53 protein-coding genes, 1 tRNA gene and 1 pseudogene (1 of these 55 running past the window's edge) are annotated in these 57,209 nt (G+C 69.6%); 39 read left to right on the plus strand and 16 right to left on the minus strand.

The genetic code is table 11. The features are described from left to right. The first annotated feature begins 401 nt into the window (after positions 1-401). Together WFI52_RS03670 and WFI52_RS03675 are read left to right on the plus strand one after the other, a co-directional pair. On the plus strand, positions 402-1,733 hold the full coding sequence (locus tag WFI52_RS03670; RefSeq protein WP_336626073.1) for an HNH endonuclease: 1,332 nt from the start codon (positions 402-404) through the stop codon (positions 1,731-1,733). 309 nt (positions 1,734-2,042) lie between these two features. Then, on the plus strand, positions 2,043-2,618 hold the full coding sequence (locus tag WFI52_RS03675; RefSeq protein WP_336626072.1) for a peptidase M23: 576 nt from the start codon (positions 2,043-2,045) through the stop codon (positions 2,616-2,618). Between the two features lie 117 nt (positions 2,619-2,735). On the opposite strand, the gene WFI52_RS03680 is transcribed toward WFI52_RS03675, so the two are convergent. After that, on the minus strand, positions 2,736-3,203 hold the full coding sequence (locus tag WFI52_RS03680) for a VanZ family protein (RefSeq protein WP_336626071.1): 468 nt from the start codon (positions 3,201-3,203) through the stop codon (positions 2,736-2,738). Between the two features lie 63 nt (positions 3,204-3,266). Here WFI52_RS03680 and WFI52_RS03685 point away from each other — a divergent pair, with 63 nt between their 5' ends. From WFI52_RS03685 to glmM, 5 genes and pseudogenes are all read left to right on the plus strand, one after another. After that, complete coding sequence (locus WFI52_RS03685) at positions 3,267-5,003, plus strand: ATPase (protein ID WP_336626070.1); 1,737 nt, start codon at positions 3,267-3,269, stop codon at positions 5,001-5,003. A 28-nt stretch (positions 5,004-5,031) separates the two neighbouring features. After that, a pseudogene (locus WFI52_RS03690) lies at positions 5,032-5,160 on the plus strand (UTP--glucose-1-phosphate uridylyltransferase); the annotation flags it as partial. 389 nt (positions 5,161-5,549) lie between these two features. Next, positions 5,550-5,996, plus strand: coding sequence for a 50S ribosomal protein L13 (gene rplM / locus WFI52_RS03695; RefSeq protein WP_292863160.1), 447 nt, complete (start codon positions 5,550-5,552; stop codon positions 5,994-5,996). Between the two features lie 35 nt (positions 5,997-6,031). After that, positions 6,032-6,517: a 30S ribosomal protein S9 gene (rpsI, locus tag WFI52_RS03700; protein WP_336626069.1), complete on the plus strand. Its 486-nt coding sequence runs from the start codon at positions 6,032-6,034 to the stop codon at positions 6,515-6,517. A gap of 14 nt (positions 6,518-6,531) precedes the next feature. Continuing rightward, a complete protein-coding gene (gene glmM / locus WFI52_RS03705; RefSeq protein WP_336626068.1) occupies positions 6,532-7,875 on the plus strand; it encodes a phosphoglucosamine mutase in 1,344 nt (447 codons plus the stop codon). A gap of 293 nt (positions 7,876-8,168) precedes the next feature. Here the strand turns inward: glmM and WFI52_RS03710 are convergent, their stop codons facing one another. Further along, entirely contained in the window at positions 8,169-9,110 is a 942-nt protein-coding gene (locus WFI52_RS03710; RefSeq protein ID WP_336626067.1) for a Ppx/GppA phosphatase family protein, read from the minus strand. Positions 9,111-9,142: 32 nt separating this feature from the next. Between WFI52_RS03710 and coaA the strand changes: the two genes are divergently transcribed. The 10 genes from coaA (at position 9,143) to WFI52_RS03760 (ending at position 17,985) form a co-directional block, all read left to right on the plus strand. Next, complete coding sequence (gene coaA / locus WFI52_RS03715; protein ID WP_336626066.1) at positions 9,143-10,141, plus strand: type I pantothenate kinase; 999 nt, start codon at positions 9,143-9,145, stop codon at positions 10,139-10,141. A 124-nt stretch (positions 10,142-10,265) separates the two neighbouring features. Continuing rightward, positions 10,266-12,116 carry a glutamine--fructose-6-phosphate transaminase (isomerizing) gene (gene glmS / locus WFI52_RS03720; RefSeq protein WP_336626065.1) on the plus strand — a complete coding sequence of 617 codons (1,851 nt, stop codon included), beginning with the start codon at positions 10,266-10,268 and terminating at the stop codon, positions 12,114-12,116. Between the two features lie 21 nt (positions 12,117-12,137). After that, positions 12,138-12,539 (plus strand): holo-ACP synthase, encoded by a 402-nt coding sequence (locus tag WFI52_RS03725; protein WP_336626064.1) that lies wholly within the window; start codon positions 12,138-12,140, stop codon positions 12,537-12,539. Further along, the gene (gene alr / locus WFI52_RS03730) at positions 12,536-13,660 is read left to right on the plus strand and encodes an alanine racemase (protein WP_336626063.1); all 1,125 of its coding nucleotides are present in this window, start codon (positions 12,536-12,538) and stop codon (positions 13,658-13,660) included. Before WFI52_RS03725 ends, alr begins: the two co-directional genes overlap by 4 nt. 217 nt (positions 13,661-13,877) lie before the next feature. After that, on the plus strand, positions 13,878-14,327 hold the full coding sequence (locus tag WFI52_RS03735; RefSeq protein WP_442927699.1) for a tRNA (adenosine(37)-N6)-threonylcarbamoyltransferase complex ATPase subunit type 1 TsaE: 450 nt from the start codon (positions 13,878-13,880) through the stop codon (positions 14,325-14,327). A gap of 53 nt (positions 14,328-14,380) precedes the next feature. Beyond that, positions 14,381-15,211: an aldo/keto reductase gene (locus WFI52_RS03740; RefSeq protein ID WP_336626062.1), complete on the plus strand. Its 831-nt coding sequence runs from the start codon at positions 14,381-14,383 to the stop codon at positions 15,209-15,211. A 41-nt stretch (positions 15,212-15,252) separates the two neighbouring features. After that, positions 15,253-15,933 carry a tRNA (adenosine(37)-N6)-threonylcarbamoyltransferase complex dimerization subunit type 1 TsaB gene (gene tsaB / locus WFI52_RS03745; protein ID WP_336626061.1) on the plus strand — a complete coding sequence of 227 codons (681 nt, stop codon included), beginning with the start codon at positions 15,253-15,255 and terminating at the stop codon, positions 15,931-15,933. Then, on the plus strand, positions 15,930-16,427 hold the full coding sequence (gene rimI, locus WFI52_RS03750) for a ribosomal protein S18-alanine N-acetyltransferase (RefSeq protein ID WP_336626060.1): 498 nt from the start codon (positions 15,930-15,932) through the stop codon (positions 16,425-16,427). The genes tsaB and rimI overlap by 4 nt, the downstream gene beginning before the upstream one ends. Continuing rightward, positions 16,424-17,488, plus strand: a complete 1,065-nt coding sequence (gene tsaD, locus WFI52_RS03755; protein WP_336626059.1) for a tRNA (adenosine(37)-N6)-threonylcarbamoyltransferase complex transferase subunit TsaD — start codon at positions 16,424-16,426, stop codon at positions 17,486-17,488. The genes rimI and tsaD overlap by 4 nt, the downstream gene beginning before the upstream one ends. Beyond that, the gene (locus WFI52_RS03760) at positions 17,485-17,985 is read left to right on the plus strand and encodes a hypothetical protein (protein WP_336626058.1); all 501 of its coding nucleotides are present in this window, start codon (positions 17,485-17,487) and stop codon (positions 17,983-17,985) included. The genes tsaD and WFI52_RS03760 overlap by 4 nt, the downstream gene beginning before the upstream one ends. A gap of 15 nt (positions 17,986-18,000) precedes the next feature. On the opposite strand, the gene WFI52_RS03765 is transcribed toward WFI52_RS03760, so the two are convergent. Continuing rightward, positions 18,001-19,197: a class I SAM-dependent methyltransferase gene (locus WFI52_RS03765; protein WP_336626057.1), complete on the minus strand. Its 1,197-nt coding sequence runs from the start codon at positions 19,195-19,197 to the stop codon at positions 18,001-18,003. Between the two features lie 219 nt (positions 19,198-19,416). Here WFI52_RS03765 and groES point away from each other — a divergent pair, with 219 nt between their 5' ends. From groES to WFI52_RS03780, 3 genes are all read left to right on the plus strand, one after another. Continuing rightward, entirely contained in the window at positions 19,417-19,713 is a 297-nt protein-coding gene (gene groES, locus WFI52_RS03770) for a co-chaperone GroES (RefSeq protein ID WP_292863205.1), read from the plus strand. Between the two features lie 118 nt (positions 19,714-19,831). Next, a complete protein-coding gene (gene rarD, locus WFI52_RS03775; protein ID WP_336626056.1) occupies positions 19,832-20,764 on the plus strand; it encodes an EamA family transporter RarD in 933 nt (310 codons plus the stop codon). Positions 20,765-20,905: 141 nt separating this feature from the next. After that, the gene (locus WFI52_RS03780; protein WP_336626055.1) at positions 20,906-22,171 is read left to right on the plus strand and encodes an ABC transporter substrate-binding protein; all 1,266 of its coding nucleotides are present in this window, start codon (positions 20,906-20,908) and stop codon (positions 22,169-22,171) included. A 141-nt stretch (positions 22,172-22,312) separates the two neighbouring features. Here WFI52_RS03780 and WFI52_RS03785 read toward each other — a convergent pair whose 3' ends face one another. From WFI52_RS03785 to WFI52_RS03800, 4 genes are read right to left on the minus strand one after another with little or no spacing between them, the layout of a single operon-like run. Next, the gene (locus WFI52_RS03785; protein ID WP_336626054.1) at positions 22,313-23,050 is read right to left on the minus strand and encodes an ABC transporter ATP-binding protein; all 738 of its coding nucleotides are present in this window, start codon (positions 23,048-23,050) and stop codon (positions 22,313-22,315) included. Beyond that, entirely contained in the window at positions 23,047-24,057 is a 1,011-nt protein-coding gene (locus tag WFI52_RS03790) for an ABC transporter ATP-binding protein (RefSeq protein WP_442927683.1), read from the minus strand. Before WFI52_RS03790 ends, WFI52_RS03785 begins: the two co-directional genes overlap by 4 nt. Beyond that, positions 24,047-25,036 (minus strand): branched-chain amino acid ABC transporter permease, encoded by a 990-nt coding sequence (locus WFI52_RS03795; RefSeq protein ID WP_336626092.1) that lies wholly within the window; start codon positions 25,034-25,036, stop codon positions 24,047-24,049. Before WFI52_RS03795 ends, WFI52_RS03790 begins: the two co-directional genes overlap by 11 nt. Positions 25,037-25,041: 5 nt before the next feature. Next, entirely contained in the window at positions 25,042-26,394 is a 1,353-nt protein-coding gene (locus tag WFI52_RS03800; RefSeq protein WP_336626053.1) for a branched-chain amino acid ABC transporter permease, read from the minus strand. A 246-nt stretch (positions 26,395-26,640) separates the two neighbouring features. On the opposite strand from WFI52_RS03800, the gene guaB reads away from it, so the two are divergent. Beyond that, the gene (guaB, locus tag WFI52_RS03805) at positions 26,641-28,143 is read left to right on the plus strand and encodes an IMP dehydrogenase (RefSeq protein WP_336626052.1); all 1,503 of its coding nucleotides are present in this window, start codon (positions 26,641-26,643) and stop codon (positions 28,141-28,143) included. 204 nt (positions 28,144-28,347) lie between these two features. Continuing rightward, positions 28,348-29,199 (plus strand): endonuclease domain-containing protein, encoded by an 852-nt coding sequence (locus tag WFI52_RS03810; protein ID WP_336626051.1) that lies wholly within the window; start codon positions 28,348-28,350, stop codon positions 29,197-29,199. 93 nt (positions 29,200-29,292) lie between these two features. On the opposite strand, the gene WFI52_RS03815 is transcribed toward WFI52_RS03810, so the two are convergent. Further along, positions 29,293-30,444, minus strand: coding sequence for an FAD-dependent oxidoreductase (locus WFI52_RS03815; RefSeq protein ID WP_336626050.1), 1,152 nt, complete (start codon positions 30,442-30,444; stop codon positions 29,293-29,295). A gap of 45 nt (positions 30,445-30,489) precedes the next feature. On the opposite strand from WFI52_RS03815, the gene WFI52_RS03820 reads away from it, so the two are divergent. The 5 genes from WFI52_RS03820 (at position 30,490) to guaA (ending at position 35,267) form a co-directional block, all read left to right on the plus strand. Beyond that, entirely contained in the window at positions 30,490-31,161 is a 672-nt protein-coding gene (locus WFI52_RS03820; protein ID WP_336626049.1) for a TMEM175 family protein, read from the plus strand. A gap of 15 nt (positions 31,162-31,176) precedes the next feature. Continuing rightward, a complete protein-coding gene (locus WFI52_RS03825; protein ID WP_336626091.1) occupies positions 31,177-32,298 on the plus strand; it encodes a GuaB3 family IMP dehydrogenase-related protein in 1,122 nt (373 codons plus the stop codon). 71 nt (positions 32,299-32,369) lie between these two features. Continuing rightward, positions 32,370-33,203 (plus strand): SURF1 family protein, encoded by an 834-nt coding sequence (locus WFI52_RS03830; RefSeq protein WP_442927700.1) that lies wholly within the window; start codon positions 32,370-32,372, stop codon positions 33,201-33,203. 10 nt (positions 33,204-33,213) lie between these two features. Beyond that, positions 33,214-33,687: a DUF3817 domain-containing protein gene (locus tag WFI52_RS03835; RefSeq protein WP_336626047.1), complete on the plus strand. Its 474-nt coding sequence runs from the start codon at positions 33,214-33,216 to the stop codon at positions 33,685-33,687. Beyond that, on the plus strand, positions 33,684-35,267 hold the full coding sequence (gene guaA, locus WFI52_RS03840; RefSeq protein WP_336626046.1) for a glutamine-hydrolyzing GMP synthase: 1,584 nt from the start codon (positions 33,684-33,686) through the stop codon (positions 35,265-35,267). Before WFI52_RS03835 ends, guaA begins: the two co-directional genes overlap by 4 nt. Before the next feature lie 167 nt (positions 35,268-35,434). On the opposite strand, the gene WFI52_RS03845 is transcribed toward guaA, so the two are convergent. Then, the gene (locus WFI52_RS03845; protein ID WP_336626045.1) at positions 35,435-36,343 is read right to left on the minus strand and encodes a Bax inhibitor-1/YccA family protein; all 909 of its coding nucleotides are present in this window, start codon (positions 36,341-36,343) and stop codon (positions 35,435-35,437) included. A gap of 155 nt (positions 36,344-36,498) precedes the next feature. Between WFI52_RS03845 and WFI52_RS03850 the strand changes: the two genes are divergently transcribed. From WFI52_RS03850 to WFI52_RS03865, 4 genes are all read left to right on the plus strand, one after another. Then, the gene (locus WFI52_RS03850; RefSeq protein ID WP_336626044.1) at positions 36,499-37,506 is read left to right on the plus strand and encodes a glycerophosphodiester phosphodiesterase family protein; all 1,008 of its coding nucleotides are present in this window, start codon (positions 36,499-36,501) and stop codon (positions 37,504-37,506) included. Between the two features lie 183 nt (positions 37,507-37,689). Then, the gene (locus WFI52_RS03855; protein ID WP_336626043.1) at positions 37,690-38,622 is read left to right on the plus strand and encodes an ABC transporter ATP-binding protein; all 933 of its coding nucleotides are present in this window, start codon (positions 37,690-37,692) and stop codon (positions 38,620-38,622) included. Beyond that, on the plus strand, positions 38,619-39,710 hold the full coding sequence (locus tag WFI52_RS03860) for an ABC transporter permease (protein ID WP_336626042.1): 1,092 nt from the start codon (positions 38,619-38,621) through the stop codon (positions 39,708-39,710). Before WFI52_RS03855 ends, WFI52_RS03860 begins: the two co-directional genes overlap by 4 nt. A 238-nt stretch (positions 39,711-39,948) precedes the next feature. Beyond that, positions 39,949-43,071, plus strand: coding sequence for a S8 family peptidase (locus WFI52_RS03865; protein WP_336626041.1), 3,123 nt, complete (start codon positions 39,949-39,951; stop codon positions 43,069-43,071). A gap of 35 nt (positions 43,072-43,106) precedes the next feature. Here WFI52_RS03865 and WFI52_RS03870 read toward each other — a convergent pair whose 3' ends face one another. Next, the gene (locus WFI52_RS03870) at positions 43,107-43,541 is read right to left on the minus strand and encodes a hypothetical protein (protein WP_336626040.1); all 435 of its coding nucleotides are present in this window, start codon (positions 43,539-43,541) and stop codon (positions 43,107-43,109) included. Between the two features lie 49 nt (positions 43,542-43,590). Here WFI52_RS03870 and WFI52_RS03875 point away from each other — a divergent pair, with 49 nt between their 5' ends. Then, positions 43,591-44,136, plus strand: coding sequence for a DUF1361 domain-containing protein (locus WFI52_RS03875; protein ID WP_442927701.1), 546 nt, complete (start codon positions 43,591-43,593; stop codon positions 44,134-44,136). A 22-nt stretch (positions 44,137-44,158) separates the two neighbouring features. Here the strand turns inward: WFI52_RS03875 and WFI52_RS03880 are convergent, their stop codons facing one another. Then, the gene (locus tag WFI52_RS03880) at positions 44,159-44,722 is read right to left on the minus strand and encodes an alpha/beta fold hydrolase (RefSeq protein ID WP_336626039.1); all 564 of its coding nucleotides are present in this window, start codon (positions 44,720-44,722) and stop codon (positions 44,159-44,161) included. Between the two features lie 323 nt (positions 44,723-45,045). Between WFI52_RS03880 and WFI52_RS03885 the strand changes: the two genes are divergently transcribed. The 5 genes from WFI52_RS03885 (at position 45,046) to WFI52_RS03905 (ending at position 49,992) form a co-directional block, all read left to right on the plus strand. Beyond that, positions 45,046-45,948, plus strand: coding sequence for a nucleoside hydrolase (locus WFI52_RS03885; RefSeq protein WP_336626038.1), 903 nt, complete (start codon positions 45,046-45,048; stop codon positions 45,946-45,948). 36 nt (positions 45,949-45,984) lie between these two features. Next, positions 45,985-47,286: a sugar ABC transporter substrate-binding protein gene (locus WFI52_RS03890; protein ID WP_336626037.1), complete on the plus strand. Its 1,302-nt coding sequence runs from the start codon at positions 45,985-45,987 to the stop codon at positions 47,284-47,286. A 179-nt stretch (positions 47,287-47,465) separates the two neighbouring features. Next, on the plus strand, positions 47,466-48,248 hold the full coding sequence (locus tag WFI52_RS03895) for a carbohydrate ABC transporter permease (RefSeq protein WP_336637400.1): 783 nt from the start codon (positions 47,466-47,468) through the stop codon (positions 48,246-48,248). Then, the gene (locus WFI52_RS03900) at positions 48,245-49,081 is read left to right on the plus strand and encodes a carbohydrate ABC transporter permease (RefSeq protein ID WP_336626035.1); all 837 of its coding nucleotides are present in this window, start codon (positions 48,245-48,247) and stop codon (positions 49,079-49,081) included. Before WFI52_RS03895 ends, WFI52_RS03900 begins: the two co-directional genes overlap by 4 nt. Continuing rightward, entirely contained in the window at positions 49,078-49,992 is a 915-nt protein-coding gene (locus WFI52_RS03905) for a ribokinase (protein WP_336626034.1), read from the plus strand. Before WFI52_RS03900 ends, WFI52_RS03905 begins: the two co-directional genes overlap by 4 nt. 46 nt (positions 49,993-50,038) lie before the next feature. On the opposite strand, the gene WFI52_RS03910 is transcribed toward WFI52_RS03905, so the two are convergent. Then, entirely contained in the window at positions 50,039-51,190 is a 1,152-nt protein-coding gene (locus WFI52_RS03910) for a hypothetical protein (RefSeq protein WP_336626033.1), read from the minus strand. Positions 51,191-51,330: 140 nt separating this feature from the next. On the opposite strand from WFI52_RS03910, the gene WFI52_RS03915 reads away from it, so the two are divergent. Further along, complete coding sequence (locus WFI52_RS03915) at positions 51,331-52,461, plus strand: hypothetical protein (protein WP_336626032.1); 1,131 nt, start codon at positions 51,331-51,333, stop codon at positions 52,459-52,461. A 6-nt stretch (positions 52,462-52,467) separates the two neighbouring features. Here the strand turns inward: WFI52_RS03915 and WFI52_RS03920 are convergent, their stop codons facing one another. Continuing rightward, positions 52,468-53,487 (minus strand): LacI family DNA-binding transcriptional regulator, encoded by a 1,020-nt coding sequence (locus WFI52_RS03920; protein ID WP_336637395.1) that lies wholly within the window; start codon positions 53,485-53,487, stop codon positions 52,468-52,470. A 114-nt stretch (positions 53,488-53,601) separates the two neighbouring features. Between WFI52_RS03920 and WFI52_RS03925 the strand changes: the two genes are divergently transcribed. Continuing rightward, on the plus strand, positions 53,602-54,642 hold the full coding sequence (locus WFI52_RS03925) for a hypothetical protein (RefSeq protein WP_336626030.1): 1,041 nt from the start codon (positions 53,602-53,604) through the stop codon (positions 54,640-54,642). Positions 54,643-55,031: 389 nt separating this feature from the next. Here WFI52_RS03925 and WFI52_RS03930 read toward each other — a convergent pair. The 3 genes from WFI52_RS03930 to WFI52_RS03940 all read right to left on the minus strand — a co-directional run. Continuing rightward, a tRNA-Met gene (locus WFI52_RS03930) sits at positions 55,032-55,104 on the minus strand. A gap of 120 nt (positions 55,105-55,224) precedes the next feature. Further along, positions 55,225-56,814 carry a catalase gene (locus WFI52_RS03935; protein WP_442927685.1) on the minus strand — a complete coding sequence of 530 codons (1,590 nt, stop codon included), beginning with the start codon at positions 56,812-56,814 and terminating at the stop codon, positions 55,225-55,227. Between the two features lie 75 nt (positions 56,815-56,889). After that, positions 56,890-57,209: the 3' portion of a YccF domain-containing protein gene (locus WFI52_RS03940; protein WP_336626029.1), read on the minus strand. The gene runs 79 nt beyond the window's last position; only the last 320 of its 399 coding nucleotides appear in the window; its start codon lies off the right edge, out of view; it ends in the stop codon at positions 56,890-56,892.

Consider the following 57,209-nt stretch of genomic DNA (forward strand, 5'->3'; position numbering starts at 1 on the left):
CACACCCTGCACGAACACACAGAACCCGCCCGCCCCGAGCTCTACCTCACCGCCTGACCACCACCCACCCACAGGGAACAACGGAATGACACCACGCCACGGGACTTGACCCCGTTATGGCGGGATCTTGCGGCAATCTTGCGCTGTGCTCGCGGGTTTCTTGAGGTCCGCTCGGCAGAGTTGCACGTGCAGGTCGCTACGGCGGCTACCGGTGTCCTGAAGACGGCGACCCGAAAGACCGTCTTCAGGGTCTGACATCCGCTGGGGGGGTGTCAGACCCGCGGATGCCTCGAGTCGGGGGGCTCGAGGCATCCGCGGCTACGTCGCCCACTTCCGGATCGATCTCGAAGAAATCTTCGATTCTCTCTTCACTAGTTCGAAGATCTGTACTACAATGAAGTATGGACATCGACCCGCTCACCGGCATCGCGCAGGCCCTCGCCGCGCTCGCCGCCGCCGGTGGCGGCCGATCGCCCGAGTCTCTGACCGCCGGCGAACTGCTGCAGGTCAATGCCGCCTTCGGGGCGCTGAAGCGCCAGGTGGATGCCGCGTTCATGCCCGTCGCCGCGGAGATCGCGCGGCAGTCGCGCGCGGAGCTCGGTCGCGACTCCCTCGCGAAGAAGCAGGGCTTCCGTACGCCCGTCGCGTTGATCCAGGCGACGACGGGGTCGAGTGTCGGCGAGGCGATCAAGCTCGTCCAGGTCGGTGAGGCGACAGCGCCCCGCGCCTCGCTCACCGGCGAGACGCTCCCGCCGAAGCACCCGCACGTCGCCGCCGCGGTCGCCGCGTCGACGCTCAGCATCACGTCGTCGCACGCGATCGTCCGTCTGCTCGACCGACTCGCCGGGCGCGTGGATGCCGCGATGCTCGACGACGCGGAACGCGTGCTCGTGCGGCGCGCGCCGGGGCTGCGCGCCGACGAGTTGAGTCGCCTCCTCACGCACGCTGAAGCGGAACTCGACCCCGACGGCATCCTCCCGCGGCACGAGGAGCAGCGGGCGCAGCGCTTTCTCGAGATCGTCGAACGTGATGGGGCGATCCATCTCAACGCGATCTACGACATCGCCTCGGGAGCGCCGATCAAGGCGTTCATCGACGGGAGGGTGTCGTCGACTCTGCTCTCGAACGAGAACCGAGACGACGCCACCCGCGACGAACGATCAGTGCGACAGATGCGCGCGGACGCCCTCTCCGATCTCTGCGCTCACGGCATCGCGTGCGACGCCGTCCCGACCGGCGTCGGCGCCGCGATCGTGGTGCGGGTCACGCTCGACGAACTGCAGAGCGGCGTCGGCGCGGCATCCATCGACGGCATCGAGACGCCGGTTCCGGTGTCGGCGCTGCGGCAGCTCGCATGCGACCTGGGCGTGATCCCGTGGGTCATGGGCGGCGAATCCGAAGTGCTCGACTGGGGCAGGGTGAAGCGCAGCTTCACACCGGCGCAGAAGCGGGCGATCGCCGCCCGCGATCGGGGCTGCGCGTGCTGCGGCGCTCCCGTCGCCTGGACGCACGTGCACCACATCGAGTGGTGGTGCCATGACGGTCCCACCGACCTCGCCAACGGGCTTCTGCTCTGCAGTGCCTGCCATCATCGCCTGCACGACGACGGGTGGGAGGTGCGCATCGACGGTGTGGGTACAGCGGCGACCGTGTGGTTCCTGCCGCCACCCTGGATAGACCCGGACCGCGCGCCCCGCCCCTCCGCGAGTCAGCTGTGCACGCTTGCCGCATGAGCGCGTGGCCGCGCGCGTTGGCGCGTCTCGCTGAGCGGGTCTTCAGGGGCGCCTGACAGAATGCGGAGCATGGCGGGTGCGGCATCTTCGAGGCGGTCCTCCGCGAGGGCGCCGAAGCGCGGCGCCGGGGGATCGGCACGCCGCAGTTCGCCTCCCGCGCGCCCCACGACGAAGGCTCGCTCCGCCACCACCCCCCGCCGCACCCGCGGTCGCGCGAACACACCGCCTCGCCGTCGGAGGCTGACCGCGGCGCAGCGTCGGGCCCGCGCGCGTCGCCGGCGCATCGCGATCATCGTCGGCATCGCGACCGTGTCCGCGCTCGCCATCGCGCTCGTGGTGGCGGGAGCCCTGGGCATCCTGACCGCTCCGCGCGCCCTCGCGCCGCTGGCGAGCCCTCCCGCGGTCGCGGGATACACCGACGAGCAGCGCGACAACGCCGCCATCATCATGCGGGCGGGGCGCGACCTCGGCCTGTCGGTGCGCGACCAGGCCATCGGCGTCATGACCGCGCTCGGAGAGTCGTCGTTGCGCGTCATCGACTACGGCGACTGGGAGACGAGCGGCGTCACGAACCCCGATGGCACCCCCACGACATCGATCGGGCTGTTTCAGCAGCAGGATGGCTGGGGAACCCGCGACGAGCGCCTCGACGCCTACACCTCGGCCGTCCTCTTCTACCGCGCGATGGTCGCCCGGGTGCCCGATCGCGACACGCTCGCGCCGACGCTCGTCGCCCACCGCACGCAGATCAACCAGGACCCCGACCATTACACCCGCTACTGGCCGCTCGCCGTCGTTCTCATCGAGGAGATCTCGGGCCAGAGTTCGGGGCTCGATCCCGCCGCCGATCCCGCCGCCGATCCCGCCGCTGACCCCGGAAGATGAGAAGTCTCTCATCCAGCGCCACGGCGCCCGCCAATGCGCGATCATGAGAACGCTTCACGCGCCGCGGGCGATCCCAGCGCCGTCGCGGTCACGGTCGCTTCGCTGATGCCGGGGGGCTCAGCGAAGCGACCTTCTCTCTTCCGGCCGACCCTCTCCGGACGACTCGGGCAGATCCGGCGGCGCCGTCCGCGAACGGGCGAGCAGCTCGATGAACGCCGCCACGAGCATGCCGAGGCACGCCCCCGCCGTGTTCGCGATGATGTCGAGCACGCTCGGCGTCCGCGCGCTGAGCGCGATCGCCTGACCGCTCTCGAGCGTCACCGTCGCGACGAACGCGATCGGCAGCACGAGCCACCGCGCTTGCGGGAGGAGCACCGTCAGCAGCAGCCCCAGCGGCACGAACATCAGCACGTTCGCGCCGAACTCGATCCGCTCGTAGGTCGCCACGGGGAACACCGCGGTCACGGCGCGCAGCAGCGGTCCCGCGCCTGAGTCGACCGGCACCGGCCAGAAGCCGATCAGCGCGACGGCGACGCCGTAGGCGACGAGCCAGGCGCGCGCGTCGCGCCACCAGTGCGATGTCAAGTGCCGCTCCTCACCCTGCGAACTGCGACGGGTGTCTACACTGACAACTACTTGGGGAAGAGTATGGCAGAGCGCACATCACGACGTGCCACGGGAGTGGGGGCGGCCTATTGGAGTGCCGCGAGCAGCGGGCGCTTCTTCACGTGGTGGAGCGCGGCCGCCTCGTTCGCCGTCGCGTCGATCATCCTCGTGCCGGTCCAGGACGGCGGGGGAGCGGCCGCATACGGGCGGTCGGTGGTCGCGGCCGCCATCGGCTGGACGATCCTCGCCGTCCCGGTCGCGGGCGTCGCGATGCTCGAGCGGCGGCTGTCGGGCGCGCTCGCCCGCGGCGTGCTCATCACGATCACGCTCGTCGCCATCTCGGTCGCCCGCACCTTCGTCAACAGCGCGGTGCTCTCGGCGACGTTCGGCGACCTCTCGACCGGACCCATCGTCACGCGCATCCTCACGAACCTCCTCGCCGCCTTCGCCCTCTTTCCCGTCGTCGCGATCATCACCGAAGGCCGCAGGCGCACCCGTGCGATCACGGAACGGCTCGCCGCCGCACTCGACCGCCTGGATGCCGCGACCGCCGTCGCCGCCGACCGCGCGCGCGAGGCGACAGCGTCCGTCACCCGCATCGAGCGCGAGGTGCGCGCCGGCCGTGACGCGACACTCGCCGGGACCGTCGACTTCGACACGATGCGCGCTTTCTCCGAGCGGGTGCGGTCTGCCAGTCATGCACTGGAGGAGCAGGCGGCGTCCGCCGAACGGGCGCCGGCTCTCGCCGACGCCGGTGCCCCCGCGCTCGCAGCGGACACCCCTTCCGACGCGGGCGCCTCGGCTGTGGCCCTCCCGACCGTACGACGCCGTGCCCTGCGGCTCGCGCCGACACCCTTCCTCTGGGCGGGCATCCTCTACGCGCTGCTGTGCGTGCCGTTCGTCGTCTCGCTCCCCGGCAACATCCTCGGTGCGACCGTCGCGACGGCCGCAATCATCGTGATCGACCTCGTGGCGAACGCGGTACTCCGAAAGGTGCCGGAGCGCGTGCTGCCCGCCGCCTTCATCATCGTGTGGCTGCTCGCCGGCGCCGGCGCCGCGGCGATCGCCCACCTTCTCCTCCCCGAGCACGGCCCGCTCATGTACGTGCCGGCCGTCGCCCTGCCCGCCGTCGCGATCGTTCTCGCACTCGCCCTCGACGCGCATCGATCGGTGAGAGAAGAGGAGGAGCGATCCACGCGCGAGCTCGCGAAAGCGGCTGCCGACTTCGCGGTCGAGTCGGCCCGCGCTCCCGAGCAGCTGCGTCACGCGGCATCGATGCTGCACGGCCGAATCCAGGGCCGCTGCGTCATCTTCGCGGCGCTCGCCGATGAGCACCCGCCCACCGCGGACGACATCGCCCGCTTCCGCGACGAGACCGACACGGCCCTCGATGAGCTTCTCCCCGCGCACGACACTCCTCCGTCGGGAGGCTTCGACCGCATGCTCGCCGGCTGGCGTCCCCTCATGGACCTCGACACGCGCATCGCGGATGCCGCGGCATCCGCCATCGCCGATGCGGGCGACGGCTCCGTGTTCACCGAAGTCGTCAACGAAGCCCTCGTCAACGCCGTCAAGCATTCCGGTGCCCGGGCCGCGCGCATCGAGATCACGATGGGTGACAGCGACGAGATGTTCGTGCGGGTCGCCGCGCCCGGGCGCCTGCCGCGCGCCGTCATGCAGACGCGTTCGTTCACGGGGCGGACGCTCCTCTTCCAGGACGGCGACGATGTCGTGCTGGAAGCGGCGGTCCCCGCGACCGGAGCAACGGTCAACGCCTGACACGCCGCCCACCGCGGCACTATGCTCGGCGATGCCGAAAGAGATGCTGCCGGTGGTCGACAAACCCGCGATCCAGTACGTCGTCGAAGAGGCGGTGGCGGCCGGCATCCGCGACGTCCTCATCATCGTCGGGCGCAACAAGAGCGCGATCGACAACCGCAGGAAGCACTGCTCGCACGGTAAGCTCTCTCTGTCGTAGCGCCGCCCCCCACATTCAGGCGCTACGGCATTCACGAACCCCCGGTAGTGTCCCCACGCGACCGGAGCGGCCGACGACCCCCCGCGTGCGGCCGCAGCTCGGGGGGTCGGCGCTCCGCGTCGGCCTCCCGAGTCTCCCTGGGGGTCTCCTCGACGGCGTGAGCATCGCCCGGCGTTTTGGCCGTGGCATCCCGATGCCGTAGACTCTCCCTTTGGTGTCTGCTGCCTGCGGCCGGCATCGCGAACGTGAGCCCTCCACTGGCGTGTTTCGTCCGGCATCCGCCGAGGAAACCACCCCGGAGTGGGATTCACGAACCTCTCCGTTCGAATCAAGAAAGCAGCACTACTGTGACGCGCACCTACACCCCCAAGGCCGGTGAAGTGACCCGTGAGTGGGTCGTCATCGATGCGACCGACGTCGTTCTCGGACGCCTCGCCTCGCACGCCGCCACGATCCTCCGTGGCAAGAACAAGCCCACCTTCGCGAACCACATCGACACCGGTGACTTCGTGATCGTCATCAACGCCGAGAAGGTGGCGCTGACGGGCCAGAAGCTCCAGAAGAAGATGGCGTACCGCCACTCGGGCTACCCGGGCGGCCTCACGGCAACCTCCTACGCCGAGCTCCTCGAGAAGAACCCGGTCCGCGCCGTCGAGAAGGCGATCCGCGGCATGCTCCCCAAGAACAGCCTGGGTCGCCAGCAGCTGTCGAAGCTGAAGGTCTACGTCGGTGCCGAGCACCCGCACGCTGCCCAGCAGCCCACCCCCTACACCTTCGACCAGGTCGCCCAGTAAGCGCCGCTTCGAACCAGGAACTCAAGGAAAAGAACATGGCGAAGATCGCTGACTCCATCGAAGAGACCCCCGAGTCCTACACCACCGAGAGCGCGGCCGCCCCGGCCGAGTCCGCTCCCCGTCCGGTGCTGTCCGTCCCCGGTGCCGCCGTCGGCCGCCGCAAGCAGGCCATCGCGCGCGTCCGCCTGGTCCCCGGCTCCGGCGTCATCACGGTGAACGGCCGCGAGTTCGAGGACTACTTCCCGAACAAGCTGCACCAGCAGCTCATCACCGACCCGTTCACGCTGCTCGACCTCACGGGTGCGTACGACGTGATCGTCCGCATCTCGGGCGGCGGCCCCTCGGGCCAGGCCGGCGCGCTGCGCCTCGGCATCGCCCGCGCCCTCAACGAGATCGACGCCGAGAACAACCGCCCGGCGCTCAAGAAGGCGGGCTTCCTCTCGCGCGACGCTCGCGTCATCGAGCGCAAGAAGGCCGGTCTCAAGAAGGCCCGCAAGGCTCCGCAGTACTCGAAGCGCTGATCGGCACCGACCGAATGGCACTGTTCGGAACGGATGGTGTGCGGGGCCTCGCAAACGGCTCCCTCACCGCCGAACTGGCGCTCACCCTGGCCCAGGCGACCGCGGTCGTCCTGGGCCAGGGCCGTATCGCCGAAGCACGCAAGGCCGCAGGCAAGCGGCTCACCGCGGTCGTCGCGCGCGACCCGCGCATCTCGGGGCAGTTCCTCAGCGCGGCCGTCGAGGCGGGTCTGGCCTCTTCGGGCGTCGACGTGCTGGATGCCGGCACCCTCCCGACCCCCGCTGCCGCGTTCCTCATCGACGACATCGACGCCGATTTCGGAGTCATGATCTCGGCGTCCCACAATCCCGCGCCCGACAACGGGATCAAGATCTTCGCGCGCGGGGGCGTCAAGCTCCCCGACGTCGTCGAGCAGCGCATTGAAGAGGCCATGACGGGGCCGAAGCTCCAGCCGACGGGCGGCGCCGTCGGGCGTGTGGTGCGCTTCTCGGATGCCGAGGATCGCTACGTCATCCACCTCCTCGCGTCACTGCCGCACCGGCTCGACGGCCTCCACGTCGTCGTCGACTGCGCCCACGGCGCGGCCTCCGGCGTCTCGCCGGAGACCTTCCGCAACGCGGGCGCCAAGGTCACCGTCATCGGCGCCGACCCCGACGGTCTCAACATCAACGACGGCGTCGGATCGACCCACCTCGACAAGCTCGCCGCCGAGGTCGTCCGCACGGGCGCCGACGTCGGCATCGCCCACGACGGCGACGCCGACCGGTGTCTCGCCGTCGATGCCGAGGGGCGCATCGTCGACGGCGATCAGATCATGGCGATCCTCGCCGTCTCGATGAAGGAGCGCGGCGTGCTGAGCGACGACACCCTCGTCGCGACGGTCATGAGCAATCTCGGCCTGCATCGCGCGATGGCGGCACACGGCATCCGCGTCGAGACGACGGCCGTCGGCGACAGATACGTGCTCGAGCGCATGAACGAGGGCGGCTTCTCCCTCGGGGGTGAGCAGTCGGGGCACGTCATCATGAGCCGGTTCGCGACGACGGGCGACGGCCTGCTCACGGGCCTGCACCTCGCGGCCGAGATGGCGCGCACCGGGCGAAGCCTCGCCGACCTGGCCGCCGTCATGACCGTCTTCCCGCAGTCGCTCGTCAACGTCCGCGGTGTCGAGCGCTCGCGCGCCACCGACGCCGACGTGCTGGCCGCCGTGCGCGTGGCCGAGACGGCCCTCGGCGACAGCGGACGGGTGCTCCTGCGCCCCTCGGGCACGGAGCCCATGGTGCGCGTCATGGTCGAGGCGGCCTCGCAGGCCGACGCCCAGCGCATCGCCGACGAACTCGCCGACATCGTCCGCGGGTGAGGGTCCGCGGGTGAGGGTGTGCGGCTGACGCGTCTGCCGCGTCTGCCGCGTCTGCCGCGCCAGCCGGAGGCCGCGTTACGCGCGTGTAAAACGTCGTCACGTGCACTGGCCGCGGGGGAGTGCTGCCCCTAACGTGGGCCCTGCGCTCGCGTCACCCGAGAGGTCCACCCCCGACGGCCGAACCCCCGACTCGGATGGCGAAGTTGCACGGGGTACCGTGGCCCCTCCGTCATGATGACGGGCATCGCCCATCCCCCCAACGGCGACGCCCCCGACGGAGGGGTCACGCCCGGTCAGTCGGGCTCGGACCAGCTGAGGCTCTCGATGTAGCGCAGCAGGACGCCCTCGCGCAGAGCCCACGGGCTCACCTCGAGCTCGTCGACGTCGAGCACCGTCATCGCGGTGTGCAGGACGATCGCCGCCGCAACGATCTGGAACGTGCGATCGGCGGTGATGCCCGGCAGTTCCTGGCGGGCGGATGCCGGCAGGCGCGCGAGCCGCGGTATCCACGAGCCGAGCGCGTGGCGCGGCAGGAGCATCCGCTCCGTGCCCGACCACCCCGGCACGGGGTAGCCGGCGAGCTTCGCGAGCGAGCGGATCGCCTTCGACGAGCCGACGACGTGGTTCGGCTTGGGCTGGCCGGTCATGAGCTGCGCGACCGGCTCGAGCGTCGTGCGCGCGTGCGCGCGCAGCTGCTCCGCGGCATCCTCGCCCGGCGGGTCCTGCGGCAGGAATTCGACCGTCGCGCGCCCCGCGCCGAGCGGCACGGATGCCGCGACGTCGGGCAGTTCGTCGCTGCCGGCCGCGACCTCGAGCGAGCCGCCGCCGATGTCGAAGAGGAGGATCTGCCCCGGCGACCAGCCGAACCAACGGCGGACGGCGAGGAACGTGAACCGCGCCTCGCTCTCGCCGCCGAGCACCTGCAGGTCTTGACCGAGCGCCGCCTCGATGCGGGCGATCACGTCGGCGCCGTTCGTCGCCTCGCGGACGGCGCTCGTCGCCGTGGCCAGCAGCTCGACGACGTTCTCGGCCTCCGCCGTCGCGCGGGCCTGCGTGACGGCATCCACGAGAGCCGCGACGCCCTGCTCGCTGATCGATCCGTCGGGCTCGAGGTAGCGCATGAGGCGGAGCACCGTGCGCTGGCTCGTCGTGCCGAGCGGGCGGCCGCCGGGGTGCACGTCGGCGACGAGCAGATGGACGGTGTTGGATCCGATGTCGAGGACTCCCAGGCGCACGTGTCGAGAGTAGCGCCAGTAGAGTGGGCGCGATGTCCACCGATGAGGAGCTCGAACGAGCAGGCGGCGCCGAGGGCGCGGCGGAAGCCGAGGCGCCGGCGACGGCGCTCGACCCGCTGCTGTACCGCGAAATCGACCGCGCCGAGTGGGCGGCGCTCGCCCCCGGCATCCCCTCGCCCCTCACCGAAACCGAGGTCGTGCAGCTGCGCGGCATCGGCGATCGTCTCGACCTCACCGAGGTGCGCGAGGTGTACCTGCCGCTCAGCCGACTGCTCTCGACGTACGCCGAGAACACGAAGCGCCTCGGTGTCGAGACGTCGGCCTTCCTCGGTGAGCAGGACACGACGACCCCGTTCGTCGTCGCGGTGGCCGGTTCGGTCGCGGTCGGCAAGTCGACGATCGCGCGCCTCCTGCGCGAGCTCATGAGCCGCTGGCCGGGCACGCCCCGGGTCGAACTCGTCACGACGGACGGGTTCCTCTACTCCAACGCCGAGCTCGAACGGCGCGGGCTCATGGACCGCAAGGGCTTTCCGGAGTCGTACGACCGGCGCGCGCTCGTCCGGTTCCTCACCGACGTGAAATCGGGCGCGGCGGAGGCGCGCGCCCCGTTCTACTCGCACGTGCGATACGACATCGTGCCCGACGCGCACGTGACGGTCCGCCGCCCCGATGTCGTCATCGTCGAGGGGCTGAACGTCCTCTCACCGCCGCCAAGCCCGCACGAGGTCGCCGTCAGCGACCTCTTCGATTTCTCGATCTACGTGGATGCCGAGCCGGGCGACATCGCGCAGTGGTACGTCGACCGCTTCCTCGCGCTGCGCCAGGGCGCCTTCAGCAACCCGAGCTCGTTCTTCAACGTGTTCGCGGAGCTGTCGGATGCCGAAGCGGTCGAGCGCGCGCTCGGCTTCTGGGACGCCATCAACCTGCCGAACCTGCGCGAGAACGTCGAGCCGACCAAGCACCGCGCAACGCTCGTGCTGAGGAAGGCCGCCGACCACGCCGTCGAGACGGTGCTGCTCCGCAAGCTGTGAGGGTGCCCTCGTTCGCGCCGAGGGTGCCCTCGTAGCGGCGGGCTAATGCACCCTCGCGGGGAACGAATGCACCCTCGGGGTTTGTGAGGGCGCCGCGCAAAAGGGCGCGGCTACGCTGGGACCCATGTGTGGAATCGTCGGATACGTAGGCCCGCGCGACAGCCAGGCCATCCTCCTCGCCGGGCTCGCCCGCCTCGAGTACCGCGGCTACGACTCCGCCGGCATCGCCGTCATCGATCCCCGCGGCGACCTCGACATGCGCAAGCGTGCGGGCAAGCTCCAGGTGCTGCGCGACGACCTCGCCGCTCACCCGATGCCGGACGGCACGACGGGCATCGGGCACACACGCTGGGCGACCCACGGCGGACCCACCGACGTGAACGCGCACCCCCACCTCGCCGACGACGACCGCCTCGCGGTGATCCACAACGGCATCATCGAGAACTTCGCCGAGCTCAAGGCCGAGCTCGTCTCGCTCGGCTACACGTTCCGCTCCGAGACCGACACCGAGGTCGCCGCCGTGCTGCTCGGGCACGAGTACCGGGCATCCGGCGACCTCGTCACCGCGTTCCGTGCCGTCGTCCGCCGTCTCGAAGGCGCGTTCACGCTTCTCGCGATGCACCAGGACGAGCCCGGGCTCGTCGTCGGCGCCCGCCGCAACTCGCCGCTCGTCATCGGGCTCGGCGAGGGCGAGAACTTCCTCGGCTCCGACGTCGCGGCCTTCGTCGAGCACACGCGCAACGCCCTCGCCATCGGGCAGGACGAGATCGTCGCCATCACGCCCGAGGGCGTCACGATCACCGACTTCGACGGCAACGCCGTCGAGGCCTCTCCCTTCGAGGTGGTGTGGGATGCCTCTGCCGCCGAGAAGGGCGGCTGGTCCTCGTTCATGGCGAAGGAGGTCTCGGAGGAGCCCGAAGCCGTCGCCAACACGATCCGCGGGCGCGTGCAGGATGGCCAGGTCGTCATCCCCGAGCTCGACGGACTCGATGATCTCTTCACCGGCATCCGACGCATCATCGTCATCGCCTGCGGCACCGCGGCTTACGCGGGCCAGACGGGTGCGTACGCCATCGAGCAGTGGACGCGCATCCCGGTGTCGGTCGAGCTCGCGCACGAATTCCGCTACCGCGACCCGGTCATCGGCGACGACACGCTCGTCGTATCGATCAGCCAGTCCGGCGAGACGATGGACACGCTCATGGCCGTGAAGTACGCCGGCGAGCAGGGTGCCAAGACGCTCTCGATCTGCAACACGCAGGGTGCGACGATCCCGCGCGAATCGGATGCCGTGATCTACACCCACGCGGGGCCCGAGGTCGCCGTGGCATCCACAAAGGCGTTCGTCGCCCAGATCACGGCGCTGTACCTCCTCGCCCTGCACGTCGCGCGCGTGCGCGGCTCGATCCCTGCCGCCGAGGCGGCCGACCACGTGCGCGAGCTCGAGGCCGTACCGGGCAAGATCTCGTGGGTGCTCGAGAAGGAGCAGGCCCACATCGAGCAGTTCTCGCGCTGGATGGCCGACACGCAGTCGGTCCTCTTCCTCGGCCGCCACGTCGGGTACCCGATCGCCCTCGAGGGTGCGCTGAAGCTCAAGGAGATCAGCTACATCCACGCCGAGGGCTTCGCCGCCGGGGAGCTCAAGCACGGCCCCATCGCGCTCATCGAGCCCGGCCAGCCGGTGTTCGTCCTCGTGCCCTCGCCGCGCGAATCGGCGGAGCTGCACAAGAAGGTCGTGTCGAACATCCAGGAGATCCGCGCGCGCGGCGCCCGCGTCATCGTCGTCGCCGAAGAGGGGGATGCCGCCGTGCTGCCCTTCGCCGACGAGGTGCTGCGCATTCCGCTGGCGGGCCCGTTCTTCGAGCCGCTGCTCGCGGTCGTGCCGCTGCACATCTTCGCGATGGGCCTCGCGACGGCGAAGGGGCTCGACGTCGATCAGCCCCGCAACCTCGCGAAGTCCGTCACCGTCGAGTAGGGCGCCGGTAGGCTGGATGCCGTGATCGTCGGCATCGGCGTCGACATCGTCGACATCCCCCGCTTCGAGCGGTCGCTCGCGCGCACGCCGCGCCTCCTCGACCGCATCTTCACGGCCGCCGAGCGCGGGCTGAGACCGCACTCGCTCGCCGCCCGGTATGCCGCGAAGGAGGCGCTCATCAAAGCCCTCGGCGGCTCGGACGGCGTGCACTGGACCGACATCGAGGTCGCCTCGGAGCCGGCGGGGAGGCCCGTGTTCAGCCTGTCCGGCGAGACCGATGCCACCGTGGCATCCCGCGGGATCACGGCGCTCCACCTCTCGCTCAGCCACGACGCGGGGCTCGCGACCGCGTACGTCGTCGCGGAATCGCTCACAGAGCCACGCGCCGACGCCTCACCTGCCGATGAGGGGGCCCGCGCATGACCCGTCTGCCTGCAGGCACGATGCGCGAGGCGCTCATCGACACCGACGCGATCGCCGACAACGTCCGCCATGCGCGCCGCCTCACGTCCTCCGACGTGATCGCCGTCGTCAAGGCGGACGGCTACGGCCACGGCGCGGTGCGCTCCGCCGTCGCGGCGCTCGCAGGAGGCGCGAACCGCCTCGGGGTCGCTGACATCGGCGAAGCGCTGGCGCTGCGCCGCGCCGGCATCGACGCACCGATCCTCGCGTGGCTGCACGCCCCCGGGGCATCCTTCACCGATGCTGTCGCGCACGGGATCGAGCTCGGCATCTCGAGTCTCGACCAACTCGCGGCGGCGGCAGCGGCGGCCTCGGCCGCCCGTCCCGCGCTCGTGCAGCTCAAGGTCGAGACGGGCCTCGGCCGCAACGGCCTCGCGCCCGGCGATCTGCCGGCCGCGTTCGCCGAGGCCGCGCGGCTCGAACGCATCGGCAAGCTGCGCGTCGTCGGCATCTTCAGCCACCTCTCCAACACCAGCGACGCCGACGACCGCGCCGCCCTCGCGCGCTTCCACGAGGCGCTCGCGCTCGCCGCGCGCCTCGGTCTCACCCCCGCGCTCACGCACATCGCCGCCTCCCACGCCGCGCTCGCGCTGCCCGACGCGCGGCTCGGCTGCGTGCGCCTCGGCATCGCGATGTACGGGCTGTCGCCGTTCGCGGATCGCACCTCCGCCGACCTCGGGCTCCGTCCCGCCATGACTCTTCGCGCGGCCGTCGCCGCCGTGCGGCGCGTGCCCGCCGGTCAGGGCGTGTCGTACGGGTACACGCATCGGACCGACGGCGAGACGACGCTCGCTCTCGTGCCGCTCGGCTACGCCGACGGGGTGCCGCGGGCGGCCTCCGGCGCCGCCGCCGTCCGCATCGGGGGTGCGTCCTTTCCCGTCGCCGGGCGCATCGCGATGGACCAGTTCGTCGTCGATGTGGGCGATCTCCCGGTTTCCGTGGGCGACGAAGCCGTCCTGTTCGGCGACCCGACCCTCGGGATGCCGCCCGTCGAAGCCTGGGCGGATGCCGCGGGCACCATCAACTACGAGATCGTCACCCGCATCGGCCCCCGCGTGCCTCGCCGCGAGGCGGCCCCGTGAGCAGCTCCACCGCCGGCGGCGCGGGCGAGTGCCCCGTGAGCGGCGTACCGTATTCAGTCTCCGCGCCCGCGGCACGAGCGGCCGTCCGCGGAAACACGCGGAATGGCCGCCGAGCGCCGCGCGTTGGGACTGAATTGTGAACGCGACACAGCCCGCACTCCCGACGCCGGGCCTCGACGCCTTCGTCGGGGAGCACGAGATCGCCGATCCCGCGGCGATGGAGGAACTCGGACGGCGCTTCGGCGCGGCCCTGCGCCCGGGCGACCTCGTCGTGCTGACCGGGCCCCTCGGGGCCGGAAAGACGACGCTCACGCGCGGCATCGCGGCATCCCTCGATGTCCGCGGGCGTGTGCAGAGCCCGACGTTCGTCATCGCGCGCACCCACCCCGCGCTCGGCGACGGGCCCGCGCTCGTGCACGTCGACGCCTACCGGCTCGGCACCGACGGCGAGCTGGACGATCTCGACATCGACTTCGCGCGCTCCGTCGTCGTCGCGGAGTGGGCGGCGCCGTTCGCCGCCGCCGTCGCAGACACGTGGTGGGAGGTCGAGATCGACCGCGGCTGGTCGGGCACGGGCCTCGACACCGCGTGCGGCACCGCCGGTCCCCACGTGGCGGACATGGAGGATGCCGCGCCCCGGCGCGTCCGCGTCTCGCGCCGCCCCTGACGTGCCGTCGCCATGGCGGCCCTCGGCCTCCGCGGACGTGACAGGCTTGAGGCATGACTGTTCCCGAGATCACCCTCAACGACGGCCACACGATCCCGCAGCTCGGCTACGGCGTCTTCAAGGTCGACCCCGCCGAGACGGAGCGCCTCGTCTCGACGGCGCTCGAAGTGGGCTACCGCCACATCGACACCGCCGCGATCTACGGCAACGAGGAGGGCGTCGGCCGGGCGATCGCCGCGAGCGGCATCCCGCGCGACGAGCTCTTCATCACGACGAAGCTCTGGAACAGCGAGCAGGGCACCGATAAGCCGCGCGCGGCGATCGAGACGAGCCTCGACAAGCTGGGCCTCGACCACGTCGACCTGTACCTCATCCACTGGCCGCGTCCCGATCAGGATCTGTACGTCGACACGTGGCGCCAGCTGGAGACGTTCCGCGGTGAGGGACTGACCCGCTCGATCGGAGTGTCGAACTTCCACCGCCCGCACCTCGAGCGCCTGCTCGCCGAGACCGAGACGGTGCCCGCCGTCGACCAGCTGGAGCTGCACCCCGCGTTCGCGCAGCGCGAGCTCCGCGCATTCGGCGCCGACCACGGCATCCACATCGAGGCGTGGGGGCCGCTCGGCCAGGGCAAGTACGACCTGTTCGGTGAGAAGGCCGTCGCCGACGCGGCCGACGCGCACGGTGTGACCCCCGCGCAGGTCGTGCTGCGCTGGCACCTCGACCACGGCATCATCGTCTTCCCGAAGTCGTCCACCCCCGAGCGGATCGCGCAGAACTTCGACGTCTTCGGCTTCGAGCTCACTCCGGACGAGGTCGCGGCGATCGACGCGATCGACCGCGGGCAGCGCGTCGGGTCGGATCCCGACACCGCGACGTTCTGACGTCGGCCGGCGGGGTGCGCCGCGCCGGTACCCTGGAGGGTGTGATCCTCGGCATCGACACCTCTCTCGGTACGGCGGTCGCCGTGGTCGAGTCCGACGGGGTCGTGCGGGCCGAGGCATCCAGCGACAATCCGCTGGGGCACGCCGAGGCGATCGGCGGGCTGCTCCAGACAGCACTGGCGGATGCCGCGCACGGAGCGATCGGGCAGACCGGCGCCCCCGAGCGGGTCGCCCTCACGCACGTCGCGGCGGGCATGGGTCCCGGGCCGTTCACGGGCCTGCGCGTCGGGATCGCCGCCGCGCGCGCCTTCGCCCTCGGCCGTGGCCTGCCGGTCGTCGCCGTCCCGAGCCACGATGCGGCCGCCCTCGGGATCGTCCTCGGGCAGGCGCTCGCGGATCCCTTCGGCGAGCCGGCCCGCTTCGCCGTCGTCACCGACGCGCGTCGTCGCGAGTTCGCGTACTCGATCTTCGACGGTCTCGACGACGACGGCATCCCGGTGCGCGTCGCGGGCCCTGCGCTGGCGCCGCGCGCCGACGTCGACGGCGTGCTCGCGGCGGTCGGCGCCGTGCGCCACGACGTGACCACGATCTCTGCGGCGATGGTCGCGGCCCTCGCCGGGCGGGCGCTCGCCGCCGGACGCGAGCTGACCGGCCCCGAGCCGCTCTACCTGCGCGCGCCCGATGTGACGCTGCCGGCGGGACCCAAGCGGGTGGGCGCATGACCCTGCGCGACGCGACCCCCGACGACCTCGACGCCATCATGGCGATCGAGCGCGCCTCGTTCCCGACCGACGCCTGGAGCGACGCCATGATGCAGGGCGAGCTCGCCTCGCCGCACGGCCGCTACCTCGTCGACGTCGAGGCGGGTCGCGTCGTCGGCTACGGCGGCGTGCGGGCGGTGCAGGGCGCGGCGGATGCCGATGTGCAGACGATCGCGATCGCCGCGTCTGCGCGGGGGCGCGGCCGCGGACGCGCGCTCCTCCGCGCGCTCGCCGAGGAGGCGCGCCGTCGCGGCGCGCGCGAGCTGTTCCTCGAGGTGCGCGCCGACAACCCGGTCGCCGCGGCACTCTACCGCTCGGAAGGGTTCGCCGAGATCGGCCGTCGCCCGCGGTACTACCAGCCCGACGATGTCGACGCGATCGTCATGACGCTCGATCTGCGGGCGTGGGCGGCAGCCGCGGCATCCAGCGCCGCCGATGCGGGGGTGTGCACATGACCCGCACCGAACCCCTCGTCCTCGGCATCGAGACGAGCTGCGACGAGACGGGCATCGGCATCGTGCGCGGTCGCACACTGCTGTCGAACACGATCGCGAGCTCCATGGACGAGCACGCCCGCTACGGCGGCGTCGTGCCCGAAGTCGCCGCCCGCGCGCACCTCGAAGCGCTGCAGCCCGCGATCGAGGCCGCCGTCGCAGAGGCCGGCATCGCCCTCGACGAGCTGGACGCCGTCGCCGTGACGAGTGGTCCGGGGCTGGCGGGCGCGCTCATGGTCGGGGTCGGCGCGGCGAAAGCGCTCGCGGTGAGCCTCGACAAGCCGCTCTACGCCGTCAACCACCTCGTGGGGCACATCGCCGCCGACATCCTCACCGGCGACGAGGTCGAGTATCCGACCGTGGCGCTCCTCGTCAGCGGCGGGCACACGTCGCTGCTCCTCGTGCGCGACCTCGTCTCCGACGTCGAGCTGCTCGGTGAGACCCTCGACGACGCGGCGGGGGAGGCGTTCGACAAGATCGCGCGCATCCTCGGCCTGCCCTACCCCGGAGGCCCCGAGATCGATCGTGCGGCGGCGTCGGGTGACCCGGCCGCGATCCGGTTCCCGCGCGGCCTCACCCGGGCATCCGACATGGCCGAGCATCGCTACGACTTCTCCTTCTCGGGGCTGAAGACCGCCGTCGCGCGCTGGGTCGAGCAGGCGGAGGCCTCAGGCGCCCCCGTGAACACGGCCGACGTCGCGGCATCCTTCCGCGAGGCGGTCGTCGACGTGCTCGTGACGAAGGCGCTGGATGCCTGCGACCGCCACGGCGTGCCGCGGTTGCTCCTCGGCGGCGGCGTCATCGCGAATCGCCGTCTGCGCGAGGTCGCCCTCGACCGTGCCGCCGCCGCCGGCGTCGCCGTGCGGATCCCGCCGCTCAGCCTCTGCACCGACAACGGCGCCATGATCGCCGCGCTCGCCGCGCAGCTGGTCGCGTCGGGGCACGCGCCGTCGACGCTCGCGTTCGGCGCCGACTCGACGCTGCCCGTCACCGAGATCCAGGTCGCCCGGGAGCACGCGTGAGCGGCCCCGCCGAGCACGGTCAGCCGGGCATCCCGGAGCCTCCGTCGAGATCGGTGGATGCCGCCGGCATGGCCCCGTCGGAGGACATCGCCGCCGCGGAGACGGCCGCTCTCCCCGGGGCGCACCGCGGCGGGTTCCAGCGCGAGTTCACCGAGCCGGTACCCATCACCGCGACGGTGCGCACCGAACCCGAGCTCGACGCCGCACCGGACATGCACGCTGCCGCCGATATCCGCTGGGCACCGGCATCCGGCCCGATGCCGCGCAGCGCCGGGTGGGCGCTCTTCTTCGGCATCGCCGGACTCGCGGTGTCGCTGCTGGTCGGGTGGGGCTTCCTCATCGGCCTGCTCGGGATCGGCCTCGCCATCGCCGCGCTGCGCCGCCCGTGGGAGTCGCGTGCGCTCGCCGTCTGGGCGCTATGCCTCAGCGTCGTCTCGCTCGTCTACAGCGCCGGCTGGCTGTGGTGGGCCTCGACGCAGGGTCCGCTCTTCGGCTGACCCGCCTCGGAGAGGTCAGAGCCGGTCGGCGAGGAGCGTCAGTCGGCGGTCACCGACCCGCGTCACGATGAGCGTCGCCGACGCGCTGCCGCGGAGCTTCAGTTTCGTCCGCAGTGTCGCGGGGTCGATGTCGACGCCGCGCTTCTTGATCTCGAGCGTGCCGATGCCGCGCTCACGCAGCGCGCGCGCGAGCGCTTTGACGTCGTTCGGCAGCTGCTCGCGGATGCGGAAGCTCTGGACGAACGGGCTCGACACCGGGGCGTCCGAGGTGAGGTACGCGATCTTCTCGTCGATCATGCCGGCGCCGAGGGTGCGGGCGACGTCGCCGATCAGTCGCGCGCGGATGACGGCGCCTTCGGGCTCGTGCAGGTATTCGCCGAGCGCGCGCACGTTGGCATCCGGCGCATCGGCGTCGGCCGTGAGCTCCGCCGCGGCGCCGCCGCGCACGACGAGCGCCGCGCGACTGATGCCGGGGCGGGCGAGCACGCCCGTCCAGACGACGAGTTCGATCGTCGCGCCGTCGACCGAGATCCACTGCGTTTCGACGTGACCGGCTTCCGTCGGTACGAGGGACCGATCGAACGCGGGGCCGAGCTTGATGCCCGCCGGCAGCTGCGCGGCGAGGCCCCACACCCAGTCGAGCGGGGGCGACCACTCGCCGGCGCCCAGACGCGTCGTATCGCCGTGGCCGGCCGTCCGGCGGGCAGGGTCGAGCCAGACCGCCTCGATGCCCGCGAGGTCGACGTCCTGCGCACGGGCATGGCGCACGCGCACGGCGTCGCCGAACGGTGCGAGGTTGTACGCGGCGAGGGCGGCGGTGACCTCGTCTGCGTCGACGGCGAGCACGTCGAGCCCGATCCCCGCGAGCGCAAGCGCGTCGCCGCCGATCCCGCAGCCGAGGTCGGCGACGGCGCGGATGCCGGCGTCGCGGAAGCGACCCGCGTGGGATGCCGCGATCTCGAGCCGCGTCGCCTGCTCGAGCCCCGACCGCGTGAAGAGCATCCGATCGGCGAACGCGCCGAACTTCGCGCGCGCTCGCGTGCGCAGTCGCGCCTGACCGACCGCCGCCGCGACGAGCTCGGGTGCGCGACCGGCCGACCGCAGCCGTGACACGGCCGCGGCGACGTCGTCGGTCGAGTCGAGCGCTCCGAGCTCGTCGATCAGGCGCAGGCCCTCGGGGGTGAGGAGGGCGGTGAGCTCGGCGAGATCCATCCGCCCAGCCTAGGCGCGCGCGGCGAACCCCGTCTCGGTCGGGCGTGCGGGGGAGGAGGGGGCAGGAGGGAGGAGGAGAAGAAAAGTTGGGATGGCTGGCACTCGCGTTGCACGAGTGCCAGCCGCGCTCTAGACTTGCCATTAGCACTCCGACCCATCGGGTGCTAATCAGTCTTTTCAGTGACAACGGCAATACGCCACGCCAGAAAGAGGTAAACCGTGTCGGTTTCCATCAAGCCGCTCGAGGACCGCATCGTCATCAAGCAGGTCGAGGCCGAGCAGGTCACGTCCAGCGGTCTCGTCATCCCCGACACCGCCAAGGAGAAGCCCCAGGAGGGCGAGGTCGTGGCGGTGGGCCCCGGCCGCGTCGACGACAACGGCAACCGCGTGCCGCTCGACGTCGCCGTCGGCGATCGCGTCCTCTACTCGAAGTACGGCGGCACCGAGGTGAAGTTCGGCGCCGACGAGTACCTCGTGCTCTCCGCGCGCGACGTCCTCGCGGTCGTCGTCCGCTGATCTCAGCCTGACGAAGGGTCCGGATGCCTCGGCATCCGGACCCTTTGTCGTTCCCGCGGCGCTGGTTGGCAGTCGCGCGACGACCGCATCCTGTCAGGACCGTCATAGAGTGAGACTCATGACACCCGAGGAGACGAAGCGCCAGGAGTCCCTCGGCGGCGTGTACGCGTTCGCGGCGTACTTCCTCTGGGGCTTCATGCCCCTCTACTTCATCCTGCTGGCGCCCATCGGGCCGTGGGAGATCGTCGTCTGGCGGATCCTCTTCTCGCTCGTCTTCTGCGCGATCCTGCTGACCGTCACCCGCACATGGCCGAAGCTCATCGCGATCCTCCGCGACCGCCGGCTTGTCTTCTGGACGATCGTTGCCGGCCTGCTGATCTACGTGAACTGGCAGGTGTTCCTCCTCGGCATCCTCACCGGGCACGTCATCGAGGGGAGCCTGGGCTACTTCATCAACCCGATCGTGACGGTGCTGCTGGGTGTCCTCGTCCTCGGCGAGAAGCTCCGCACAGCGCAGTGGGTCGCGATCGCGTTCGCCGCCCTCGCCGTCGTCGTCATCATCGTGGCGTACGGCTCGTTCCCCTGGATCGCGCTGACGCTCGCGGCATCCTTCGGCACCTACGGTCTCGTCAAGAAGCAGATCGGGCCGAGCGTGGATGCCATCAGCGGCCTCACTCTCGAGTCGCTGTGGCTCACGCCGATCGCGATCGTGCAGCTCATCGTCGTGGCCTCGACGACCGGGCTCGTCTTCGGCACGCAGGGCGCGGGGCACACGGCACTCGTCACCCTCGCCGGTGTCGTCACCGCCGTGCCGCTGCTGCTGTTCGCCGCCGGCGCGCGACGGGCCCCGCTCACGGTGATCGGCCTGCTGCAGTTCGTCGCCCCGATCATGCAGTTCCTGACGGGCTGGTGGATCCTCGGCGAGCCCATGCCGCTCGAGCGCTGGATCGGCTTCGCGCTCGTCTGGGTGGCGCTCGTGCTCCTCAGTGTCGACTCGCTGCGCCACGCGCGACGAGCACGGACGGCGGGCGACGTCGGAGAACTCGTCTGATCGACCGTTATCGCACCGTGACCCTCATGTGACACACCGTTAACGCATTGCAACATTGCGGAGACCTCCGCCCTATTAGGTTTGACCCACTGGCGCGGCACCCCGAGTCCGCACCGTGTTTCATTCACAGCAAGGAGCAACATGAGCGTCTTCACACGTTCGGGTGCGGGAAAGCTCGTCGGCGCCATCGCCGTCGGTGCCGTCAGCGCCCTCCTTCTCGCCGGCTGCGCCGGCGGCGGAGGGTCGACCACGCCCAGTGAGAGCACGGGTCCCGCGGAGGACCTGACTCTCAAGATCGGCAGCGTGCTGCCCCAGACCGGTAGCCTCGCCTTCCTCGGCCCGCCCGAAGAGGCCGGTGTGCTGCTCGCTGTCAACGAGGTCAACGAGGCCGCGAAGGGCATCACGATCGACTTCACCCCGGGTGACTCGGGTGACGCCGACAACAAGGCCTTCGAGACGACGGTGCCCAAGCTCCAGAACGCGGGCGTGTCCGCGATGATCGGTGCGGCGGCATCGGGCGTGACGAAGCTGTTCCTCGACTCGAACGTCGCGGCCGGCATCATCACCTTCTCGCCCGCCAACACGTCGCCCGACTTCACGACGTGGGATGACGACAACCTCTACTGGCGCACCGCTCCGAGCGACCTGCTCCAGGGCGAGGTGCTGGCCAACCTCATCGCCGAGGACGGCCACAAGAACATCGGCATCATCTACCAGAACGACGCCTACGGCACGGGCCTCTACGGCGTCGTCAAGAAGGTCTTCGAATCGACCGGCGGTTCGGTCGTCGCCGAGGCCTCCTACAACGACGGTGACAGCTCGTTCGACGCGCAGGTCGCGACGATCGCGGCGGCCAAGCCGGATGCCGTCGTGCTCATCACGTTCGACCAGTTCGCGACGATCGCGCCGCTGCTGGTGAACGCGGGCCAGGAGGCGAAGAACTTCTACCTCGTCGACGGAAACCTCAAGCAGTGGGGGACGCAGGTCTCCGTCTCGCTCGAGGGCGCGAAGGGCACGACGCCCGGACCGGTGCTCGAGGACGACTTCAAGGAGCGCCTGAACACCGCCTGGACCGACGCGGGCAACGCCGCGCTCGAGGACTACTCCTACGCGGCCGAGTCGTACGACGCCGTCGTCCTGCTCGCGCTCGCGTCGCTGGCGTCGGGCTCGACGACCGGCAAGGACATCGCCGGCAAGCTGCAGGAGGTCTCCGGCGGCTCGGGTGACGGTAAGAAGTGCACCTCGTTCTCGGAGTGCGCCGACATCATCATCGGAGGCGGCGTGGCCGACTACGACGGCTACTCCGGACCGGTCACGTTCGACGAGAACGGCGACCCGACGCAGGCATCGATCGGTATCTTCCAGTTCGGTGCCGACAACATGCACACCCGCGTCGACACCCGCTGACGCACCGCACGAATGAAAGGGCCCCGGAGCGATCCGGGGCCCTTTCCCGTGTCCGGCCTCGTCGGGGGAGGGGGCGGAGGGCGCAACGAGAGAGGGGGTGGATGCCGTGGCATCCACCCCCTCTCTCGCGACGGTGCGGAGTCAGGCGGCGTCGTCGACACCGAGGGTGCCGAGGTACAGACCGATCACCTGCGGGTCGTTCAGGAGCTCGCGGCCCGTACCCTGGTGGGCGTCGCGGCCCTGATCGAGGACGTAGCCGCGGTCGCAGATCTGCAGGCAGCGGCGCGCGTTCTGCTCGACCATGATCGTCGTGACCCCGGCCTTGTTGATGTCGGAGACGCGCAGGAACGCGTCGTCCTGACGGACGGGCGACAGACCCGCGGACGGCTCGTCGAGCAGCAGCACCGACGGATCCATCATGAGTGCCCGACTCATCGCCACCATCTGGCGTTCACCGCCCGAGAGCGATCCCGCGCGCTGCTTGAGCCGCTTGCCGAGCTCCGCGAAGATGCCGGTGACGAACTCGAGCCGCTCTGCGTAGATTCTGGGGTTCTGGTAGAGCCCCATCTGCAGGTTCTCCTCGATCGACAGCGAGGGGAAGACATTGTTCGTCTGCGGGACGAATGCGACACCGCGCTGCACGAGCTTGTCCGCCTTGAGGCCCACGATCGACTCGCCGTTGACCGTGATGTCGCCGCCTCGCACCTTCACAAGGCCGAAGATCGACTTCAGCAGCGTGGACTTGCCGGCGCCGTTGGGTCCGATGATGCCGATCAGCTCGCCCTTGCGGGCGACGAGGTTGGCGGAGTTGATGATGTTGATGCCGGGGAGGTAGCCCGCGTCGAGGTCCTTGACCTCGACGACGATGTCGTCGCTCACTTGTTCTCCTCCTCGGCCTCGGCGATCGCGGCCGCCTCGTCTTCTCTGATCTCTTCGAGCAGCTCCTGGGCCGACTCGTCGAGTTCGCCCGCGACGCGTCCCGTGACGACGCCGAGGTCGACGTCCTGGTGGCTGCCGAGGTAGGCGTCGATGACGGCCTGGTCCTCCATGACGGTGTCGGGCGGGCCCTCGGCGACGACCTTCCCCTCGGCCATGACGACGACCCAGTCGGCGATATGGCGCACCATGTGCATGTCGTGCTCGACGAACAGCACGGTCACGCCGAGGTCCTTCAGGTCGAGGATGTGATCGAGGAGCGACTGCGTAAGGGCCGGGTTGACGCCGGCCATGGGCTCGTCGAGCATGACGAGGTTCGGATCGCTCATGAGGGCGCGCGCCATCTCGAGAAGCTTCCGCTGACCGCCGGAGAGCGATGCGGCGAAGTCCTTCTCCTTGGCATCCAGCTTGAAGCGCGTGAGGAGGCCCCGGGCCTTCTCCTCGTTCACTTCCTCCTGGCGGCGCCAGATCGCCGGGATGAACGACGACCAGAACTTCTCGCCCCTCTGCTTCGGTGCCCCGAGCTTCATGTTCTCGAGCACGGTGAGAAGCGACAGGGCCTTCGTCAGCTGGAACGTGCGCACCTGACCCATTCGGGCCACCTTGAAGGCCGGAATGCCGGCGAGGCTCTTGCCGTCGTACGACCAGGTCCCCGAGTTCGGCTTGTCGAAGCCGCACAACAGATTGAACAGGGTCGTCTTGCCGGCGCCGTTCGGCCCGATGAGAGCCGTGATGGCGTTGCGCGGGATCTCGAGGTGCTCGACGTCGACGGCGGTGAGTCCGCCGAACCGACGCGTCACGCCGTCGATCACCATGATGGGGTCGGTCTTCGCGACCCCGGGGACGGCATCGCCCTGGGCGAGGCCCTGCGCCTTGGGTCGACGGATGCTTCCGGTCGCGGTGGTCACCGGGGCGGCGGCCCCGGCATCCGGAGTCTGGTCACTTGACAAAGGTCATCTCCCTCTTGTCGCCGAGGATGCCCTGCGGCCTGAAGATCACGAGGAGCATGAGCGAGACGCCCACGAGGATGTAGCGGAGCGTGCCCGCCTGGATGTCGGTCATCGGCAGCCAGCCGGCCTTGGCCATCTCGGGAAGGAGGTTGCCGAGGAGGGCCATGACCATCCAGAACAGCACCGCGCCGAGGGACGGCCCGAAGATCGTCGATGCGCCGCCGAGGAGCAGGATCGTCCACAGGAAGAAGGTGAGCGCCGTCGTGTAGCTCGACGGGATGACCGCCGAGGGCAGCACGTAGACGATGCCGCCGAGCGCGCCGATGACACCACCGACGACGAGCGCCTGCATCTTGTACGCGAAGACGTTCTTGCCGAGCGAGCGCACGGCGTCCTCGTCTTCGCGGATGCCCTTCAGCACACGACCCCAGGGGCTGCGCATGAGCGACCAGACGACGACGATCGACAGGGCCAGCATGATGAGGCCGAAGACGACGACCCACAGCTGCTGCTGCGTGAACTGCCACGGGCCGAAGCCGTAGCGCTCGCCCGTGGGCAACGCCGGGAACGGGTTCGACGACTGGAAGCTGCCGTTGTAGTTGCCGAGGCCGTCGGCCGAGTTGGTCCACTCGTCGAACACCTGCGTCGTGAACAGCAGGCGCACGATCTCGGCGGCCGCGATCGTCACGATGGCGAGATAGTCGGCGCGCAGACGCAGGGTCGGGATGCCGAGGATCACGGCGAACACCGCTGCGAGCAGGAGCCCGACGAGCATCGCCAGGTACCACGGCAGCCCGAAGGTGAGGATCGAGATGGCGTACCCGTAGGCGCCGAGGGCCATGAAGCCCGCCATACCGAAGTTGAGCAGGCCGGCGTAGCCGAAGTGAACGGCGAGGCCGGTCGCCGCGAGCGCGTAGGCGATCGTGACGGGGCTCAGCAGGTAGCTGAGCGTGTTGGAGAGGATGGAGCCCCAATCCATGGCGGTCACCCGAGCCTTTCTTTACGACCCAGCAGGCCCTGTGGTCTCACCAGCAGGATGATGATCAGCACGACGAGCGCCCCCGCGTACTTGAGGTCGGACGGGATCCACATCGTCGAGGTCTCGACGACGATGCCGACGATGAGCGAGCCGAGCAGGGCGCCGAAGGCCGTGCCGAGGCCGCCCAGGGTGATCGCCGCGAAGATGAGGAGCAGCATCTGCGTGCCCATGTCCCACCGCACGCCCGGGCGGAAGTACGCCCACAGCACGCCGGAGATCGCCGCGAGCGCGCCGGCGATGATCCACACGATCCGGATGACGCGGTCGACGTTGATGCCCGACGCCGATGCGAGCTGCGGGTTGTCGCTGATCGCGCGGGTCGCCTTGCCGATGCGGGTGCGCAGCAGGAAGAACGCGACGCCGAGGATGACGACGATGCTCACGCCCATCGAGATGAGGTCGATGTAGGAGAGCGAGATCGGACCGAACTCGATCGGGGTCGGGCTCGAGCCGGGCAGCTGCGACGTCGCGCCGCCGGCGAAGAACTGGAACGTGTAGCGCAGTGCGAGCGAGAGACCGATGCTCACGATCATGAGCTGCACGACCCCGAGGCCGCGTCTGCGCAAGGGGCGCCAGAGCGCGGCATCCAACGCGAGCCCGAGAGCCGCGCCGCCCAGAACGGCGGCGAGGATGCCCGCCCACAGAGGGAGCTGCCACACCGTCGAGAAGAGGAGCGTGAGCAGCGCGCCCCACGTCACCATCTCGCCGTGGGCGAAGTTCGACAGACCCGTCGTGCCGTAGATGAGCGCCGCGCCCATCGCCGCGAGGGCGAGGAGGAGACCGAAGTTCAGCCCGTTGACGAGCCGCACGAGCAGTTGATCTCCGAACGACTGCGTGACGCGTTCACCCGCGCCGAGGAACAGGTTCACGATCTTCGTCTTCGTGAGGCCGAACTCGACCTCGAACGAACCCGTCGTGCCCTGCACCGGCTGCAGACCCTCGGGCAGCTGGGAGGGATCGACGATGACGCCGTCGGGAAGGGTGTTCTCGTCGACCGTGAGCGTGTAGGTGTCCTTGTCGGGCACGTACAGGCGCCACTTGCCCTCGGCATCCGTCACGGTCTCCGCGTCGAAACCGCTGCCCTTCACCGACACGGTGACGTCGGGCACCGGCTTCTCTTCGAACGTGATCACCCCGCCGAAGTAGTAGTCGGTCGCCTCCTGATCGCCGCCGGGGGTGTCCGGGGCGGAGGCAGCGAACGCAGCAGTGCCGCTGGTGAGCAGCAGAGCGGCCGCGGCGGTGAAGGCCACGAGGGCCAGCACGATCCACCGCAGTGGGGTTCGCGCGGTGAGGGTCATGGGTCTCAAGAGATCCTCCAGTCCAGCGCACCAGTCGGGTGATGCGGTCGCATCGGCGTTGATGAGACGGTACGAGCGTAATGTGTCGGGCTTGTTTCCGCTCCTCCTTCGCGTGTTTCCGTCGCATGCCTACAACGCCCCGTGATATCACGCGGCGTCCGTCTGGCGCGGCGGCCGGGAATGAACACACGCGCGCGCGACTTAGACTTGTGCATACGCACGCCGCCCGGCCCGCAGGGAGAACACGTGGAGCACAACGACCCGTTCGGCTTCGTCGGACTGACCTATGACGACGTCCTGCTCCTGCCGGGGCACACCGACGTCATCCCGTCCGAGGCCGACACCTCCTCGCGGGTCACCCGCCGCATCACCGTCGCGACGCCGCTGCTGTCGGCCGCGATGGACACGGTCAGCGAAACCCGCATGGCGATCGCGATGGCGCGCGAGGGCGGCCTCGGCATCCTGCACCGGAACCTCTCCATCGCCGACCAGGCCGCGATGGTCGACCAGGTCAAGCGCAGCGAATCCGGCATGATCACCGACCCGATCACGACGACGCCCGACGCGACGATCGAAGAGGTCGACGCGCTGTGCGCGCAGTACCGCATCTCGGGACTGCCGGTCGTGGACGAGGACGGGCGGCTCGTCGGCATCATCACGAACCGCGACATGCGATTCGTCTCCGGCTTCGAGCGTCAGACGACGAGGGTGCGTGACGTCATGACCCGTGAGGGGCTCGTCACCGGCAAGGTCGGCATCGCGGCAGGCGAGGTCATCGCCCTGTTCGCCCAGCACCGCGTCGAGAAGCTGCCGCTCATCGACGACGACGGGCGCCTTGCCGGACTCATCACGATCAAGGACTTCGACAAGAGCGAGAAGTATCCGCTCGCTACGAAGGACGAGCATGGCCGCCTGCGCGTCGGCGCGGCGATCGGCTTCTTCGGCGACGCGTGGGAGCGCGCCGAAGCGCTGCGGGATGCCGGTGTCGACGTCATCGTCGTCGACACCGCCAACGGGCAGTCGCAGGGCGTCATCGACATGGTCCGCCGGCTCAAGGGCGACGAGTCCTTCGCCCACATCGACGTCATCGGCGGCAACGTCGCGACCCGCGAGGGCGCGCAGGCGCTCGTCGACGCCGGAGTGGATGCCGTGAAGGTCGGCGTCGGCCCGGGCTCGATCTGCACGACGCGCATCGTGGCGGGCGTCGGCGTTCCCCAGGTCACCGCGATCTGGGAGGCCTTCCAGGCGGCTCGCGACGCCGGCATCCCGGTCATCGCCGACGGCGGCCTGCAGTACTCGGGCGACATTGCCAAGGCGCTCGTCGCGGGCGCCGACACCGTCATGCTCGGTTCTCTTCTCGCCGGCACCGACGAGTCGCCGGGCGAGATCGTCTTCCAGGGCGGAAAGCAGTTCAAGCTGTACCGCGGCATGGGGTCGCTCGGGGCGATGCAGACGCGCGGCAAGAAGACGTCGTACTCGAAGGATCGCTACTTCCAGGCCGACATCCCCTCCGACGACAAGCTCATCCCCGAGGGCATCGAGGGCCAGGTCGCGTACCGCGGGCCCGTCTCGGCGGTCGCCTACCAGCTCGTCGGCGGACTCCGTCAGTCGATGTTCTACGTCGGGGCGCGCACGATCGAGGAGCTGAAGGCGCGCGGCAAGTTCGTGCGCATCACGGCGGCGGGCCTCAAGGAGAGCCACCCGCACGACGTGCAGATCGTCGTCGAGGCGCCCAACTACAAGCGCTGAGCGGGCGGCCGGCCGGCCCGCCCCGCCGGGCCACGTACTCCGCAGAGTGTCGCGTGCTCCGCATCGGATCTCAGGTTCGGCTGCGGAGTACGTGACATCCTGCGGAGTTCGTCGAGTTCTCCCCAACGGCGTTCTCGCCGAAACCGTCCACAGATCGGGGGGAGGGTGGCATCCCGGCGGCGCGACCGCGCGAGGATGCCTGCCATGCGTCCCTCACCCGCGTTCCCCCTGACCGACGTCGCGTGCCATCGTGAGCAGCTCCACGCCGCGGGATACTCCGACCGCGACCTGCGTTCTTTCGTGCGCCAGGGTGACATCGAGGTCTTCCGACGGTCGTGGTTCGTCGGACGCGAAGCCGGCGACGATCTCCGCGAGGCTGCGCGCCGGGGTGGCCGGCTGACCTGCACGTCGCTCGCGCGGCGCCGCGGATGGTGGATGCCGGAGGGCATTTCTGCGGACCCTCATCTGCACTTCGTTCCCGGGAGCACGGGTCTGCGGCTCGCGGAGACGTGGGTCGGGGTCGCCCATTGGACGCGCCCGATCGTGCCGGTGGAGCGCTCGTTGATTGCGGGCGTGGAGGACGCCCTGGCACATCTCGCTCTCTGTTTGCCGAGGGAGCAGGCGCTCGTCGTCTGGGAGGCGGCGTGTCGCGTCGAGGCGATCGCGCCGGAGGCCTTGCGGAGGGTGCGATGGGCCTCGCGCGCGGCTCTCGAGCTGGCCGCGGAGGTGAACGGACTGGCCGACTCCGGACTCGAAGTGCTCGTCTGCGCGCCGCTTCGGCGCCTGCGCCTGCAGGTGCGTCAACAGGTGGTGCTCGCGGGCAAGCCGGTCGATGTTCTCGTGGGGAGGTGGCTCGTCGTGCAGATCGACGGGTGGGCCCATCACTCGAGTTCGGCCCAGCGATCCAAGGACATCGCGCACGACGCCGAGCTGCGTCTGCGCGGCTACACCGTGCTGCGGTTCTCGTACGCGCAGGTCGTGCACGATCGCGACGGCGTTCTGCGGACGATCCGGCGCGCGCTTGCCGCCGGGCTGCACACCGACTCCGCACGATGACACGTACTCCGCATCGAACGGGGGCGGCGGGTGCGGAGTACGCGACAATCTGCGGAGTACGTGCGGGCGGGGCGGGGTGCGCGGGGCCGCGCGTCAGCGCAGGCGGAAGGCGGGTGCCGCACGTGCGGCGGGGTCGAGCGCGAGCGCGGCGAGCGTCGCTCCCACACCGGGCGCGAACTTGAAGCCCTGGCCGGAGAAGCCCGCGCCGATGACGACGGGGCCGACCCGGTCGAGTACGAACGCCTCGTCGGGGCTCGTCGTGTAGGTGCACGAGATCGGCACGGCGCTATCGGGGTCGAGCCCGGGGAACCACTCGCGCACGTAGTCGCGGAGCTCGCGCTGCCGCGTGGGGCGGTGCGGGCGCGCGTCGGGGTCGACCTCGTCGCCGATGCCGTGGAAACCCACTTTCACGCCCTCGCCGGGCGTCGGCATGCCGTACACGTTCGCGGGCTGCGTCGCCGGCGCGACGAAGTGGTTGAACGACGGCCACGGTCCCGGCAGAGTCGGCGCGAAGTGCGCGGGGGTCTCCTCCGTGACGCGCAGCGGCGGCAGCGGGATGCCGGGACCCGCGCCCGCGCCGATCAGCCCGGTCGTCCACGCCCCGGCGGTGACGACGGCGACGTCCGCGCGCAGCGCGCCGGCATCCATCACGACGTCGACGCCGTCGGCATCGGGGGAGAGGCCGCGCACTCGCGTGTTCCAGCGCACCTCGCCGCCCGCCGCGACGACGCGCCGCTCGAGCTCGCGCAGCGCTGCAGCCGCGCGCGCCACTCCGGCATCGGGCGAGTGCAGCACGACATCGTCGAAGCGCATGCCCGGCCATCGCCGGGCCGCCTCCGCTCCCGTCAGCAGCTCGGTGGGGATGCCGCGCTCCGCCAGGCGCGCGGCGATGCCGGTGAGTGCGCCCCGAGCCCCAGCCTCGATGTCGGCGCCCGGCCAGGCGGCATCCGCCGGCGCGGCGCCGAGCGCGGCACCCGGCCCGTGCGATACGAGGCCGTGCCGGCGCAACAGCGGCTCACCGTCGACATCGCCGAGCGCATCCCAGCCCTCGCGGGCGAGAGCGAGCAGATCGAGGTAGTGCGCCTCGGCGTACGCGTTGTTGTAGTTGCGGGTCTCGCCGTGCGATGCGCCCTCGTGGTGGCCGCGGGCGAAGCGCTCGAGCACGATCGGGCGCTCGCCGCACCGGCTCAACTGCCACGCCGTCGCGAGGCCCATGACGCCGCCGCCGATGATCACGATCCGCACCCGCCCATCCTCCCGCGCCCGGCGCCGGCACGCTAACCTGACCCCGTGAGACGCGCATACGGACACCCGTCGGGGGGCGAGCACGACACCCACGACCCGAGCGTCACGCGCACCGAGGCCTACACCGACGCCGTCTTCGCGATCGCCGCGACGCTCCTCGTCCTCGACCTCACGACGTCCTCCCTCGGTGACGTCCACTCCGACGGCGAGCTGTGGGCGGCGCTCGGAGCCCTGTGGCCGAACCTGATGTCGTTCGGCGTCAGCTTCGTGCTCTTGAGCGGGATGTGGATGATCCATCTGCGCCAGTTCCGCGACATCCGCACCGTGGACTCCACGCTCCTCTGGCTCAACAACGCCCGGCTGCTGTTCGTCGTCCTGATTCCGTTCACGACGGCGCTCACGTCCGAGTACAACGACTACTACGCGGGCCGCGTGCTGTTGCCGGTCGACTTCTTCCTCGTGGCACTGTTCGGCCATCTGTCGTGGCGGTGGGCGGCGGCACGCGGCGGGCATCTGATGACCGCGGACGCGTACGCCGCCCGTGCCGTCGGTGCCGCGGGCGGTCTCGCCGCTGTCACCTGCGCGGCGATCGCCGTGGCGGCGTCGCCGTGGATCGGATCCTTCGCGTTCTTCGCGTTCCTGCTCAACGCTCCCCTGGCCGCTCTCCTCCAACGTGGCAGCCGCCCCGGCCGCGGCGCCGGGACCACCGCCGGGTAGGCTGAACACGTGACCATGGAGATCGAGCTCGGCCGCGCCAAGCGCGCCCGCCGGGCGTACGCGTTCGACGACATCGCGGTCGTGCCCTCCCGGCGCACCCGCAACCCCGAGGATGTCTCGACGGCCTGGTCGATCGACGCTTTCGGGTTCGACATCCCCGTGCTCGGCGCGCCGATGGACTCCGTGATGAGTCCCGCCACGGCGATCATGCTCGGTCAGCTGGGCGGCCTCGGCGTGCTCGACCTCGAGGGCGTGTGGACGCGCTACGAGAACCCCGCGCCGCTTCTCGCCGAGATCGCTTCGCTGCCGGATGCCGAGGCGACCCGCCGCATGCAGGAGCTCTACGCCGAGCCCATCAAGCCCGAGCTCGTGCGCGACCGCCTCGCGGAGGTCCGCGCGGGCGGCGTCACGGTCGCCGGCGCCCTCACCCCGCAGCGTACGCAGGAGCTCTACGAGACCGTCGTCGCCGCCGGCGTCGACCTCTTCGTCATCCGCGGCACGACCGTGTCGGCCGAGCACGTCTCGAGCGATGCCGAGCCGCTCAACCTCAAGAAGTTCATCTACGACCTCGACGTCCCCGTCATCGTCGGCGGCGCCTCGACCTACACGGCGGCGCTGCACCTCATGCGCACGGGCGCGGCAGGTGTGCTCGTCGGGTTCGGGGGCGGCGCGGCCTCCACCACGCGCGCGACCCTCGGCATCCACGCGCCCATGGCGACGGCTGTCGCCGACGTCGCCGGCGCGCGCCGCGACTACCTCGACGAGTCGGGCGGTCGGTACGTGCACGTCATCGCCGACGGCGGCGTCGGCACGTCGGGCGACATCGTGAAGGCGCTCGCGATGGGGGCGGATGCCGTCATGCTGGGCGTCGCCCTCGCGCGCTCGACCGACGCGCCCGGCCAGGGCTTCCACTGGGGACCCGAGGCACACCACGCGAAGCTCCCTCGCGGCAAGCGCGTCGAGGTCGGCCAGGTCGGTCCGCTCGAGCAGATCCTGTACGGTCCCGCACCCGTGGCCGACGGCACCGCCAACCTCATCGGCGCGCTCCGCAAGTCGATGGCGACGACCGGCTACTCGGACCTCAAGGAGTTCCAGCGCGTCGAGGTCGTCGTCGCGCCCTACTCCGCGAACAGATGACCCTCGCCTCGCCCGACGCCTCGGCGGCCGCGCCGATTCCGGAGGTCTTCCCGCCCACCCTGCGCGAGGTCATGCTGCGCCCGTGGTGGATCGGGATGCTGCTGTTCGCCCTCCTCGTCGCGGCGGTGTTCGCCTGGCTCGGGCAGTGGCAGCTCGGTCGCGCGATCGACACGAACCCGCCGCCTCCCGGGGCGACCGAGCAGGTGCAGCCGATCGCCGCCGTCACCGCGCCGGGGGAGTACCTGCCCGAGCCTCTCGTAGGGCAGCGGGTCGAGGTCGCGGGGACATTCGTCGCGGGCGACTTCCTCGTGGTGTCGTCGCGGTTCAACGACGGCCAGGAGGGGTACTGGGTCACGGGTCAGCTCCGCGTCGACCCCGCGTCCGCCGGGGCTGACGCACCGACGTCGCTCGCCGTCGCGATCGGCTGGGCGGCGACCCGCGAGGCGGCGGACGCCGCGGCATCCGCCCTCGACGCCGCCGCCACCGACGGCACCGCGGAGCGTGCCGTGAGGCTCACCGGCCGCCTCATCTCCGACGAAGGCCCCGTGCGGCCCGGCACCGGGCGGCCCGCCACCGAGATGACCCGCATGTCTCCGGCCGCGCTGCTCGGCTGGTGGCACGACACCGACGGCCTGAACGTCTACCGGCCGTACCTCGTCGCCGACGGCACGCCCGACCTACCGCCGGGGCTCGTCGCGATCGACTCGCCCGCACCGACCGAGGGCTCGAACGTCAACTGGCTGAACATCTTCTATGCCGTCGAGTGGGCGATCTTCGCCGGCTTCGCGTTCTACATGTGGTACCGGCTGGCCAAGGATGCCTGGGAGAAAGAGGTCGAGGCGCTCGAGGAGGCTCGGGCCCCTGTGCCGAGCGACCACGAGGGCCCGCCCCCCGCCGACGACTAGACTGGGCTCCATGCCTCAGCCCAAGCTCGCCACGTTTCCGGCGATCCGCGGAGCGCTGCGTTTCTACCAGGTCGCGTCGGTGATCACCGGCGTCATGCTGCTGTTGCTGTGCACCGAGATGATCATCAAGTACGCCCTCGGCTACGAGCTCTTCGCCGGCGGCTCGGGGGGCCTGCTCTGGTTCGCGCCCGTCGTCGAGACGGCCACCGGCCACGAGTCGACCGGTGACGGGGTGAACCTGAGCCTCGGCATCCTGATCGCCCACGGCTGGTTCTACGTCGTCTATCTCTTCGCGTGCTTCCGCGTGTGGAGCCTCATGCGCTGGGGCTTCGTGCGCTTCGTGACGCTCGCCCTCGGCGGCATCGTGCCGCTCCTGTCGTTCTTCATGGAGGCCCGCGTCGCCCGCGAGGTCAAGGCGTACCTCGCCGAGCGCGAGGCCCGCGAGGCATCCACCCCTGCTCCCGCCACGGAAGGCATCCGGTGACCACTCAGACCGAGACCGCCCAGCGTCCCGTCCTCGTCGTCGACTTCGGCGCGCAGTACGCGCAGCTCATCGCCCGGCGCGTGCGCGAAGCGGGCGTCTACAGCGAGATCGTGCCGCACACGGCGACCGCGGCCGAGGTCGCGGCCAAGGAGCCCGTCGCGCTCATCCTCTCCGGCGGTCCGTCGTCGGTCTACGAAGACGGCGCGCCGTCGCTCGACCCCGGCATCCTGCAGCTCGGCGTGCCGACGCTCGGCATCTGCTACGGCTTCCAGGTCATGGCCCAGCAGCTGGGCGGCACCGTCGCCAACACGGGGCTGCGCGAATACGGGGCGACGGATGCCACAGTCACCGGCGCCGGCGGCGTGCTGCTGGAAGGCCAGCCCGCCGAGCAGAACGTGTGGATGAGCCACGGCGATCAGGTCTCGGCCGCGCCCGAGGGCTTCGAGGTGCTCGCCTCGACCTCGGCGACGCCGGTCGCGGCGTTCGGAAACGCGGAGAAGTGCTTCTACGGCGTGCAGTGGCACCCCGAGGTGAAGCACTCCGACTACGGCCAGGACGTCATCGTCAACTTCCTGCACAAGGCGGCGGGCCTGCCCGCCGATTGGAACAGCGGCAACGTCATCACGGAGCAGGTCGCGCGCATCCGCGCGCAGGTGGGCACCGGCCGCGTGCTCTCGGCGCTCTCCGGCGGTGTCGACTCCGCCGTCTCCACCGCGCTCGTGCACGAGGCGGTCGGCGACCAGCTCGTCGCCGTCTTCATCGACCACGGCCTCCTCCGCAAGGGCGAGCGCGAGCAGGTCGAGAATGACTACGTGGCATCCACGGGCGTCCGCCTCATCACGGTCGACGCGCGCGAGACGTTCCTCGACGCCCTGGCGGGTGTCAGCGACCCCGAGCAGAAGCGCAAGATCATCGGACGCGAGTTCATCCGCGCGTTCGAGAAGGTGCAGCAGGAGCTCATCGCCGAGGCGGCAGCCGAGGGCGATCCGATCCGCTTCCTCGTGCAGGGCACGCTCTACCCCGATGTCGTGGAGTCCGGCGGCGGTACGGGCACCGCGAACATCAAGAGCCACCACAACGTGGGCGGCCTTCCCGAAGACCTGCAGTTCGAGCTCGTCGAGCCCTTGCGGACCCTCTTCAAGGACGAGGTGCGCCAGATCGGGCGCGACCTGGGCCTGCCCGAGGCGATCGTCGCGCGACAGCCCTTTCCGGGCCCCGGCCTCGGCATCCGGATCGTGGGTGAGGTCACCGCTGACCGCCTCGAGATCCTGCGTGACGCCGACGCCATCGCCCGTGAGGAGCTGACGAAGGCGGGCCTGGACGGCGAGATCTGGCAGTGCCCCGTCGTGCTTCTCGCCGACGTGCGCTCGGTGGGCGTGCAGGGCGACGGTCGCACGTACGGGCATCCGATCGTGCTGCGGCCGGTCTCGTCGGAGGACGCGATGACCGCTGACTGGACGCGTCTGCCCTACGACGTGCTGTCGAAGATCTCGAACCGCATCACCAACGAGGTGCGCGAGGTCAACCGCGTGGTGCTCGATGTGACGTCGAAGCCCCCGGGGACGATCGAGTGGGAGTGACCTCCGCGAGGGGATGAACGGATGCCGGGGCTGATGCCTCGGCATCCGTCGTCTGCGCCGGGCTCAGGCGCGCACGAACTCCGCAGAAACGTACGAACTCCGCATCCGATCGGAGAAAAGGATGCGGAGTTCGCGTCGATCTGCGGAGTACGTGACTCCGCAGAGGGTCAGTTGTTGCCGCGGAGAATCGCGATGAGGCGCAGGATCTCGACGTAGAGCCAGACGACGGTCACCATGATGCCGAAGGCGCCGAGCCAGCCGTACTGACGGGGGGCGCCGTTGCGCACGCCCTGCTGGATCGAGTCGAAGTCGAGCACGAGCGAGTAGGCCGCCATGATGACGACCAGCACACCGATGATGACGCCGAGCGGGATGCCGGCGATCGTGTAGTTCGACAGCATGCCGAAGGGGCCGCCCGAGCCGGCGGGGAACGCGCCGAACATCATCATGACGACGTTGATGAGGGAGAAGACGAGGTAGCCGATCATCGCGATCATGAAGACCTTCGTGGCCTTCTTGGACGCGCGGACCTTGCCGCTCGCGAAGAGGGCGAGCGTCACGCCGACGACGGAGAGCGTGGCGAGGGTCGCCTGCACGACGATGCCGGGCCACATGTACTCGAAGAACGCCGAGATGCCGCCGATGAAGAGACCCTCGAAAGCCGCGTAGGCGAAGATCAGCGCGGGGCGGACCTTCTTGCGCGACGTGAAAGTGATGACCATCGCGAGGACGAAGCCGCCGAGCGCACCGATCATCCACGGCAGGATGCTGACGTTGCTCGGGTTGGCGGGAGTGACGCCGGCCATCGTCCAGATCCAGCCGACGGCGGCGGTGACAAGAAGGATCGCGAACAGGCTCACCGTCTTGATGACGGTGTCCTCGACGGTCATGCGTCCGGTGTCGACGGACCCGGCTGAGGGAGCTGCGAACGCGCCCTCGAGCTGCGCCTGGGCGGCGAGGTCGGCCGCCTGGTGCGACGAGGTCGCGAACGAGGTCTGGGCAGCCGGCGGGGTCAGCCCGGGGCGCTGTTCTTGGAACGCGGGGTTGGCGAATGCGGGATTGCTGCTCGAGGCCATGGTGGTCTCACTCCAATGCGAAGGATGCCGCGGGTTTTCCTGCGGTATTACAGCCTATCGCGGGTGCCGAGGTGTGGTACGGCGCGCCGCTGTGAGCACGCTATGAACGCATGGTCGAGCGGGGTGTCGCGCCCTGCGGTGACTAGCCTGGGGGGATGCCGCGACGTCATCCCCTCGTGATCGGACACCGCGGCGCACCGGGGTATCGCCCCGAGCACACCCGCTCGTCCTACGACCTCGCTCTCGCCCTCGGCGTCGATGCGGTCGAGCCCGATGTCGTGTTCTCGCGCGACGGCGTGCTCGTCGTGCGCCACGAGAACGAGATCGGCTCGACGACGGACGTCGCCGCGCACCCCGAGTTCGCCGACCGCCGCACGACGAAGACCGTCGACGGCGTCGCGCACGAAGGCTGGTTCACCGAGGACTTCACGTGGGCCGAGCTGCAGACGCTGCGGTGCCGGGAGAGACTCCCGAAACTCCGGGCGGGCAGCGCGAGCTTCGACGACACGCAACCGCCGCTGCGGCTCGCGGATGTGCTCGCGCTCGTTCGCGCGGCATCCCTCGACCAGGGGCGCGAGATCGGCGTCGTGCTCGAGATCAAGCACGCCACGTCGTTCGGGGCGCTCGGTTTCGACGTCGCCGGGACGATCGCCGCCGAGTTGCGCGCGGCCGGGTGGGCCGACGGGGCGCTTCCGCTCGTCATCGAGTCGTTCGAGTCGACCGTGCTCGCGCAGGTGCGCGCTCACGGCATCCGCGGATCGTACGTGTACCTGCTCGAGGCGGCCGGGCGGCCGTACGACCTCGTGACTGCGCGCGGCCCGAGTGCCCAGACGTACGCCGCGCAGGCGGCTCCCGCCGGCCTCGACGCCCTCGCGGGCGTCGTGGACGGCATCAGCGTCGACAAGCGCATGATTCTCGCTCCCGACCGTCTGGGCAGGGCGACCGGGCCCTCGCGCGTCGTCGACGACGCGCACGCGCGGGGCCTGCGCGTCTTCACGTGGACATGCCGCCCGGAGAACGCGTTCCTCGTGCCCCAGTTCCGCAGCGGTCGCGACAAGAGCGCCTTCGGCGACTACGCCGCGGAGTGGCAGATCATCGCGGATGCCGGTGTCGACGGCGTCTTCGCCGATCACCCCGACCTCGCGCTCGCCTTCTTCCGCTGAGGGTGCCTTCGTTCGCCGCGAGGGTGCGTTCGTTGGCCGCGAAGGTGCTTTCGTTTGGCGCGAGGGTGCTTTCACCCGCGCACCCTCGGCGGGAAGGAGTGCACCCTCGGCGGGAAGGAGTGCACCCTCGGCGGGAAGGAGTGCACCCTCGGCGGGTCCGGGCCGGGCCCGTAGGGTGGGGCCATGGAGTCCCCCGGAATCGTCGCCTCGGGTGTCCGCCGCTCTTTCGGCGCCGTCCACGCCGTCCGCGACGTGAATCTGACCGCACGCGCCGGTGCCGTCACAGGTCTCGTCGGCCCGAACGGCTCGGGCAAGACGACGCTGCTGCTCATGCTGGCATCCCTCCTCGCTCCGGATGCCGGCACCGTGCGGATCGGCGGCATCGACCCGCTGGTCGACGCCGCCGGGGTGCGCGCGATCACGGGGTGGATGCCCGACGCGCTCGGGGCGTGGCCGTCGCTCACGGCCCGCGAGACGCTCGTGACGACCGGTCGACTGTACGGCTTCGATCGCGCACGCGCCGAGCACGGCGCCGCGCGCCTGCTCGACGAGTTGGGGCTGCGCGAGCTCGCCGATACCCCCGCCCGGGTCTTCTCGCGCGGGCAGAAGCAGCGCCTGGGACTCGCCCGCGCGCTCGTGCACGATCCGCGAGTCCTCCTCCTCGACGAACCCGCCTCGGGACTCGACCCGCAGGCGCGCGTCGAACTGCGCACGCTCCTCCGACGCCTCGCAGCGGAGGGTCGCACGATCCTCATCTCGAGCCACATCCTGTCCGAGCTCGACGAGGTCGTCGACGACGCCGTCTTCCTCTCGGAAGGGGCGACCGTCTCGTCCGAGAGGGTCGCCGCGGCCGCGACGCGCCTGCGCACGTGGCGGATACGGCTCGCCGACCGAGATGCCGCGGCCGCAGCGGCACCGGTCGCCGAGGCGCTCGGGCTGGATCCGGCGGCCATCCCGGTCGATCGCCGCGACCTCCTCGTGTCGATCGACTCCGACGCGTCCGCGGCATCCGCCCTCGCCGCGCTCGTGGCCGCCGGCCTGCCCGTGGCGGAGTTCGCGGCGGCGACGGGCCTGCTCGAGCACACTTTCCTCGACCTCGAAGGAGGCCGCCCGTGAACCTCGCCCGCATGTGGACGATCGCCCGGCTCGAGCTCCTTCAGCGGGTGCGCGCCGTCTCGTGGTACGTGCTGCTGGGTGTATTCGGCCTGATCCTGCTCGGTGTCACGGCGCTCTCCCTGCTCGCCTTCGGCGGGTGGGCGGGCGGCGGTCCAGGCGTCTTCTCGGCCGTCGTGTGCGTCACGCTTCTGCTCGCGCTCCTCGTCTCTCCGACCCTGAGCGGCAACAGCATCAACGGCGATCGGGATGCCGCGACGCTCGCCCCCGTGCAGGTGACGCTCGCCACGACGGGGGAGATCCTCATCGGCAAGTTCGTCGCCGCGTGGATCACAGGGCTCGCCTTCGTCGCCGTCGCGGCGCCGTTCCTGCTCGTCGCGATGATCGCGGGCGGCACGAACCCCGCGGTGGTCGTGGTCGCGCTCGTCGTCCTCGTCGTCGAGATCGGCGTCGTCGGGGCGATCGGAGTCGCGCTCTCCGGCATCCTCGCGCGACCGCTCTTCTCCGTCGCGGTCACCTATCTTCTCGTCGCGGCGCTGTCGGTCGGCACGCTCATCGGGTTCGGTCTGATCGGCTCGGCGCTTTCGAGTGAGGCCGTGTCGAAGAGCCGCTCGTTCGACTACGACGAGATGGGATTCCCGAAGTGCCAGGACGGCGGCGGCGGGTGCGAGGGCAGGCTCGACCAGATGGTCTGCGGCGAGTGGACGACCTCTACCTACCGCGTGCCCCGATTCGACCGCGTGTGGTGGATGCTCTCGTCGAACCCGTTCGTCATCCTCGCCGACGCGACGCCCACGACATTCGACGTCAACGGCAATCCCGACGATGTGTTCGGCTGGATCAAGACGTCGGCGCGGTCCGCGCAGATCCCGCCCGACCTCGCGCCTGTCTGGGACGGCTGCGACCCCGCATTGTACGAGGGCGGCGGGGCGGGCTACACGACCCCCGAGCAGACCGTCGCTGAGACCGTGCCCAGCTGGTTCGTCGGACTCGGTGTGCAGGTCGCGCTCGCCGCGCTGCTGCTGTGGTGGGCGTGGGCGCGTACCCGGACGCCGTCGCGTGCGCTCCCGCCCGGAACCCGCATCGCCTGACGCGACGGGGCGCGAACGAGTGCACCCTCGGCGCGAACGAGTGCACCCTCGGCGCGAACGAGTGCACCCCCGGCGCGAACGAGTGCACCCTCGGGGAGAAAGAGTGCACCCTCGGGGATGAGGATCCTCTCATCCTGGGGAGTGAGGGGTTCCGTCTTCATGCAGGGGATGCATAGCCTCCTTTCAGCCACTTCCTACCCCCGGAGTGCGCTCTCCCCTGCACGAAAGGCGGACCCCCTTGCAACGACGCATCCTGGCGGTGATCGGAGCGACCCTGCTCACGCTCCCCGCATCCGCAGCCCTGGCGGCGACGCCCGACGACGACCCCGGTGCGCGCTTCTCGGCGTCGTCCTCGCGCGGCGCGATCGACTCGTCCTATACGGCGGGCGCCATCGGCCCGGACGGCCACGTGATCGTCGTCATCGAGATGGAGGGAGACCCCGTCGCCGTCGTCGAGGCTGAGAGCGGTCGCGAACTCAGCGAAGGCGAGCGCGACGACGTCAAGTCGACGCTCACCGATGCGCAGAGCGAGGTCGTGGAGACGGTCGAGAGCACGGGTGGCGAGGTGCAGGCGCAGATGGCGTCGGCGTACAACGGGGTTCAGGCATCCGTTCCCGCCGATCAGCTCGACGCGGTGGCGGAGCTGCCGGGCGTCGTCGCCGTACATCCGGTGCGCCGCTACTCCATCGACAACTCCGTGTCGGTGCCGTTCCTGGGCGTGCCCGAGGTGTGGCAGAACACCGGATACACCGGCCAGAACATCAAGGTCGGCATCATCGACACCGGCATCGACTACACGCACGCGACGTTCGGCGGCCCCGGCACGCCCGAGGCGTACGAGGCGGCGCATGCGGCGGCCGACCAGCCCGCCGACCCAGCCCTCTACGGCCCCGACGCCCCGCGCGTGAAGGGCGGCGTCGACCTCGTCGGCGACGACTACAACGCCGATCCGTCGAGCGCGAGCTACCAGCCGGTGCCGCACCCCGACGAGAACCCGCTCGACTGCCAGGGCCACGGCTCGCACGTCGCCGGGACGGCCGCCGGGTCCGGCGTCCTCGCCGACGGCGCCGGATACACCGGCCCTTACGACGCCTCCACGCCGTCGAACACCTTCCGCGTCGGCCCGGGCGTCGCACCGCAGGCCGACCTCTACGCCATCCGCGTCTTCGGCTGCGACGGCTCGACGGACGTCGTCGTCCCGGCGCTCGATTGGGCGGTCGACAACGGCATGGACGTCGTGAACCTCTCGCTCGGCTCGTCCTTCGGACGCGGAGACGACCCGGATGCCGTGGCCGCCGCCAACGCCGTCGGCGCGGGCGTCGTCGTCGTGGCGTCCGCCGGCAACGCGGGGCACAGCCCCTATCTGACCGGCTCGCCCGGGTCGGGCGACGGTGTGATCGCGGTGTCGGCGGTCGACAGCGCCGAGGGCTTCCCCGGCGCGACCGTCACGGTCGACGGGCAGGCGGTCGAGGCCATCAACGCCAACGGAGCGTCCCTCGATGGCCTCGGTGATCTCACCGTCGTGCGCCTCGTCGACGACCCCGCGACGCCCGAGAACGAAGCGATCGGCTGCTCGGTGGAGGCCTATACGAAGGCGGGTGTGACAGCGGACGGGAACCAGCTCGCGGTCTCGGAGCGCGGCTCGTGCGCGCGCGTCGCGAAGGCGATCTACGCGCAGCAGGCGGGCGCCGCGGCAGCCCTCATGGTCAACTCGACCGACGACCTGCCGCCCTATGAGGGACAGATCACCGAGAACGCCGACACGGGCGAGCCCTATCTCGTCACGATCCCGTTCCTCGGTGTCCGCTCCTCGAACGGATCCCTGTTCACGACCGGCGCGACCGTCTCGCTCGCGGCGGCGCAGATCGCGAACCCCGGATTCCGTGCCTACGCGTCGTTCACCTCGTCGGGCCCCCGCTCGGGTGACAGCGCCGTGAGCCCCGACGTCGCCGCTCCCGGTGTCTCGATCTCGTCGGCCGCGGTCGGTTCCGGCAACGGCGCGGCCGTCCTCTCCGGAACGTCGATGGCCGCTCCGCACGTCGCCGGTGTCGCGGCGCTGTCGGCGCAGGCGCACCCGGAGTGGAGCGCGCCGCAGCTCGCGGCATCCGTCGTCTCCACCGCCGACCCCGACAAGGTCGTCGGCGAGAGCATCACGATCGGAGGCCTCGGGCTCGTGGATGCCGCGCAGGCCGTCGCCACGACGGTCACGGCGACCGGCGACGCGTTCCGCACCGAGAGCGGCTGGGCCCGCGAGGCTGCACTGAGCTTCGGCTTCCAGGAGTCGCCGCTCGGCTTCGGCGGCATCAAGACGGTGACGGTCCGCAACGACGGCCCGGCGCCGGTGACGTACGACGTCTCGACGACGCCGTCGGCGCAGTCGCTGAAGGCGCGGGTGTTCCTCTCCTCGTCGTCGATCACGGTCGCGCCGGGCAGCTCGGCGAAGATCCTCCTGACGGTGGGCGCCGCGGCGAAGGACGTGCCGAGTTCCGTCGGCGGGGCCGACCAGTTCGCGTACTACGAGATCTCCGGCGACATCACGCTGACCTCGGCGGACTCGACCCTGCGGGTGCCCTACCTGCTGGTTCCGCGCTCCTCGAGCACGGTCTCGAGCGCGACGCCCGCCCTCTTCACGAAGAAGCAGAAGGTCGCCGACGCCACGAAGAAGATCTCGCTGTGGAACCTCTTCGGCGCGCAGCCGAGCGCCGGAGCGGACGTCTATACGTGGGGGCTGTCGGATGAGAAGGATGCCGCGGCATCCCTCGCGGACACCGGATACGACCTGCGTGCCGCCGGCGTGCAGTCGTTCGGCAGTGGAGACGACGCGCTCGCGGTGTTCGCCGTGAACATGCATAGGCGCTGGTCCAACGCGGCGAGCAACGAGTACGACGTCCTGATCGATAGCGATCGCGACGGGTCTGCGGATTGGATCGTGCTGTCGGCCGACTCGGGCGCCGTCCGTGCGGGCGACACCAACGGCATCGCCGAAGTGTTCATCGTGGACGCGAAGACGGGCGCCCTCGGCGCGAGCGGATTCCTCACACAGGCGCCGACCGATTCGTCGACGATGCTGCTGCCCGTGTACCTCGCCGACCTCGGCATCACGGGGGCGTTCGACTACACGGTGCAGACGTACGGTGTGAACGGCGGGACGGATGCCGCGTCGGGCTGGGCCACCTACGATCCGTCCGCACCGGCGATCACGAACGGCCAGTACGTCGATGTCGCGCAGCACCGCACCGCATCGGTCGAGGTGAAGGTGAACGCGGCCCAGGTCGAGGCGCAGAAGCCGCTCGGGTCGATGGTCGTCGTGATGGACAACCCGTCGGGCGCGAGCGAGGCGCTGCTGGTGAAGCTCAAGTAGGGGCCGGCGGCGATGCCCCCAAGCTCAGCGCGTGCTCAGCGCGTGCAGAGCTTGGGGGCATCGCCCGTTCCGAAGCGGTAGTCGTACGTCTGCCCGCCCGCCGTCACGACGACGCGCAGCCCGTCGACGAGCGCCTGCGTGTACGACTGGCCGGGCGTCGGGCAGCCCAGCGAGGAATCGCTGAAGGTGACGGCCTCGGCGGAGAGGAGTTCGGGGGATTCGGACACGCCTCGCCCCGCGAGGTCGGCCGCGAGCGCGTCCCACTTCGCCGCCGGCACGTCGGTAGGGGTGCCCGTCGGCGCCGCGGAGGAAACCGGGCCGGGCGTCGTGGTCTGGAACGGCGGGCGGGCGCTCGGCGTCGTCCTGCTCATGGACTCTCCCTGCGGGTTCGTGGAGGGCGCGCACGCTGCGAGGCCGAGCCCAGCCGTGACGATCGCGGCCAGAGCGAGCGCGATCACGCGGGTGCGCATGCTGTCCTCCTCGACTCGGATGCCCCGATGCTAGAGCCGCGACCTGCGAATCGGCGGGGAGTGCGAGAGAGTACGAGAGAGGAGAGGGCCGTGGGAGGGGGAGCGGATCGCGCTCGCGACGCTCGTCTGGCTCCTGTTCTTTCCGAACTCGGTGTACCTCATCACCGAGCTGAACCTCAGCCACCGCGAGGACGGCCCGACGCCCGTGCCGCTCTGGTACGACATCGTCCAGACGCTCGCCCTGACCATCTCGGGGATCGCGAACGCGGTGCTCAGCCTCGCGATCCTGCAGACGGTGCTGATCGTCCTCTTCATCGATCCCGCGCGCCCCGCCGTGCCCGCGTCGAGCTGGGCGTTCGCGGTGGTGGTGATCGTGCTGGGTGCGGTGGGCGTCTACCTCGGGCGGTACTTGAGGTTCAACAGCTGGGACGTGCGGCATCCCCTCGGCATGCTCCGCAAGCTCGCGGCGCACTTCCGCGTGCGGGGGAAGGCGCTCGAGGCGTTCGCTTTCGTCGTCACGCACGCGCTGCTGATCACACTCATCTACGTGCCGGTCTACGCGCTCGCGGCCGCTTCGCTGTTTTCCGCGCGCTGACGCGACCGGAGCTCAGGGCGAGTCAGTCCCAGTCGAGGTAGTCCTCGATGAACCACGACGTCTCGCCGGGGTGCGTCACGGGGAAGAGGTGCCCGGCGCCCTCGACCTGCTTGAGGCTCGCAATGGCAGGGGCGGATGCCACGAGCCGCTCGCTCACGGCGAGGGGCGTCACGTCGTCGTCGGTGCCGTGGATGACGAGCACCGGGATGTCGTCGACGAGGTCGCCGTCGACGTCTTCCGGAGCCATCAGGAGGACGCCGTTGACGCGATCGTGGTGGCCGAGCGCGACCGCGCGCGCGACGGTGCCGCCGAAGCCGTGGCCGCCGATCCAGGAATGCTCGAGCCCCACGGCATCCATGATGTCGACGACCGCCTGCGCGAGGCCGCTCACGTCCGCGGTCACGGCGAGAGGGGCGAGACGCAGCACGCGGAAGTCCTCCTCGACGAGGATCGAGGCGAGCGTGCCGAGCGAGGCGATGTCCTGCCCCGTCTCGGGGATCAGGACGAGCGCGGGACCCGCGCCCTCGTCGATGTAGGCGATGGCGCGGCCATCGGGATCGAACGTCGAGATCGTCGCGGTCGTCATGGCATCCAGTCTCCCATGCGGCTGCCGCGGGGTCGCAGAATCAGTCTGGATCTACGCGGGTTGTGTCCATATGGTGTCCACGAAAGAACCCGTCCGCCGCGCCGGTCGATTGGCCGCTGAGTGCCGGGCTCACGTGCTCGCCTGATCTGTGAGGCAGCGATCGCGGCGTTTGACGCAGCCCCCGGGTGTCGATCGGTCGATGCCTGCCAGGGGGCGGATGACCCGAAAGTCTCGAGAGTTGACTCGAGTAGATCTACTCGAGTAGCATCTCGATATCGGTCGCACAGCCGCGACCGATCCCCGAGTCCTCTAGGTGGGAATACATGAGCCACTCAGCGCCGCGATCAGTGCAGCACGCGTCGGACGATCCGCGTACCTTCGTGCTCGACACGGACATCGGCACGGATGTCGACGACCTTCTCGCGCTGTCCATGATCCTCGGGTCGCCGAGCCTCAACGTCGCGGCGATCACGACCGTATACGGAGACGTCGCTCTGCGCGCCCGCATCGTCGCCAAGGCCTACTCGGTGGCAGGCATTGCCGCACCGCCGATCGCCCCGGGTCTGGCGCAGACTCTGTCGGGGCGGGAGGTGTGGTGGCCCGGCCACGAGGGGTCGACGATCGCCGACCTCGACGCTCAGACCTACGCATCCCCGGAGACGGCCCTCGAGCTCCTGGCGGGCAGCGCAACCATCGCGGCCATCGGGCCGCTCACGAACATCGCCGCCGCCGTGGCCCAGCCAGGACATCGCATCGAACAGGTGCTCATCATGGGCGGCGAGTTCGACCGCGGCATCGTCGAGCACAATATCCGGTGCGATATCACCGCCGCCGACGAGCTCTTCCGCTCGGGCGTGCCGGTGCTCGCGGTCGGCCTCGAACAGACCGAGCGCGTGCGACTCGGCCGCGCCGAGCTCGATCGCATCGGTGTTGCCGGACCCCTCGGCGAGATGGTCAGCGCAGAGATGCGCCGATTCTGGGACTTTGCGTCGCAGGACTACAACGTGCCGCACGATCCCATCGCCGTGCTCACGCTAGCCCGGCCCGACCTGTTCGAGGTCGCACGCGGCATCGTCACGGTGCACGCGGAGGGCGTCACCACGTTCACCCCCGATGTCGACGGGCCGCATTCCATCGTCGTCGACACGGACGTGGACGCGGTGGCCGCCGAGATCATCGAGCGCATCCTGGCTGCCGCTGCCGTCGGCGCCCCCACACAGTCGTAATCACTCCGGCACACCACTCAACGAGGAGAAGCACACATGCGGAAGTTCACAACCCGACTGGGGGTCATCACCGGATCCGTCGTCATCGGACTGGCGATCGCCGGTTGTTCCGGCCCGACCAGCGCGGGAGGGGACGCCGACGGCGAGAAGGTCACGCTGACCTTCGCCAACGCCGACCCGGCTGAGACCTGGGCCACCGTCATTGCGGCGTTCGAGAAGGACCACCCGAACATCACGATCAAGCAGCTCAACATCCCCTACGCCCAATACACCAGCACCATCAACCAGCGGCTCGGCGGTGGGGGCGGCGGCATCGATGTGATGGTCGTCGACGCCGGCGGCGCCGCCGTCGACTGGACCAACCGGGGCTTCCTCGCGGATCTCGACGACATGAAGGATGAGGCGATGAAGGCCGCGGTCTCCGAGTCGATGGTCACGGCCCGCGAGGTCGACGGCACTCTCCGTGCCATCGAACCCTGGACGACGTCGCAGTTCCTGTACTACAACACCGACGTGCTGGATGCCGCGGGCGTGGACGCTCCGCCGAGCGACCCTGAGTCGCCGTGGACTTACGAAGAGCTGACGGATGCTGCCCGCAAGGTGCAAGCGGCTGGTGTGACCGAGTATCCGTTCCTGTTCGACCAGTGGGACAGCTATTACCAGTTCCAGATGGTGGGTGTCTCGGCGGGAGGCGGAGACGGAATCGACGAGGACGGTGTCGTCGACTTCTCCAACCCGGGCTGGCAGAAGGCCCTCACCTGGTACCACGACCTGTTCGAAGAGGGGCTCTCGCCCCGGGGGATCACGAACGACAAGAACGGCGCTCTCTTCCAGACGGGCAAAGCGGCATTCATGATCTCCGGCCCGTGGGGCGTGGCGGTCAACGAGGCCGGTGACATCAACTGGGGAGTGGCGCCCGCGCCGTACTTCGAGGGCGGCGAGGCCGCCACGTCCACCGATTCGTGGGGTGTCGGAATCGCGGCCAAGAGCGCCAACATGGATGCCGCCAAGGAATTCCTGCACTACATCACGATCGACCCGACGGGCAACGCCAAGTCCGCCGAGGTGGCCGGCATCACGCCGACGCAGAAGGATGCGTACAAGGCGTACGCCGATAAGGTGAGCGCTGTCGCGGGGGACGCTTCTGCTCCCTTCGGAACGATCATGGAGTTCCAGCTCCAGAACAACGCCGTGCACCGCCCGGTTGTCGTGGGGTACAGCGTCTTCGAACCGGGTGCGAACCAGATGCTCTCCGACATCCGCAACGGCTCCGACCCCCAGGAACGCGCCGCGCAGGCCGACGACGAGATCACTGCACAGATCGACCGACTGAAGTAGGAATCATGACTGTGACGCAATCGCGTCCACGGCGGACTGCGGGCTCCTCGGAGCCCGCAGTCCCGCCTCCTTCCGATCGCACGAAGCAGCGTCGACGGCGGGCCGTACGGACCACATCCACCGCCCTGCTCTTGCTTGCGCCGGCGCTGCTCGCCCTCATCTTCTTGCGCGTGCTGCCCATGATCAGTGCGATCGGGCAGAGCTTCCAGACGACGTCGCTCGCGACGGGGGAGACCACGCTCGCGGGAATCGAGAACTACGCCTATCTATTCACGGATGCCGGATTCCACTCGGTTCTCCTGGTCACCCTGGTCTTCAACCTCGTGCTCAACCCGGTCATCGTCGTGCTGTCCGCCGCTCTGGCCCTCCTGACGGTGCAGAGCGTGCCGCTTGTGGGATTGTGGCGATCGATGATCTTCGTGCCGGCGGCGGTGCCCGGCGCGGTCGTCGCGCTGATCTGGTCGACCGCCCTGCAGCCCGATGGTCTCGTCAACTCGATGCTCGAAGCCGTGGGACTGCCGGCTCAGCCGTTCCTGACATCCGAGAATCAGGCTGCCTTCTCGATCGGCGTCATGGTGACCTGGGGTGCCATCGGCTACTGGATGATCTTCATCATCGCCGGGCTGAAGGACATCCCCGAGAGTCTCTACGAAGCCGCCGCTCTCGACGGCGCCGGATGGTGGCGTCGCCTCTTCTCCATCACCCTGCCCCTGCTGAAGCGACCGATGTCGTTCGTGCTCATCGCGTGCACCGTCGGCTCGTTCCTGATCTTCGCGCCCGTGCAGCTGCTCACCAAGGGCGGTCCGAACGGCGCGACGAATTTCATCATGTACGACATCTACAACCGGGCCTATCTGCTCAACGACCTCGGGGTCGGCCAGGCGGAAGTCGTGGTGCTCATGCTGTTGCTCTCCGTCATCGTGGCCATCCAGTTCCGTCTGCTCCGGGAGGACAAGTCATGAGGCGCTCACGGGCCGCGACCATCACCCTCTCTGCCGCCGGCGGGCTCATCGCGGTCGCCGTCTTCCTGCCCCTGTGGTGGGTGTTCGTGTCGTCGACGCGACCGGGCAACAGCTACGTCGACAACATGACACCCCTGTCATGGCTTGCCTTCGTGCCCTGGGGCGGCGATCTCAGCAACTACGAGGTGCTGCTCAGCGGACCGTTCGTCCTCGGTCTGTTCAACAGCTTCTTCGTGGCCGGCGCGACCATCCTCTTCGGTCTGCTCATCGCGGTGCCCGCGGCCTACGCCCTCGCCACGATGGAGTTCCGCGGGCGGGGTTTCGTCTTCAGCTTCATCGTCATCGTGGCGATGATCCCCTTCGACGCCATCGCCATCCCTCTGTCGTCGCTGTTCCAGGGGTGGAATCTGTCCGACTCGTATGCGGGACTCATCCTCCCCGCACTCGCCAACGGGTTCGCCATCTTCGTGCTGCGACAGTTCTTCCTCGGCATCCCGTCAGAGCTGATCGACGCCGCCGAGGTTGACGGCCTGGGTCGCCTCGGAACGCTGTGGCGGATCGTGCTGCCCTTGTCGAAGCCGGCTCTCATCGGTGCGGGGATGATGCTGTTCCTCTCGCAGTGGCAGGCGTACCTCTGGCCGCTGCTGATCGGCACCTCTCCCGAGCGCCAGCTTGCGCCGATCGCCCTCGCCAACCTCAGCACGATGTTCACCGTCGACCTCGGGCAGATCCTCGCCGGGTCGTTCGTGCTCAGCATCATCCCGATGATCCTGCTGCTGTTCTTCCAGAAGCAGTACACCGAGTCGCTCTCGACGACGGGACTCAAGGGATGAGTGTCGACGTCGTCGTCGTGGGCTCGCTCAATCTCGACCGCACCTACACGATGCACCGGCTGCCGGCCGAGGGGGAGACCCTGCACGTCACCAGCCAGTCCACATGCTCGGGCGGAAAGGGCGCCAATCAGGCGGTCGCCGCCGCCAAGCTCGGAGCCGCGGTGGCCCTGATCGGCGCGGTCGGCGACGATGCCGCCGGGGCGTACCTGCTCGACGTCGTCTCGACCGCGGGAGTTCGCACCACGACCGTGCGGAAGACCTCCGTTGTTGCCACCGGCGAGGCGGTGATCTTCGTCGACGACGAGGGTCGCAATCTGATCGTCGTGTCGGAGGGCGCCAACGCCGAGCTCTCCGTCGTCGACGTGAACCGGGACTTCCCGTCGGCGTCGTGGGTGGTGAGCGGCTTCGAGGTGTCGGATGACTGTGTCGTCGCTGCTGCGCTGCAGGCCGAGAGGTCGGGGGCGGCGTTCGTGCTGAACCCTTCGCCGTACCGCCCCATCCCGGCAGATGTGAGCGGGCGGGTGGCCGTCATGGTGATGAACGAGCATGAGATGCTCGCCGCGACCGGCATCGACGCCAACCCCGAGTCGCATGAGGCCTTGGAGATCGCGCGGTCCGCCGTGGGCGCAGAGACACTCGTCGTGACGCTCGGAGCCCGGGGAGCGGTACTCGTGACGCGGGGCGGGTCGACGCACATCACCGCTCCGGGGGTGTCGCCGGTCGACACGAGCGGCGCCGGCGACGCGTTCATGGGCGCTCTCGTCGCGCGGCTGGCAGCCGGAGACGCGATCGAGGTCGCCGTCGCCGTCGCCGTCGCCGTCGGAGCGTATGCCACCACGCTTCCCGGTACGCAGACGTCCTATCCCACCTTGAGCGAGGTCATCGCGTGGAAGGATGCGCACGCACACTGATGTATCTAAGGGGTGGACGCGGATCGCGCCCACCCCTTCGGCCCTCTCACCGCGTTCTGCCAATGCGGCCGTCCACCGACCAGAGGTCGTAGGAATAGAGGGAGTCGCAGGTGCCCTGGCTCCAGTCCTGATCGTCGACGGTGGGCAGGCTCGAGCAGCTCTTCGTGAAGACCACCGTGACCGTGCGTTCGTCGGGGAGGTGGCCCGACCAGTCGCGAGCGAAACCGGCGTTGTGGTTGCGTGTGAAGCCGGTGAGGGCCTCGTCGATGTCGCCGACCGGCATCCACGACCCCCGGCCGTCGCGCAGATAACGTGCTCCGATCGAGTCGACCTGCACGGCCGGTCCGATCCACCACGGGTTGTCGGTCGGATACGGATGCTGCTCGCGCACCGTGAGGAAACGCCGGTTCCTCTCGTCGTATACGAGGTCGAAGCCGTTCAGGTAATCGACCGCACCGTCGGTGCCCGTCAGCCCGCTCGTGGGCAGCTGGACAGGTCGCGACGTGGTGAACGCCTCGGCCCTCTTCAGGTCCACCTCGGTGACGTACGCCCGGGTCGAGGTGTCGCCCTGCGTGTAACCCAGGAGCACCTTGCTCGGGCTTCCTGGCATCATCACGGCCGTCGGCTGACCGGCACCCCACTGGTCCGTGCGCTCGAAGGTGACGATCGGTTTCGACAGCTTGACCCACGGTCCGCCCGGATCGTTGGCGAAGGCGACCCCGACCTGATTGTGGGCGCTGGCATCGAGATCGTTACCGAGGTAGAACATCGCGAGCGTGTACTTCTTGCCCTGGTAGCCGAACTTTCCGGCGACCACGCTCGGGTCGCACACGTGGTAGCTGTCCCATGACGGGGCGGGCGATGCCTGCAGCACCGAACGCGATTCCACCACACTGCCGTCGACGATCTTGGTCATGTAGATGTGATCCTTGATGACGCGGTACTCGTCGTTGTGACAGGTCCAGATCCACTCGGTGTCCCCGTCGCGGACCACCGACGGCGCGTAGCTGTAGAACCCGTCTGCGGGCGCGTAGACCTCGGCGACGGAATCGGGGTCCCACGTGATGTCGCCAGCCCCCGCATGCCCGCCGTCGGATGCGGCGCTCGCGGCGAGGCTCCCCGTCGCGGCCAGCACGAGTGCGGCGGCGGCGGCGATGACGCCTCGGGTCCAGGGGGTTTCGTAATTTCGGTGCGACATTGCACTCCTCCTCTTCGTGCTACTCGAGTAGCATGGCGATGAGACTACTCGAGTAGACTCCCTGTGTGAAGGGGAAGCCGGATCCAGAGCGCCTGGTGTCGGCAACGCCTCCCGGTCTCCGAACAGCAGAAAGGCGCCCCATGTCGGTCCCCGTCATCGTCGTCACGGACCTCTATCAGCCGCCCGAGGATCCGGGGGACAACTTCGACCTCGTACTGCCCTTCGGCTACGACCGGATCGACCTGCGCGCGATCGTCCTCGACGTGTCCGTCGAGAAGCGGGACTCGGTGCTCGAAGGGGTCCCTGGCTATCCCGGTCCTCGGGAACCCGGTGTCATCCCCGTCACCCAGCTGAACGCGCTCTTCGGGCGCGCGGTGCCGTACGGCATCGCGCCTTTTGCGCGCATGCGCAGCGCAGAGGATCAGATGCGGGACGTGCCCGCGTTCCAGCAGGCCGGCCCGAACCTGATCCTCCAGACGCTGAGGGACTCCGACGAGCCGGTGGAGATCATGTCGTTTGGATCGGCCAGGCCGATCGCCGTCGCACTCAACCGCGACCCTGCGCTGTTCGCGGAGAAAGTCGGTCGCGTGCATCTCAGCGCCGGATCGACCTCGCTCGACTACCTCGAGTGGAACGTCTACCTCGATCCGATCGCCGTCAACCGGCTCATCGCCTCCGATGTGCCGCTCGCCCTCTATCCGTGCGCGACCGAGGTCGACTGCTTCTCCTACGGTGCGCACAACACGCTGTGGTGGATGGACAGCCTCGCGTGGATCGCGCACCTGCATCCGGCGCTGAAGCGCTACCTGATCTACGGGCTCGGGGCGTCGACGAGGATCGACTTCCTCCGGGCCCTCGACGAGGATCCGCCAGGGGATGTTGCTGACCGCGTCTACCGCCGCCGCCACGCCGTCTGGGAGACGGCCGCGTGGCTGGAGGTATCGAAGTCCGCCATCGTCCACCGCGACGGCAGCGGGTACCTCATCGTCCCTCGCGAAGAGGTGCGAACGACGGATGCCGAGATCCGGAACGACCTCGTGCCGTGCCGCGCGTCGGGCCATCCGAGCGGCCTCTACACCTTCGAGCTGAACGCGGGCGACGGACGCACGACCGTGTTCCACCGCGACGACCCACACGAGTACGAGCGCGCATTGCAGGAGGCCCTGCCTCGGCTGTACGGCTCGTTCCGCCCTCCCGGTTGGCAGGGTTCTCTCGTGGGCGCGCTCTCCGACGGGCGGCGGGAGCCTTACGCCGGCACGCTCGGCGGATGAGTGGCCTCAGTGCCCGCACGAGGCACGCGCGGAAAGCGAGTGAGGGAGGGTGACGTGGAGGGCTGACGCCTCGCCGACGCCGAGCACCGCATCCACGGCCTGTTCGGCCATCGCCTGCAGGGGCAGCTGGATGACAGAGAGAGGAGGCGCCGAGAACGCCGAGTCCTCGGTGCCGTCAAATGTGACGATCGCGACGTCTTCCGGCACGCGAAGTCCGAGTTCTCTGCAGGCATGAAGCGCTCCGAGCGCCTGGACGTCAGAGGAGATGAAGACGGCTGTCGGTCGCTTGGGCTTGCTGAGCAGCACTGTCATCGCGTCGAAGCCCCCGCGGCGCGAGAACTCTCCGAAGGCCTCGATCTCCTTCAACCGCTCCGGGCTGATGCCCGACTCGCCCACCACGTTGCGCCAGGCCTGGATGCGTGCGCCGGCGATGCCGGAGAGCTCTGGGCCGCCGATGAATCCCACCTCGGTGTGCCCGTCCTCCATGAGGTGGCGTACGGCGAGCTGAGTCGCCCCGTAGTCGTCCACGGCGATGGTGGGGATGGGGCCCTCGCGGATGCGCCAGTCCAAAGAAACGACGGACACGCCCTCGCTCATCAGCCTTTCGAGGGGCTCAGAGGTGGTGAGGCCGAACGTAACGACACCATCGACCTCTTGGGCGAGCATCGCGTCGATCTGGCTCCGCTCCAGCTCCGGATCCAGTTCGGTGTTCCCGATCGTCACGCTGTAGCCGCGCTGATGCAGAAGGTCCTGGAAGAGCTTGGCGAACTCGGAGAAGAAGGGATTGCGGATATCGGTGATCAGGAGCCCGATGATGTTCGTGCGCGAGAGCTTGAGCGCCCTTGCGGCGGCATTCGGACGGTAGCCGAGATCGGCGATCGCGGCCAGCACGCGGGCTCTCGTCGACTCTGCGACAGGCCGTGGGCCATCGTTGACCACATAACTGACCACAGCGGTGCTCACGCCAGCCCGATCTGCGACATCGCGGCGCGTAGGTCGGCTCATCGTTACCTCCACGCACACCATAGCGCCTTGCGCTACTCGGGTAGATCAATTACAAAGGGGCTGTCTACTGGAGTAGCGTTGGACGAGCGTCCGATGCGCACATGATGAGGGATCACAATGACGCGATTCTTGAAGGTGATCATCGCCGCGGCGTTCGGAGCCGTCTTGTGCCTGTCTGGGCCTGCCGCCATTGCGGTGGGTCCTTGGTCGGCAACCGCGGCGATCTACGCAGCTGGGTCGATCCAGGCGCAGGGGTACTCTTATGCGCCCTCCGGAATCGCTGGATCGACGGAGCGCTACTACGTCTGTCATAGTCGAGCGAGCGGCGACATCCGAGATGACGTGTTCATGGTGAAGCGGAGCGGCGGGTCGGTCTCTTCGAGCGCCTCCGTCCTGACGGCGTCAGCGAGCGGCTGGGACTCGTACCACATCTGCGATCCGTCGGTCGCGCGAGTCAACGCGGTGCTTAACGGCCAGTCCTACGCCTATGCGATGTTCTATTTGGGCAACGATCAGAATTGCTCGTGCCACAATCAGATCGGCGTCGCGTTCGCCAACAGCCTCGATGGACCGTGGACGAAGAACCCGCAGCCGGTGGTGGCCTTCGCGGCCGGCATCTCGGCGTCCCAATGGGGCATTGGTCAGCCGAGCGCGACGACGGTGGACCCCGCGAGCGGCACCGTCGCACTCTTCTGGACTGAGGGGTACTCGACGGGAACGAAGGGGCGCATGGCGCTCGTCGATTTAGACGGTGCGGCGGGTCCGGTGGTGAGCGGCGTCCATGACCTCACGACGTCGGGCCTCCTCGATTCCAACGGCGCGCAGGATTTCCTCAACAACTTTGACGTCGTCTACTCGCCGCAGCGCGACCGCTTCTATGCTGTGCGCGAGCGACACCCTTATCCGTCGTCGAGCCCGTCCTATATCTCTACGGAGGTCGAGGTTCTGAGCCTGTCGGGTTCGCACGCGTGGTCGGGGTCGGGGACTTGGACCACGGAAGGTGTGATCGGATCAACCGTGTCCGGGACCGCTCGCACGCACAACCCCGGATTCCTGCGGACGGAGTACGGGACGTTGCCGGATGAGGCATCGATCACAGTCCTGTTCTCCACCGCAACCCTGGATCCGAACTCGCTGTGGACGTACGCCATCGCGCGGTCGACGGCTGCTTTGTAGACTCGCCCACAAAGTCTCGACGCGGCGGCCCGCCATCGCTCCGGCCGCCGGCGGCCCGCGCTCACGTTGGACCTCGACCCAACAGGGCTTGGGGCCGCCCCTGACGCAGGAAGCCTTCGGGTGCAAAATCAGTTGGCTCGACACGCGGGGCCTCGACCGGTCACCACTCACTCGACTCGCAATCGACGACAGTGCCGACACCGAAGTCGCACAGGTCGCTGCCGCTGTCCGCGCGCTGGTCGGACGGATCCTAGACGTCCTCGAGCCGGAGCTCACCGCGCTCGTAGGGCGGCGACCGTGTCCGCCTCGTGTCCAACGGGCCTTGTCAGTGCTCAGCCAACGACTGGCGATCCCTTGACATCACTGGATTCGGGAGTCGGGCGATGTAGACGCGACGGCGGGAGTCGAACCCGCAACGCAACCGGTTATGAGCCGGTGCCCGGGACCACCCGGATCGCCGCGATGTGCCCCCGCCGCGTCATCCGTGGGATGCCGGCGGGGGCTCTGCCACGCTAACCCGACCGGCCGACACCCGCCGAGAGTGTGTCCGGCTGTTGCGCTGTGCGACGCCGTGTGACGCGATCAGCCCGCATGAGTGTCGTCCTCGACCATCGGGTCGGACGCGTCGTGCGCCGCGGCATCCGCCTGGCCGCCCGGTCCGCCGAGGTCTGCGTCACCGCGGACGAGACGCTCGATCTCGGCGCCGGTCGCGGCATCCACCGCCTTCCAGTACGCGAACGCACGCTCGAGGACGTCCCCCGTGACTCCGCCGAGCAGGTGGCCCGCGACGGTCCTCACGAAGGCGGCGCGCTGCTCGTCGTTCCACACGTCGCGCACGAGCGCGCCCGCCTGAGAGAAGTCGTCGTCGTCTTCGCGCAGCGTGTAGGCCTGGCGCACCATGGCGCCGTCCACCTCCCAGCCCGGGTCGACCTCGCCGACCTCGTCGGCGTAGCCGCGGCCGAACGAGTTCGGCGCGTACACCGGGGCATCTCCCGTGTGCTCGTACGCCATGGGGCCGTCCTTCGTGTACGTGTTCACCTCGACGTGCGGGCGGTTGACCGGCAACTGGAGGTAGTTCGCCCCGATCCGGTGACGGTGGGTATCGGCGTATGCGAATGCTCGGCCGAGGAGCATCTTGTCGGGTGAGAACCCGATGCCCGGCACGAGGGCGGACGGCTCGAATGCCGCCTGCTCGATCTCGGCGAAGAAGTTCGCCGGGTTGCGGTCGAGGGTCATGCGGCCGACTTCATGCAGCGGATAGTCCGCGTGCGGCCACACCTTGGTGAGGTCGAAGGGGTTGAGGCGGTAGGTCTTCGCGTCCTCGTAGGGCATGAGCTGCACCGAGAGCGTCCAGGAGGGGAAGTCGCCGCGCTCGATCGCGTCCCACAGGTCGCGACGGTGGAAGTCGGCGTCCTCTCCCGCGATGCGCGTCGCATCGGCATCCGTCAGCCCCTCGATCCTCTGGTCGGCGTGGAAGTGATACTTCACCCAGTGCTTTTCACCGGCCGCGTTGATCCACATGTAGGTGTGCGAGCCATAGCCGTTCATGTGGCGGTAGGACCGCGGGATGCCGCGGTCGCCCATGAGGTACGTCACCTGGTGCGCCGATTCGGGGTTGAGCGTCCAGAAGTCCCACTGCATGTTGTTGTCGCGCAGTCCATTGCCGCCGCGGCGCTTCTGCGAGCGGATGAAGTGGGGGAACTTCATCGCGTCGCGGATGAAGAAGACGGGAGTGTTGTTGCCGACGAGGTCGTAGTTGCCCTCGTCGGTGTAGAACTTCAGCGCGAAGCCGCGCGGATCGCGCCAGGTGTCGGGCGAGCCCTGCTCGCCGGCGACCGTCGAGAATCGCGCCAGCATGTCGGTGCGCGCGCCGGGCTGGAACAGGCTCGCCTTCGTGTAGGCGCTGACGTCGGCCGTCACCTCGAAGAAGCCGAACGCGCCCGACCCCTTGGCGTGCACATTGCGCTCGGGCGTGCGTTCGCGGTTGAAATGCGCCATTTGATTCACGAAGTGGACGTCGTGGAGCAGGATCGGGCCGTCGGCGCCGACCGTCAGGGCATTGCGGTCGCTCGGTGCGGGGGCACCCGTGTCGGTCGTGGAGCCGAGCCGAGCCTCGGCGGAGGGGGCCGTCTCGATGGACGTGTGGTCGTGGGAGCGGGGGGAATCTGTCACGATCGCCACGCTACGTCGGGGCGCCGACACCGCGCGGCCCCCTTGCCAGGGGCGGAAAGGGGTGTTAGCCGGGCGTCACAGCGTGCGGTCGAACGCGCCCTGGCGCGTCGAGACGATGTCCTTGCCGAGGGGCATGAGCGAGATCGGGATCATCTTGAAGTCGGCGATCGCCATCGGAATGCCGATGATCGTGATGCACAGCGCGACTCCGCTCGCGAGGTGACCGAGCGCGAGCCACCAGCCCGCGAGGATCACCCATACGACGTTGCCGAGGAAAGATCCGACGCCCGCCGTCGGCTTCGCGACGATCGTGCGCCCGAACGGCCAGATGACGTACCCGGCCGTGCGGAACGACGCGATCGCCCACGGGATCGTGATGATCGGGATGCACAGCA

It is taken from the genome of Microbacterium sp. MMO-20, assembly GCF_037147735.1.
Classification (GTDB): Bacteria; Actinomycetota; Actinomycetes; order Actinomycetales; family Microbacteriaceae; genus Microbacterium.

Bases quoted from the DNA above. Each gene is read 5' to 3' on its own strand.
- WFI52_RS03670 (WP_336626073.1), top strand. From the start codon at position 402: ATGGACATCGACCCGCTCACCGGCATCGCGCAGGCCCTCGCCGCGCTC.
- WFI52_RS03685 (WP_336626070.1), top strand. From the start codon at position 3,267: ATGGCAGAGCGCACATCACGACGTGCCACGGGAGTGGGGGCGGCCTAT.
- rpsI (WP_336626069.1), top strand. From the start codon at position 6,032: ATGGCGAAGATCGCTGACTCCATCGAAGAGACCCCCGAGTCCTACACC.
- glmM (WP_336626068.1), top strand. From the start codon at position 6,532: ATGGCACTGTTCGGAACGGATGGTGTGCGGGGCCTCGCAAACGGCTCC.
- coaA (WP_336626066.1), top strand. From the start codon at position 9,143: ATGTCCACCGATGAGGAGCTCGAACGAGCAGGCGGCGCCGAGGGCGCG.
- glmS (WP_336626065.1), top strand. From the start codon at position 10,266: ATGTGTGGAATCGTCGGATACGTAGGCCCGCGCGACAGCCAGGCCATC.
- alr (WP_336626063.1), top strand. From the start codon at position 12,536: ATGACCCGTCTGCCTGCAGGCACGATGCGCGAGGCGCTCATCGACACC.
- WFI52_RS03735 (WP_442927699.1), top strand. From the start codon at position 13,878: ATGGAGGAACTCGGACGGCGCTTCGGCGCGGCCCTGCGCCCGGGCGAC.
- WFI52_RS03740 (WP_336626062.1), top strand. From the start codon at position 14,381: ATGACTGTTCCCGAGATCACCCTCAACGACGGCCACACGATCCCGCAG.
- rimI (WP_336626060.1), top strand. From the start codon at position 15,930: ATGACCCTGCGCGACGCGACCCCCGACGACCTCGACGCCATCATGGCG.
- tsaD (WP_336626059.1), top strand. From the start codon at position 16,424: ATGACCCGCACCGAACCCCTCGTCCTCGGCATCGAGACGAGCTGCGAC.
- WFI52_RS03765 (WP_336626057.1), bottom strand. From the start codon at position 19,197: ATGGATCTCGCCGAGCTCACCGCCCTCCTCACCCCCGAGGGCCTGCGC.
- rarD (WP_336626056.1), top strand. From the start codon at position 19,832: ATGACACCCGAGGAGACGAAGCGCCAGGAGTCCCTCGGCGGCGTGTAC.
- WFI52_RS03780 (WP_336626055.1), top strand. From the start codon at position 20,906: ATGAGCGTCTTCACACGTTCGGGTGCGGGAAAGCTCGTCGGCGCCATC.
- WFI52_RS03795 (WP_336626092.1), bottom strand. From the start codon at position 25,036: ATGGATTGGGGCTCCATCCTCTCCAACACGCTCAGCTACCTGCTGAGC.
- WFI52_RS03800 (WP_336626053.1), bottom strand. From the start codon at position 26,394: ATGACCCTCACCGCGCGAACCCCACTGCGGTGGATCGTGCTGGCCCTC.
- WFI52_RS03810 (WP_336626051.1), top strand. From the start codon at position 28,348: ATGCGTCCCTCACCCGCGTTCCCCCTGACCGACGTCGCGTGCCATCGT.
- WFI52_RS03825 (WP_336626091.1), top strand. From the start codon at position 31,177: ATGGAGATCGAGCTCGGCCGCGCCAAGCGCGCCCGCCGGGCGTACGCG.
- WFI52_RS03830 (WP_442927700.1), top strand. From the start codon at position 32,370: ATGCTGCGCCCGTGGTGGATCGGGATGCTGCTGTTCGCCCTCCTCGTC.
- WFI52_RS03835 (WP_336626047.1), top strand. From the start codon at position 33,214: ATGCCTCAGCCCAAGCTCGCCACGTTTCCGGCGATCCGCGGAGCGCTG.
- WFI52_RS03845 (WP_336626045.1), bottom strand. From the start codon at position 36,343: ATGGCCTCGAGCAGCAATCCCGCATTCGCCAACCCCGCGTTCCAAGAA.
- WFI52_RS03850 (WP_336626044.1), top strand. From the start codon at position 36,499: ATGCCGCGACGTCATCCCCTCGTGATCGGACACCGCGGCGCACCGGGG.
- WFI52_RS03855 (WP_336626043.1), top strand. From the start codon at position 37,690: ATGGAGTCCCCCGGAATCGTCGCCTCGGGTGTCCGCCGCTCTTTCGGC.
- WFI52_RS03870 (WP_336626040.1), bottom strand. From the start codon at position 43,541: ATGCGCACCCGCGTGATCGCGCTCGCTCTGGCCGCGATCGTCACGGCT.
- WFI52_RS03880 (WP_336626039.1), bottom strand. From the start codon at position 44,722: ATGACGACCGCGACGATCTCGACGTTCGATCCCGATGGCCGCGCCATC.
- WFI52_RS03885 (WP_336626038.1), top strand. From the start codon at position 45,046: ATGAGCCACTCAGCGCCGCGATCAGTGCAGCACGCGTCGGACGATCCG.
- WFI52_RS03890 (WP_336626037.1), top strand. From the start codon at position 45,985: ATGCGGAAGTTCACAACCCGACTGGGGGTCATCACCGGATCCGTCGTC.
- WFI52_RS03895 (WP_336637400.1), top strand. From the start codon at position 47,466: ATGATCAGTGCGATCGGGCAGAGCTTCCAGACGACGTCGCTCGCGACG.
- WFI52_RS03900 (WP_336626035.1), top strand. From the start codon at position 48,245: ATGAGGCGCTCACGGGCCGCGACCATCACCCTCTCTGCCGCCGGCGGG.
- WFI52_RS03905 (WP_336626034.1), top strand. From the start codon at position 49,078: ATGAGTGTCGACGTCGTCGTCGTGGGCTCGCTCAATCTCGACCGCACC.
- WFI52_RS03910 (WP_336626033.1), bottom strand. From the start codon at position 51,190: ATGTCGCACCGAAATTACGAAACCCCCTGGACCCGAGGCGTCATCGCC.
- WFI52_RS03915 (WP_336626032.1), top strand. From the start codon at position 51,331: ATGTCGGTCCCCGTCATCGTCGTCACGGACCTCTATCAGCCGCCCGAG.
- WFI52_RS03920 (WP_336637395.1), bottom strand. From the start codon at position 53,487: ATGGTGTGCGTGGAGGTAACGATGAGCCGACCTACGCGCCGCGATGTC.